The following is a 43,539-nucleotide window of genomic DNA, read 5'->3' as shown; positions in this document are numbered from 1 at the left end:
GCAGCGGATCATCGTCGATTTGCCGGAACCCGACGGGCCGGCGATGACGATGCGCTCGCCGCGCATGACCTTCAGGTTGATGTCGCGGAGCACGTGGAAATCACCATACCACTTGTTCATGTTGACGATATCGACGGCGACGTCGGTCGTCGACACGGTCAATTTCTTGGTGAGGGGCTCTGCCATTGTTGTTCCTTCTTATCTCGTGTGGCCGGTGTCGAGATGACGTTCCATGAATGCTGAATAGCGCGACATGCCGAAGCAGAAAAGCCAGAAGGCGAAGCCGGCGAAAATCAGTCCGGTCAGCGGCGTTACCGCGGTTGCCCAGTTCGCGTCGGTGAAGTTCAGCCGCACGATGCCGAGCAGGTCGAACATGCTGATGATCGATACCAGCGACGTATCCTTGAACATGCCGATGAAGGTGTTGACGATGCCGGGGATCACCAGCTTGATCGCCTGCGGCATAATGATCAGCCGCATTTTCTGCCAGTAGCCAAGGCCAAGCGAATCCGCTCCCTCGAACTGTCCTTTCGGAATGGCCTGCAGGCCGCCGCGAATGACCTCAGCCATATAGGCGGAGGCAAAGATCGATACGCCAATGATGGCGCGCAGAAGCTTGTCCACGGTCCAGCCTGCCGGCAGAAACAGCGGCAATACCACGCTCGCCATGAAGAGAACCGTGATCAGCGGCACTCCGCGGACGACTTCGATGAAAACGATGCTCACCATGCGGATGACAGGCATATGCGACCGTCTGCCGAGCGCCAGAAGAATACCGACCGGGAAGGAGACGACGATGCCCACGAAGGAGAGCACCAGCGTCACCATCAGCCCGCCCCAGAGCGGGGTATCGACGATTTCGAGGCCGAAGCCGCCATAAAGCAGAACGAAGGATACGATCGGGAGTACCAGGAAGAGAAGGATCGCATTCAACCCCTTGCGCGGCGCCGACGGGATGAGCATCGGCACGAGCAAAAGCACGAAGAGAATGCCGACCAGCGTCGGCCGCCAGCGCTCGTCGAGCGGATAGCGTCCATAGATGAACTGGTCGAACTTGGCGTTGACGAAGGCCCAGCAGGCGCCACTCCAACCATCAGGCTGGATGCCGCCCTGCACGGTCGTCGCACAGAAGGTGCGGTCCGTACCGGTCCAGACCGCCTGTACAAACAGCCAGTTGAAGGCATGCGGCAGTGCCCAGGCAAGAAAGGTGGCGGCCAGAAGCGTGAGGACGATGTCCTTGGGCGTCGCAATCAGATTGCGGCGGATCCAGGCGCCGGCGCCTTTTTCTCCCGATGGCGGCGGCTCCTGCGACAGCATGGTGGTTCTGACGAAACTATCGCTCATCTTATCTCTCCACCAGAGCCATCTTGGCGTTGAACCAGTTCATCAGCAGCGAAGTGGCAACGCTCAGTGCCAGATAGATGACTGCCCAGATGAGGATCACTTCGACGGACTGACCGGTCTGGTTGAGCGTCGTGCTGCCAACGGCGACGAGATCGGCAAAACCGATGGCGATCGCCAGCGACGAGTTCTTGGTGAGGTTCAGATACTGGCTGCTCAGCGGCGGGATGATGATGCGGAAGGCCTGTGGAATGACCACCAGCCGGGTGATCGCCGAAGGATGCAGGCCGAGCGCGGCCGCCGCCTCCGTCTGTCCCTTGGGCACCCCGCGTATGCCAGAGCGTACGATCTCGGCGATGAAGGCCGCCGTATAGAAGGATAACGCCAGGAAGAGCGACATGAATTCCGGGCCGACCACCGAACCGCCGGTCAGGTTGAACTTGCCGGCGACCGGGAAGTCGAAGGAAAGCGGTGCGCCTGCGATAAGGAAGGCGAGGAGCGGCAGGCCGACGATGAGACCGGCCGACACCCAGATCGTATGGAACGGCTGGCCCGTTGCTGCCTGACGGCGATGCGCCCAGCGCGCCGTTGCGATAGCGGCGATGATCGCAATGACGAAGGCGATCCCGACCAGCCAGAAACCCTCGCCGAAGATAGGCTTGGGGAAGGCGAGGCCACGATTGTTCAGATACGATCCGAGCGGCAGATGCAGCGAGTCGCGAGCATTGGGCAGAACAGCGAGAACGCCCGAATACCAGAAGAAGATCACGAGCAGCGGCGGAATGTTGCGGAAGACTTCCACATAGACAGTGCAGAGCTTGGCGATCAGCCAGTTCCGTGACAGGCGGCCGATACCGATGACGAAGCCGATGATCGTCGCGGTGATGATGCCGGTAATCGCGATAAGAAGCGTATTCAGAAAGCCGACGAGCAGCGCCCGGCCATAGGTCGAATCGGCTGAGTACGGGATCAGCGATTGCCCGACTTCGAAGCCGGCGCGACCGTTCAGAAAGCCGAAACCCGATGCGATGTTGGCGCGCGCCAGATTGACTGCCGTATTGTGGGCAATCGACCAGATCAGCGCGACCAGAAGGACGATAGTAAGAGCTTGAAAGAAGATGCCCCGGATTTTGGGGTCATAGAGGGCGGACTGAAAGCTCCAGCCGCCCTTGGGTATGGGTGTTCGATCCGCAACCTGATGCGTCATGCCTGGCCAATTCCCCACGTTATGTGCTCCTTTGCGGAGCTTTTTTATAGGAGGAGGAGAGGCGGTGACCCGCCTTTCCGGCTTTCGTGCGGTATGCCGATTAACGAACCGGCGGAGCGTACTGAATGCCACCCTTGCTCCAGAGAGCATTGAGGCCGCGCGCGATCTTCAGCTGGCTGCCCTGGCCGATGTTCTTCTCGAAGACTTCGCCATAGTTGCCGACGTTCTTGACGACGTTGTAGGCCCATTCGTTGGTGAGGCCGAGGTCAGTACCGATCTTCGTATCGGCTTCAACGCCGAGGAAACGCTTGATATCCGGGTTCGGGGAGCTCTTCATCTCGTCGACATTGGCCTGCGTGATGCCGAACTCTTCGGCATTGATCATCGCGTAGCCGACCCAGCTGATGATATCGAACCACTGGTCGTCACCCTGGCGTACGGCTGGGGCGAGCGGCTCCTTGGAGATGATTTCCGGCAGGATCACGTGCTCGTCGGGGTTCTTCAGCGTCAGACGCAGCGAGTAGAGACCCGACTGGTCGGTCGTATAGACATCGCAACGGCCAGAGTCGTAGGCGGCGTTGACTTCGTCGAGCTTCTCGAAGACGACCGGATTGTACTGCAGGTTGTTGGCTTTGAAGTAGTCGGCAAGATTGAGCTCGGTCGTGGTGCCGGACTGAACGCAGACAGAGGCGCCGGAAAGCTCGAGTGCCGACTTCACGTTCAGGCTCTTGCGGACCATGAAGCCCTGGCCGTCATAATAATTTACGAAGCGGAAGTTCAGGCCGAGAGCCGTGTCGCGGTTGATCGTCCAGGTCGTGTTACGGGCAAGCACATCGACTTCGCCGGACTGCAGAGCCGGGAAGCGGTTGGCGGCGCTGAGAGGGGTGAACTTCACCTTGTTGGGGTCGCCGAAGACCGCAGCGGAAACCGCGCGGCAGAAATCAACGTCGAAGCCCGACCAGTTGCCGGACGCATCAGGGGCAGCAAAGCCGGCAAGACCGGTATTGACGCCGCACTGGACAAAACCTTTTGCCTTTACGTCTTGAAGAGTAGTGGCCGAAGCGGCCGAAGCGCCAAGAGCGAAAACTGCTGCGCCGGCTGCTACGGACAGGAGCTTGTACTTCATTTTTCCCAACCTTTTTCTGTTGTCTTATATTTATCTTTTCGGGAGTGGCCGGATTGAAATAGCCCGTTTACCTCCCCGTTTCCCGCAACCCTCCCGGCGCGAGTGGGTCTATCACAGTCGCAAATGTCACTATGGTCAAGTGTCGCGGCTAATAATTGGAGCAAAATTCAGCATTTTGGGAGATTACGCTGTGTCCCTAGGCACTTGGCTAGAAATTGGGCGCCAGCTTGAGGAAAAATAGCGCGAAAATCGCGGAGTAAAGGCTGACGGCGGCGCGGAGCGGGACGATCGCGTCAAGTTGCGGGGGTTGACCCTGATGGCGGCGGGGTTCAAGAGTTCGGCCTTTGCATACCCTCGCCAGAAGGCCATTTCCCAAATGAAAGATCTAGACAGTCTCCTGCCGGGCGCCGGCATCAATACCCGTCTTTCCCATATCGGCTACGACCCCGCGGATTATCACGGTTTCGTCAATCCGCCGGTGGTGCGCGCGTCCACGGTGCTCTTTCCAGATGCCAAGTCGATGGAGACGCGCAACAAGAAATACACTTACGGCACCCGCGGCACGCCGACGACCGATGCCCTTGCTGAAGCGATCAATGCGCTCGAAGGCTCGGCCGGCACTGTGCTGGTGCCCTCCGGTCTCGCCGCCGTCACGGTCGCCATCCTCGCCTATGTCGCGGCGGGCGATCACATCCTGGTCGTCGATTCCGTCTACGGTCCGACGCGCCATTTCTGTGACACGATCCTGAAGCGAATGGGTGTCGAGGTCGACTATTTCGATCCGGCGATCGACGCGGCCATCGAGACGCTCTTCAAGCCGAACACCACGGTCGTGCTGACCGAAGCCCCCGGCTCCAATACCTTCGAAATGCAGGATATCCCGGCCATCGCAGCTCTGTCGCACAAGCACGGCGCCGTCGTGCTGATGGACAACACCTGGGCCACACCTATCTATTTCCGGCCGCTGGACTTTGGCGTCGACGTGTCGATCCATGCCTCGACCAAATATCCGTCGGGCCATTCTGACATTCTGATGGGAACCATTTCCGCCAATGCCGAGCACTGGCCGCGGCTGATCGAAACGCATGGCACACTGGGCCTTTGCGGCGCGCCGGATGATTCCTACCAGATCCTGCGCGGCCTGCGCACCATGGGCATCCGGCTGGAACGCCACTACGAAAGCGCGCTGGCAATCGCCACGTGGCTCGAAAACCGCGAAGAGGTTGCCCGCGTCCTGCATCCGGCCCTGCCGAGCTTCCCGTCGCACCACATCTGGAAACGTGATTTCAAGGGTGCCAGCGGCATCTTCTCCTTCGTGCTGAAGGTTGACGATCCGCAAAAGGTCAAGCCGAAGGCGCATGCCTTCCTCGATGCGCTCTCCTATTTCGGATTGGGCTATTCCTGGGGCGGCTATGAAAGCCTTGCCATACTGGTCAATCTCTCGGACCGAAAGATCGCCAAGGCCCCGGCCGAAGGTCCGGTCATTCGCCTGCAGATTGGTCTCGAAGATATCGTTGATCTCAAGGCCGATATCGAGCGCGGCTTTGCTGCGGCAAACGCCGTCTGATCAGCCACCATCTGATTAGCCAACTGGGCGGTAGCCGTAAATCCAGTCGAGATCCGCCGCGAGGCTTTGCGGCGGTTTCAGCGACAGCACGATATCCCGGCCGAGGCGGATCGGGCCGCTTGCATGATAGGCGAAACGGTTGAAGGCGCCGCGCTGGCGAAGCTTGGCGATGCGCGGCATGCGATGCCGTTCGAACAGTGAGATGGCTTCGGAAACCGGTCGGGTGGCAAGAAAGGCGGTAAGCTCGAATGCATCCTCGATCGCCATCGCTGCCCCCTGCGCCGCAAAAGGCATCATCGCATGGGCCGCATCTCCGATCAGCACAGTCTTGTTGCCGTCCTGCCATTTGCCCGGCGTTGCCTCGAAAAGCGGCCAGAAGGTGATGTCGTTGCGCCCTCCGAGCAATCCGGCAATAGCAGGATGCCAGCGGCGGAAGCGCGACTGCAGAAGCTCCTGTTGAACCTGTGTCGGCTCGCCCTGCCAGGCCTGCGGCGCAATATTGCCGGCGGTGATCGCCACCATGTTGAAGCCACCGGTCTCCTTCAGCGGATAACAGACCATATGCGCCGAGGAGCCGAGTAGGGCCGAGACACTGGCGCGGTCGAGAAAGCCCGGCGCCTCTGTTTCTGCGATGGTGAAACGGAAGGCGATGTTTCCGGAGAATTGCGGGGCAGGGGCGCCCGGTATTGCCTGCCGCAATCTGGACCAGACACCATCGGCGCCGATGATGACGTCGGCCGAACGCCGACACTGAGGCAAATCCGCTTCGAAACGTATTCCGAGATGGAGCTGGCAGAGCGGATTGGCACTGACCGCATCCAGCAGCGCCTTCTGCAGCGTCGTGCGATGCAGGACGCCGTAGGGTGCTCCCCAGCGATTCCTGGCAAAACTCCCGGCCGGGACAGCTGCAAGTTCGCGCAGCGAACTGCCTGAAATGAGCCGGATGGACTGCGGCTCGAGCCAGAGGCTGGTCAGCCTCTCGAGCACGCCGAGTTCGGCGAGCACACGCGATGCGTTAGGCGAAATCTGCAAGCCAGCGCCCACTTCCGCAAGCTCGGGCGCCTGTTCGAAAATATCCGAACTGATGCCACGCCTTGCGAGCGCCAGTGCAGCCGTTAGGCCCGCAATGCCGGCGCCGATGATGGCGGCATGTTCGACCGGCATGGGATGTCCGATCCGCAGAGCCGACTTTACGCCGCTTTGACGTGGAAGACGCAGCCGGGCGGATTAGTTTGGTTGGATTTCAGCGACGCATTATAGCGATAAAGCGTCGAGCAGTAGGAGCAGACCTTCTCGTTGTCGTCGCCCATATCGATGAAGATATGCGGATGATCGAAGGGAACGGATGCGCCGGTGCACATGAATTCCTTGACGCCGACTTCGATAACGCGGTGACCGCCGTCGTTCTGGAAGTGGGGAATGCTGTGGCCGGCCATGTCTGTCTCCGAATGCTTTGAAATTCTGCGCGGACTTTATAGGCCTTCGGCGGAAAAGTGTAGTGCCAAAGCATGGCTCCGTTGCGAGTTTTTGGCTTCACGATGAAAGGCCGCTCGACTATGGTCGCGCCAAATAAGGACGGCCCGATGAACCTGAATACGCCTGCATTTTCAAGCTTCACCCATGACGGACTGAAACTTGCCTTTTTCGACGAGGGCGATCCCTCCGGCCCGCCTGTGCTGCTCATCCACGGCTTTGCTTCGTCGGCGAGCGTCAACTGGGTTCATCCGGGCTGGCTGAAGACCTTGGGCGATGCTGGCTACCGGGTGATCGCCATCGACAACCGGGGCCATGGCGCGAGCGACAAGCCGCGCGATGCCGAGGCATACAGGCCGTGGTTCATGGCTGGCGATGCGATCGCGCTGCTCGATCATCTCGGCATCCCCGAAGCCAACCTTATGGGCTATTCGATGGGTGCCCGCATCGCCGTCTTTGCGGCGCTCGCCTATCCGCACCGTGTCCGCTCGCTGGTGCTCGGCGGCCTCGGTATCGGCATGACGGACGGCGTAGGCGATTGGGACCCGATCGCCGATGCGTTGCTTGCGCCCTCGCTTGCCGATGTCACCCATCCGCGCGGCCAGATGTTCCGCGCATTTGCCGAGCAGACGAAGAGCGACCGCGAGGCGCTTGCCGCCTGTATCAAGGGCTCGCGCGATCTTGTCGCCCGCGCCGACATGGGCAAAATCGATGTGCCCACCCTGATCGGCGTTGGAACGAAGGACGACATTGCCGGTTCTCCCCAGGAACTGGCGGCTCTGATGCCTGACGCCCACGCTCTGGATATTCCCGGCCGCGACCACATGCTCGCCGTTGGCGACCGGGTGTTCAAGAAGGCCGTGCTGGAATTCTACGCTGAAGTCTCTGCCGGCTGATATCGCTGGCCGGTGACATAACCGTGATATCGGCAAAAACGCGTTGAACGGACGTGGCGAGGGCACCCATTTATGTTATGGGCGTTTTCCTCTATATAATCGCATTCCAACGGGAAAATGAGGAGGCCGGAAATGGTCGCTAAGACGGATATCCGCACGCTGGACGTAGCCCATCCGCTGAAGGTGATGGATCCCATATGGGACAGCCTGCGGGAGGAGGCGCGCCTTGCTGCGGAAAGCGATCCGGTGCTGGCTGCCTTCCTCTATTCGACGGTCATCAATTATCGCTCGCTCGAAGAATGCGTCGTGCACCGCATCTGCGAGCGCCTCGACCATCCCGACATGCAGGCAAACCTGCTGCGCCAGACCTTCGAGGAAATGCTGGAGGATTGGCCGGAATGGAGTTCGATCCTGCGCGTCGATATCCAGGCGGTCTATGACCGTGATCCCGCCTGCCTGCGCTTCATGGAAGCCGTTCTATACTTCAAGGGTTTCCATGCGCTGCAGACGCACCGGCTGGCGCACTGGTTGCTGAACCGTGGCCGCCGCGACTTCGCGCTCTACTTGCAGAGCCGCTCCTCCAGCGTCTTCCAGACCGATATCAATCCGGCCGCCCGTATCGGCAAGGGCATCTTTCTCGATCATGCGACCGGCCTCGTCGTCGGCGAGACCGCCGTCATCGGTGACAACGTTTCCATCCTCCATGGTGTGACGCTCGGCGGCACCGGCAAGGAAGGGGCCGATCGTCATCCGAAGATCGGCACGGGCGTCATGATCGGCGCAGGCGCCAAGATCCTCGGGAATATCGAGATCGGCTTCTGCTCGCGCGTCGCCGCCGGCTCCGTCGTCCTGAAAGCGGTGCCGCCAAAGACCACGGTAGCGGGCGTGCCCGCCAAGGTCGTCGGTGAAGCGGGCTGTTCCGAGCCGGCCCGCGTTATGGATCAGGTTATCGGCGCCGATATCTGATCCTTCATTGGAAAATGCGGAAAACCGCCTAAATGCTGGCGGAGACAGTCGTTGTGAACCCGATCTCGCGACCTTTACAGCCCCGCTCTACCTGTGCAAGAAGCGGCCAACCGAGATTGCTTACGGAGATGAAAGCGTGAAGCCTGAAGAAATCAAGAAACTCGACGCCTATTTCAAACGCACGCTGAACCCGCAGATCGTGGTGAAGGCGCGCCCGCGCAAGAATGATTCCGCGGAAGTCTATCTCGGCGAAGAATTTCTGGGCGTCGTCTATATCGATGACGAAGATGGCGATCGTTCCTACAACTTCTCGATGGCGATCCTTGACGTCGATCTCTGATGCCCATTGCATTCGTTAAAAGCCGGGCATCGCTAGCCGATGCCCGGCTTTTTCGTATTAGGACAAGCGGTTTGAAACGGCGAATGCATCTATTCGCCAAAATTTCTAATAACCTTCCGGTTGCAGTCGCCTGATATATTTTAGCAAAATCAACAAAAGACGAACGTGCCCGAACGCCTCTCTTTCAGAAGTTATTGCTAATGCAATCTGTGGATGTTTTGCGTTGCACAAGACTACTTGACTATTTGTGCGTCGCAGCTACCCTTTGCGCTGCAACAGCCAATTGGAGGATGGTTCATGTTCAATTTTGACGACGCAAGCCGGAAGAACAAGGAAGTGGTGGATACAGTGCTGAGAAGCTATTCCGACACTGCCAAGAGCTTCCAGGCGATTGCCTCTGAAGCCGCAGAATATTCCAAAAAGTCGTTCCAGGATGCTGTCACGCATTTCGAGACGCTTTCGGGCGCCAAGAGCTTTGAAACAGCGTTCGAGCTGCAATCCAATTATGCGAAGTCCGCCTACGAGACTTTTATCTCTGAGGCAACGAAGCTCGGCGAAATGTATGCCGACCTCGCCAAGAATGCCTATAAGCCTTACGAAGCACCGCTGGCAAACACCGCGGCCACCGTTTCCAAGGCCGCACCGGTAACCCCGGCAGCCGCATAAAATCTTCGGCGCGATTCCCGCTGCCTATTGAAAATCAAAGACCGGCATCGCACTTGCGGCCGGTCTTTTTTTGTTTCCTGAAGCTTCCCCCAGTTTTGCGCATACTTTTTTGGCCTTTGCGTCAAGTCCTGCGGAATTGTGATTGCAGTCGGAAACAAGGGGCTTAAAATCGCTCTATTATGAACTACCTTAGGGTTTCAGATATTCGTCGGGAAAGCACCCCTCCCATGCTGCCTGCCGGATTGATTGAGGAATGAATGAAAATGATCGCCAGACCGATCCGGATGCAGAACGACAGCGAAAGGAACGGGGACAACGGAAATCGAACCTCGGTCATCACGCGTACCAAGCCGAAGACCAAGAAGCCTAATCTCTATCGCGTACTGCTTTTGAATGACGACTACACCCCAATGGAATTCGTCATCCATATTCTGGAGCGTTTTTTTCAAAAGGATCGGGAAAGTGCCACCCGCATCATGTTGCATGTCCATAACCATGGCGTCGGCGAATGCGGAATATTCACATACGAGGTGGCGGAAACAAAGGTGAGCCAGGTGATGGATTTTGCCCGGCAGCACCAGCATCCGCTGCAATGCGTCATGGAAAAGAAGTGAGGAACTGAACGTGCCAACATTTTCGCCTAGTCTTGAGAAGGCGCTCCATCAGGCACTGACCTTTGCCAACGAGCGGCACCATGAATATGCCACGCTCGAGCATCTGCTGCTCGCCCTGATCGACGATGCCGATGCGGCTGCGGTCATGGGTGCCTGCAATGTCGACCTCGACGCCCTCCGTAAAACGCTCCTGGAATATGTCGATAACGAACTCTCCAACCTGGTCACCGGTTATGACGAAGACTCCAAGCCGACCTCCGGCTTCCAGCGCGTCATCCAGCGAGCGGTGATCCATGTCCAGTCTTCCGGTCGCGAGGAAGTGACCGGCGCCAACGTGCTCGTCGCGATCTTCGCCGAGCGCGAGAGCCATGCTGCCTATTTCCTGCAGGAACAGGAAATGACCCGCTACGACGCGGTCAACTACATTTCCCACGGTATCGGCAAGCGCCCCGGCGCATCCGAAAACCGTCCGCCCCGCGGTGCGGAGGAAGAATCCGAATCCAAGCCGACCGCACGCGGCGGCAACGAGGAAGAAGGTGGGCCGAAGAAGCAGCAGGATGCGCTGAAGGCTTACTGCGTGAACCTCAACGAGAAGGCCAAAGGCGGTAAGATCGACCCGTTGATCGGCCGTCACGCCGAGGTCAACCGGACCATCCAGATCCTGTGCCGCCGCTCCAAGAACAACCCGCTTTATGTCGGTGATCCCGGCGTCGGCAAGACCGCTATCGCTGAAGGCCTCGCCAAGCGCATCGTCGAAGGCAAGGTTCCGGAAGCTTTGGCTGACGCCACGATCTTCTCGCTCGACATGGGCACGCTGCTCGCCGGCACGCGTTATCGCGGTGACTTCGAGGAGCGCCTGAAGCAGGTCGTCAAGGAACTTGAAGAATATCCTGGTGCCGTGCTCTTCATCGACGAAATCCACACCGTCATCGGTGCGGGCGCGACGTCGGGCGGCGCAATGGATGCCTCGAACCTCTTGAAGCCGGCCCTGTCTTCAGGGGCGATCCGCTGCATCGGTTCGACCACCTACAAGGAATACCGCCAGTTCTTCGAGAAGGATCGGGCTCTGGTCCGCCGCTTCCAGAAGATCGACGTCAATGAGCCGTCGATCGATGATGCGATCGAGATCATGAAGGGCCTGAAGCCCTATTTCGAAGAGTACCACCACCTGCGCTACTCGAACGAGGCGATCAAGACCGCCGTCGAGCTGTCGGCCCGTTACATTTCGGACCGCAAGCTGCCGGATAAGGCAATCGACGTCATCGACGAGACCGGTGCGGCCCAGATGCTGCTCCCGCCGTCCAGGCGCCGCAAGCTGATCACCGAAAAGGAGATCGAAGCGACGATTGCGACGATGGCGCGCATTCCGGCAAAAACCGTCTCGAAGGACGACGAAGCCGTTCTTGCCAACCTCGAGAAAGAGTTGCGCTCGGTAGTCTATGGCCAGGATGTGGCGATCGAAGCCCTGTCCACCTCGATCAAGCTCGCCCGTGCGGGTCTTCGCGAGCCGAACAAGCCGATCGGCGCCTATGTCTTCTCCGGCCCCACGGGTGTCGGCAAGACGGAAGTCGCCAAGCAGCTTGCTGCTTCGCTGGGTGTCGAGATTCTGCGCTTCGACATGTCGGAATACATGGAGCGGCATACGGTTTCCCGTCTGCTCGGTGCACCTCCCGGCTATGTCGGCTTTGACCAAGGCGGCCTGCTGACTGATGGCGTCGACCAGCATCCGCATTGCGTGGTGCTGCTCGACGAAATCGAGAAGGCGCATCCGGATATCTACAATATCCTGCTGCAGGTCATGGATCACGGCACGCTGACCGACCATAACGGCAAGAAGATCGACTTCCGCAACGTCATCCTGATCATGACGACCAATGCGGGCGCTTCGGAAATGGCCAAGGCCGCGATCGGCTTCGGTTCGACCAAGCGTACCGGTGAAGATGAGGAGGCTCTGACCCGCCTGTTCACGCCGGAATTCCGCAACCGTCTCGACGCGATCATCCCGTTCGCGCCGCTGCCGACGGCCGTCATTCACAAGGTCGTTCAGAAGTTCATCATGCAGCTGGAAGCTCAGCTGTCCGAACGCAACGTCACCTTCGACCTGCACGAGGACGCGATCGCCTGGCTGTCCGAGAAGGGTTATGACGAGAAGATGGGCGCTCGTCCGCTTGCCCGCGTCATCCAGGATGCCATCAAAAAGCCCCTGGCGAACGAAATCCTCTTCGGCAAGTTGAAGAAGGGCGGCGTCGTCAATGTCACCGTCGGCCCGAAGGAAGACGGCAAGCCAGGCCTCATCCTGGAAGCCATTCCGGAAACGGCGCCCATCAAGCCGAAGCCGGAAGCCGAACTGGTTCATCCGGATGCGGCCCATGAGGATGATGGCGAGCTGAAGACCAAGCCGGTCAAGAAGACGAAGGCCAAGACCGTGCCGCAGCCGGAGCCGGAAGTCCGCGACGCCCCCAAGAAAGGCTCGACGGTGCCGAAGGTTCCGCGCAAGAAGTAGTCTTCGAAGTGAGACATGAAAAAGGCCGCTGAAAAGCGGCCTTTTTGTTTGCCTTAGTTCTCAGAGCTTCGTGTAGTCGATCTCGAGGAAGTCAGCGACCTCGGGTATCCAGCGGTCGCGCACGAAGGCCACATGCAGCGGGTGCACGTTATAGGCGTCGTAACCGGCCTGGTCGTCGAACTCCATCGAGAAGCCGAAGGTAAAATCGTTCTTTGGACTCGTCTGGCGAAGCTGCTCGAAATTCCTGACGCCTGGAATCTGCTTGAGCGTCAGTGCCGCGTCGAGAAAGGCTTTCTCTTCGACCGAACCGGCGGCGTGCTTCAGGCGGAACGCAACGGTGTGGCGGATCATGATTCCCTCCTAAATCGATGAAGTAATTTGGTATTCTTGAAAATAAGGCCGCGTTTCCGTTACGCGAGTTCCGCCTTGATCTTCTCCGCGTTGGCGGCGAGCACCGCGCCATCCTCCATCTTGCCGGAATGCGGCTTGAGCGCCACGCCCTGATGCCGCGGTATAACATGGAAATGCAGGTGGAAAACGGTCTGGCCTGCTGCCGGTTCGTTGAACTGGGCGATGAACACGCCGTCGGCGTCGAAGGCTTCCTTCACGGCATTCGCGACCTTCTGGACGACGGTGATCGTGTGGGAAAGGGAAGCTGGGTCGGCATCGAAGATATTGCGGGAAGGTGCCTTCGGCAGGACCAGAACATGGCCCGGCGCCTGCGGCATTACATCCATGAACACAACAGTCTTGTCGTCCTCGTAGACGCGATGCGACGGGATTTCGCCGCGCAGAATCTTGGCGAAGATATTGCTGTCGTCATAGGCGGCGCTGGTCATGGCGAAATCTCCTCGTGTTTTCCTTGATCGCGTAGCGCGGCGGGGCCAAGCGCGTCAATCCTCCTGCAGCCGCTCGCCCTTGCGGAAGGGGGTGTGCTCGGCGAGCATATCATTCATATACTCGACATCCTCCCGCTCGCGCTCGAGGTAGTCGGCAATCGCACGGCGCAATCCCGCATGGGCGATATAGTGAGCCGAATGCGTTGTCACCGGCAGGTAACCACGCGCGAGCTTGTGTTCGCCCTGAGCGCCGGCCTCTACTTTCTTGAGGCGCTTTTCCAGCGCGAAATCGATCGCCTGATGATAGCAGACCTCGAAATGCAGGAAGGGGTGATCCTCGATGCAGCCCCAGTGCCGCCCGTAGAGCGTATCGCCGCCGATGAAGTTGATGGCACCCGCTATATAGCGGCCGTCGCGTTTGGCCATCACGAGCAGGATGTCGTCGGCCATGCGCTCGCCGATCAGCGAATAGAATTTGCGTGTCAGATAGGGCCGGCCCCATTTGCGGCCGCCGGTATCCATGTAGAAGGCGTAGAACTGATCCCAGATGCCTTCGGTCAGGTCCTTGCCGGTCAGCCAGTCGATAGTAATGCCGTTCTCGACCGCCGTCCGACGCTCCTTGCGCAGTGCCTTGCGCTTGCGGGAAGCAAGTGTTTCCAGGAACGCGTCGTGATTGTCATAGCCTTCATTGATGAAATGGAACTGCTTGTCGGTGCGGTGCAGATAGCCGTCGGTTTCGAAGACCGGCATCTCGTCCTCGGGCACGAAGGTGATGTGGGCCGAAGAGATACCGAGACGGCGGACGACCTCCTTGAGGCTTTCCGCCATGGCATTCTGAATTGGCAGGCGGGCAAGGCCTTCGGCCACAAGCAGGCGCGGGCCGGTTGCGGGTGTAAAGGGGATCGAGCACTGCAGCTTTGGATAATAGCTGCCGCCAGCCCGTTCGAAAGCGTCGGCCCAGCCGTGATCGAAGACATATTCGCCCTGGCTGTGGTTTTTGAGATAGCCGGGCAGGGCGCCGATCAGTTCACCCTTGTCGGTTTCCAGAAGCATGTGATGGCCAAGCCAGCCGCTCTGCGCGGTAGCCGAGCCGGATTCTTCCAGCGCCGAGAGAAAGGCATGCGAGACGAAGGGATTATAGGCGACGCTGTCGCACGTCTTCGATGCTCCCGAAAGCCTGGACCAGCGCTCGGGGGAAATTTCGGTGAATGATCGCTCGATGCGGATGGAAAGTTCGTCTGACGATTCGTCTGTCATGAAGTAAATGCGAAGCCGTTGGGGGAGGGAGCGGGCTCTCCCTCCCAGTCTGCGCACGATCTTGTTCAAAAAGCGAGTGTCAAACCGCCGTGCGCGGATCGAAGCCTTCGAAAGTCATTTGATCGGCGTTCTCGAATGTATGTTTGCGGGCCTCATCGTCGCGCACCGTCCAGGTGATGACCGGAATGCCCTTGTCGCGCTGGCCGGCGACGAACGGGTTCGGCAGATCGGCATAATAATAGGAGATGAAATCGAGGCCGATCTCCATCGCCTTCTCATGAGTGGCATATTCTTCCGTCGTATTGCCGTTGGCCGTCAGCCCGATCGGGTAGGGAGAGTTGAGCTCCCTGAGATCCTTCAGCAGCCACCGGTCGAAGCTCATCAGCGCGACCTTGCCTTCATAGCCCTCGAGCACGTCGAGGACGGCCTCGGCAAAGCCCTCGTCGTCGGCTTCGCGGCCCTTGAGTTCCAGCACCAGCGGTACTTTTCCCTTCACGAGGTGAAGAAGCTGCTTCAGCGTCGGCACCTTGTCCTTCGTGCCGCCGACAGCAATCAGCCCGAGTTCCTGGGAGGTCCGTTCGCGCACATCGCCCTTGAGGTTGCAGAGACGTTCCAGATCTTCATCATGGAAGATGACCGGCACGGCATCGGAGGCGTAATGCAGGTCGCATTCGATGGCAAAGCCCGCTTCGACGGCGCGCGAAAAGGCCGAGAGCGTGTTTTCCCAGACGGCGTTGTTGAGGTCATGATAGCCGCGATGCGCGACCGGCAGCTCTTTGATCCAGTCGGCATTCGTCATTATGCGATTTCCATGATAGCATCGATTTCGACTGCGGCATTGAGCGGCAGGGCAGCCATGCCGACCGCGGCGCGGGCATGTTTGCCGGCTTCGCCGAGCACGCCGGCGATCAGGTTCGAAGCGCCATTGATGACAAGGTGCTGCTCGACGAATTCGGGTACCGATGCAACAAAGCCGTTAAGCTTGATGACCCGGCGAATGCGGCCGAGATCGCCGCCGAGTGCCGCCTTTGCCTGCGCGAGAATGTTGATGGCGCAAAGTTCAGCGGCGCGCTGACCGGTGGCGACGTCGACATTCTTGCCGAGGTGGCCGGTAACGGCGACCTTGCCGGACTCGAGAGGCAACTGGCCGGAAATGGTGAGAAGATTGCCGCTGATGACATAAGGGACGTAGTTGGCAGCAGGTGCGGCAGCTTCGGGAAGGGTTATCCCCATTTCCGACAGACGCGCGGCGATTTGATCGGACATTTTCGTCTCCGCTTTTGTTGTCAATTCTTCAAAAATTATGCATCAAGACTAGAATCTTTAATGTGACAGTTTCGAGCCTCGACTTGGCCGCCTCGATTTGGCCGAAACGGTTCTTATAACATCGCGGACGAGTCCAACAGGAGTTAATGAATGTTCCGATCGTCACTTGCCGCTCTTCTCCTCGCAAGCGTTTCCGCCAATGTCTCCGCGGCCGCGCCGGCGACGAGCGCTGTGATCGCGACCGGGCTCGTTGCTCACCGCGCGGTTTACGACCTGGAACTGAAGGACGCCTCGGAACGCTCCGGCATCTCCTCCATGTACGGCCGTATGGTCTATGAGTTCGACGGCAATTATTGCGAAGGCTTCACCACGAATTTCCGCTTCGTCACCCAGATCGACACGGGCGATAGCGTGCGCGTCAGCGACCAGCAGACCAAGACCTTCGAGAGCCTGAAGGACGGCAAGTTCACCTTCGACACAAAGTCCTTCACCGACGACCAGCTCGACAAGGAAGTCAACGGCGCGGCCGAGGATAAGCCGGAAGGCGTGAAGGTCGACCTGACGCAGCCGGCTAGCCGTGAGCTGCAGCTCGCCGAAAGCCGGTTCCCGACCGAGCATATGCTCGATGTCATCCAGAACGCCAAAGACGGCAAGCGCTTCTTCGAAGCTCGCGTTTTCGATGGCTCTGATGACGGCGACAAATCACTGGTCACCACGACCATCGTCGGCAAGCAGGAAACCCCGGCCACCGATGAGGCCGATGCCGGCAATGCCGGCCAGTTCTCCAAGACCGCCTTCTGGCCGGTGACGATCTCTTATTTCAACGAGAATGCCAAATCGGATACTCTGCCGGTCTACCGCATGTCGTTCAAGCTCTATGAGAACGGCATCACGCGCGACCTGACGATGGACTACGGCGATTTCGTGCTGACCGGCAAGCTCGCTAATCTCGAACTTCTCGACAAGAAGGCCGCGCCGACCTGCCAGTAAGGCGGGTTTTGTCGCTCCTTAACCAACTGTCATAAAAGCGTATTTCTAGTACAGCTAAACTGTCGTCCCGATGAGTCATCGCGGGCCGGTACGCGTGGAAGTCTGCCTTTTCCGGCCCTGCAGCGTGGATGGCCCATTTGCTCCGACAATGGGTTTGCAATTCGTAAGACCAATTGCGCCACAAGCCGAGAAAGACGACCCGAATGGCCGATACCGATCTCGCGACTATGCAGAATGCCTCTCTGCCGGCGATTGCCGCCGATCCCTCCGAAATAGCCCGCATCACCGATAATATCAGTATCACTGACCGCGCCGGAATCTCCGTCTTCGGAGACCGGGCGCAGCAGTCTGTGAGCGACTATTCCGACAGGATCTTGCGCGAGGTGCGCAACAAGGATCTCGGTGAGGTCGGCAAGCTTCTAACCGACATCATCCTGAAATCGAAGAGCCTCGATCCTGCGTCGTTGAAGGAGAAGGGTTTCCTCAGCCGCATGTTCCTCTCTGCCCAGGCACGCATCGAACGGTTCAAGGAAGAGTTTGAGGATGTCGCGGGTCAGATCGACCGTATCGGGCTGGAACTCGACCGCCACAAGGATACGCTGCGCCGTGATATCGCCTTGCTCGACGATCTGCACGAGGAGACGAAACAGTCGATCATCCGGCTCGACGCCTATGTGCAGGCCGGGAAGAATTTCGCTGACCATTTCCGTGCGATCGAGTTGCCGAAACTGAAGAGCGCAGCCGATGCCGCGACGTCGGCGCCCGGCGGCGGCATGCTGGAAGCGCAGACCTATCAGGACAGCGTCCAGGCGCTCGACCGACTGGAGAAACGCATCTTCTATCTGCAGCAGGCTCGTCAGCTCGGCATCCAGCAGCTTCCGCAGATCCGCATCGTCCAGGCTGGCGACGAGACGCTGATCGAGAACCTTCAGGCCACCTCGGCACTGACGGTTCCGGCCTGGAAGCAGAAGATGGTCATCCTGCTCGGGCTTAGCAGGCAGAAATCGGCCCTCGATCTGCAGAAGACGGTCACTGACGCCACCAATGACATGATCCGCCAGGCCTCCGAAATGATGAAGGATCAGGCGATCGCCATCGAGCAGCAGTCGCAGCGCGGCATCGTTGATATGGAGACGCTTGCCAAGGCCAATCAGGATCTGATCGACACTGTAACCGGCGTGCTGCGCGTCCAGGAGGAGGGCCGTAAGAAGCGCGCTGAGGCCGAGCAGCATATGGAACAACTGACGATCGACCTCAAGAAGGCGATGACACAGGCGTGACCGGCAAAAACATGATCCGATCACTCGTCTCCGCACTGGCGCTGTCTGGTCTGGCGGCGCTGGCCGGCTGCGATGCTTTCAGCAGCGGCCCTGACTTCTCGATCGTTTCCGGGTCGGAAAACACCGTCCTGCAGCCGATCGTCGAGGAATTCTGCAAGGAGAAGCATGCGACCTGCTCCTTCAAATATGAGGGCACGCTCGATATCGGCCTCGCGCTGCAAAGCAATCAGGGCGTTGAGCAGGACGCCGTCTGGCCCGCTTCCAGCGTCTGGGTCGACATGTTCGACACAAGGCGCAGGGTCAAGGACCTGACGTCGGTGGCGCAGACGCCCGTCATCTTCGGTGTGCGCAAGTCGAAGGCCGAACAGCTCGGCTGGATCGGAAAGGATGTCTTCATGAAGGATATCCTGGCAGCCGTGGATAGCGGCTCGCTGAAGTTCCTGATGACATCAGCCACTCAGTCGAATTCAGGGGCCAGCGCCTATCTCGCCATGCTCTCAAGCGCGCTCGGCAACAAGCCGGTGATCGAGCCCGGCGATCTCGACGACAAGACGGTCCAGGACACCGTTCGAAGTCTGCTTGCCGGCGTTGCACGCTCCTCCGGCTCTTCGGGCTGGCTCGCCGACCTCTATACGGATTCCGCTGGCAAGGGCACGATCTACGATGCCATGTGGAACTACGAGGCGGTCATCAAGGAAACCAACGACAAACTGTCAGGCATGGGCAAGGAGCCGCTTTACGCCATCTATCCCGCCGACGGCGTGGCGATGGCGGATTCACCGATCGGTTTCGTCGATCATGGCCGCGGCGCCGAGGTACAGACCTTCTTCAAGGATCTGCTTGCCTATTTACGTTCGCCCGATGTCCAGAAGAAGATCGCCGAAACCGGCCGCCGCCTGCCGCTCGGCAGTGTGACTGCGCAGCTGGAGCCGAGCTGGAACTTCGATCCCACGAGACTGGTGACAGCTGTCCGCATGCCGGAACCAACGGTGATCCGCCAGGCACTCACGCTTTATCAGGCCGCACTTCGCAAGCCGTCGCTGACGGCGCTCTGCCTCGACTTCTCCGGCTCGATGCAGGGAGACGGCGAGAAGAGTCTGCAGGAGGCGATGCGTTTCCTGTTCACGCCGGAAGAGGCGAGCAAGGTGCTGGTGCAGTGGTCGCCTGCTGACCGCATTTTCGTCATTCCCTTCGATGCCAATGTCCGCAATATATTTTCGGGCTCGGGCGACGCGATGGAGCAGCAGGGGCTTCTCAATGCAGTTGCCGGCCAGCATGCCGGCGGCGGCACCAATATGTATGCCTGCGCCGAGCGCGCGCGCCAGCAGATGGCGAAAACCGGGGACCTCGGCAATTATCTGCCGGCGATCATCATCATGACCGATGGCAGATCCGATGATCAAAGTGCGGCCTTCATGAGCGATTGGAACGCGATGGAGCCACACGTGCCGATCTTCGGCATTACTTTCGGCGATGCGGACAAGACCCAGCTCGCCAATCTGGCGGCGGCGACGGCGGCGCGTGTCTTCGACGGTCGGTCGGACCTTGCGGCAGCATTCCGCACCGCCCGCGGTTATAACTAGGGCCGGCATGCGCAACTGGCTCGGCAATGATGGCAACTGGATCGTGGCGGGAGCAGTAACGGCCATCCTCGTTCCCGTCCTCACGTTCACAGCCGGCATGCCGTTCTGGATCGCTGTCGTCATCGGCATGTTCGTCTTCGCCGGCCTCGTGTTCCTGCTGGCGCCGCGCCGGCTTTTCGAAGGCCTCAACATCAAGGCGATCGGCCGTGGCCGCGTGGCCTTCGCGAGGGAGCTGCTGGAAGGTGCCGCTCCCGCGGCGCAAAGGCTGGAGACGGCCGCAGACGATATCACCGACAGGCAGACGGCAGCGCGCGTGCGCCACCTGGCTGAAATCGCCGCCGATGTCTTCCGCAAGGTGGAGGCCAAGCCGGAAACCGCCAATGCCGTGCGCCGTTTCCTCAGTTACTATCTGCCGCGTGCGGCCGAAGTCGCCGAGGGCTTTGCGGTGATCGAGGCGAAGCGCGCACCGGAGCGCCAGCAGTTGGAGAATGTCCGCGCCGTGCTCGTCAAGCTCGAAGATGCCTTCGTTCATTATGCCGACAGCCTTGTCGATGCTGAGCTCGGCACACTTGATACAGACCTGCGCCTCATCCAGGCATCGCTCAAAGAGGATATCGGACGCTGATGGCTCTTTCCCGCCGTGCCTTTGGAGTTGGACTGCTCGCCACCGGCATTGCCGGCACAGGCGGCTATTTCGCTGTACGCGACCGGCCGGAGCTGCAGGGCTTGCTTGGCACACGCACAAAACTTTTCGGCTTCATCGGCGGCGAGAAAGAGGCTTTCCTTGCCGATCCGGATGTCGTCAGCGCTATCAAAGGCCACGGCCTTTCGATCGACAGCCGTGTTGCCGGCTCGGTCGAGATGGTGCGCGAGCAGGCCTTGCTCTCGCAGAACCCGCAATTTCTCTGGCCTTCCTCATCCATCATGGTGGATATCGCCCGTCAGAGCGGCGTGAAGATCCGCGACGACCGTGTCATGCTCAATACGCCCATTGTCGTTTACACGTGGCAGCCGGTCGTGGACGGGCTGATCAAATCGGGCCTCGTGACGGTAACTGACGGTCATCACCAGCTCGACCTGAAGGCCTTGCTCGACGCCATCCTTGCCGGGACGGACTGGTCGAAGCTCGGCGTCGTCACGCTCTATGGCCGGGCGCGGATCGTCTCGACCGATCCCAACCGGTCGAATTCGGGCTTCATGTTCTCGGGTCTCGCGCTCAGCCTGTTCAGCGGCAATGTCGCGACATCAGATGATCTCGCCCAATATGGCGGCAAAGTGCAGTCGATCTTCCGCAATATGGGTTTCAAGTCGCCATCGTCAGGCAAGTTGTTCGACCAGTATCTGGCAGGCGGGCTCGGCGGCGAACCGATGATTGTCGGCTACGAGAATCAACTCGTTGAATGGGCGCTCGCCGATGCCGACCGATGGAGCCGCATCCAGTCGGGGCCTGGTGCCAAGCCCGTCGTCCTCTATCCACGCCCGACGGTCTATTCGGCACACCCGATGATCGTCGTCGACGAAACGGCCGAACGTCTGATCGAGGCGCTGGCGAGCGCCCGCCTGCGGGAGCTTGCCTGGACCAAACACGGTTTTCGCGGGCCGCTCGGCACGGCGACCGGTGATACCAAGGGGCCAATTGCCGGCCTGCTACCGGCCGAGATCGATGCCGTGTTGCCGATCCCGGATGCTGGCGTCATGCTCTCACTGCTAAACACGCTGGCAAGCTGAGCCGGCAACGCGTATATATCGCAGGCACGGCTCATTCGTCCGTTCGCGCCAGTTTTTTTGGCGTAAGCCTTGCTTTTGCAGGAAATCGAATGTAAGGCCACGCGCATTCCACACGTAAGGCATGGGATCGTCCGGGAGAAATCCGGCGGTTCCGCCCGGTGGCATCTTCGAAGAGGATGCTGTTCGCCTTGCGGAGGTTCAACCGGAAAAGGAGTAACAAGGCATGGCATTGCCTGATTTTTCTATGCGCCAGCTGCTTGAAGCAGGCGTCCACTTCGGTCACCAGACGCACCGCTGGAACCCGAAGATGAAGCCGTACATTTTCGGCGATCGTAACAACATCCACATCATCGACCTGGCTCAGACCGTTCCGATGCTGTCGCGCGCCCTGCAGGTCGTGTCCGACACCGTTGCTCGCGGCGGCCGTGTTCTCTTCGTCGGCACCAAGCGTCAGGCTTCCGAGCTGATTGCTGACTCGGCCAAGCGTTCTGCCCAGTACTACGTCAACTCGCGTTGGCTCGGCGGCATGATGACGAACTGGAAGACGATCTCCAACTCGATCCAGCGCCTGCGCAAGCTCGACGAAATCCTCGGTTCCGAGCAGTCCGGCTACTCCAAGAAGGAGCGCCTGACCCTCGAACGCGAGCGCGAAAAGCTCGATAAGGCCCTCGGCGGTATCAAGGACATGGGCGGCACGCCGGACCTGATGTTCATCATCGACACCAACAAGGAAAAGATCGCGATCGACGAAGCCAAGCGCCTCGGCATCCCGGTCGTCGCCATCATCGACTCGAACTGCGATCCGGACCTGATCGACTATCCGATCCCGGGCAACGACGACGCTTCGCGCGCCATCGCTCTCTACTGCGACCTGATCGCCCGCGCTGCCATCGACGGTATTGCCCGTCAGCAGAGCGGATCGGGCCGCGACCTCGGCGCTTCTGCGGAAGCTCCGTTCGAGCAGGCGCTCGATGAGGCGACCGAAGCCTGATAAAGCGGGCGGAGTAAAATCTCCGCCAAAGCTTGCGAAGATTGGGAAAGGCCGCTCGCGACTCTCAGAAGTTCGGCGGCCTTGCCCTTTTCAGGCGGAAGCTACGACTGCTTTTGCCACTATGAATTCTGTTAGGACGCGTCTTCATAACGCTGTCATACATACAGGTACATTTCGTGCCTCAATCCGGTGCCGCGCCGCCTACTGCGGGCCACCGCTTGAACCGACAAGAGGAAGCTTATGACCGAGATTACGGCTGCACTGGTGAAGGAACTGCGCGAAAAGTCCGGCGCAGGCATGATGGACTGCAAGAAGGCGCTGACCGAAACCAACGGCGATATCGAAGCCGCGATCGACTGGCTGCGCGCAAAGGGCATCTCCAAGGCCGACAAGAAGTCCGGCCGCGCCGCCGCTGAGGGCCTGGTCGCCATCGCCGGCGCCGGTCACAAGGCTGTCGTCGTCGAACTCAATTCCGAAACCGACTTCGTTGCCCGTAACGATGCCTTCCAGGATCTCGCACGCGGCATCGCCGAAGTTGCGCTCTCCACCGACGGCACGGTCGAAGCCGTTTCGGCTGCGACCTATCCGGCATCCGGCAAGCCGGTCGCCGAGACCGTCAAGGAAGCGATCGCAACCATCGGCGAGAACATGACCCTCCGTCGTGCCGCCAAGCTCGAAGTCGAGCACGGCGTCGTTGCGACCTACGTCCACAACGCTGCCGGCGACGGCATCGGCAAGCTCGGCGTTCTCGTTGCGCTGAAGTCGGTCGGTGACAAGGCCGTTCTGACGTCGATCGGCCGCCAGGTTGCCATGCACATTGCTGCGACCAATCCGCTGGCTATCCGCGCCGAAGAAGTCGATGCCGCAGTCGCCGAGCGCGAACGCAACGTCTTCATCGAGCAGTCCCGCGAATCCGGCAAGCCGGAAGCCATCATCGAAAAGATGGTGGAAGGCCGCATGCGCAAGTTCTTCGAGGAAGTCGCTCTTCTCTCGCAGGCTTTCGTCATCAATCCGGACCTGACGGTCGGCGCTGCCATCAAGGCCGCTGAAAAGGAAGCCGGCGCCCCGATCGAAGTCACCGGTATGGCTCGCCTGCTCCTCGGCGAAGGCGTCGAGAAGGAAGAAACCGACTTCGCAGCCGAAGTTGCTGCTGTCGCGAAGGGCTGATCTTTCAGCCATATTTGGGAAAACCGAAGGGCATCGCGTGACAACGCGATGCCCTTCGTGTATCGGGCAACTGCGGCAATATACGAGGAGCCAACATGACGTCGGAACCAATCTACAAACGCGTTCTACTCAAGGCTTCCGGGGAAGCCATGATGGGTTCTCAGGGCTTCGGGATCGACGTTGCGGTGGCGGACCGCATCGCGTCCGACATCGCCGATGCACGGCAGATGGGTGTCGAAGTTGGCGTCGTCATCGGCGGCGGTAACATCTTCCGCGGCGTGGCGGTTGCGTCCAAGGGCGGCGACCGCGTCACCGGCGACCACATGGGCATGCTCGGTACCGTCATCAATGCGCTGGCTCTGGCGACATCGCTGCGCAAGCTGAACATCGACACGGTGGTTTTGTCGGCCATTTCCATGCCGGAAATCTGCGAAAGCTTTTCGCAGCGCGCAACCCTCTACCATCTGTCGCTGGGCAGGGTGGTGATTTTTGCCGGCGGCACCGGCAATCCCTTCTTCACCACAGATTCTGCTGCAGCACTGCGCGCCGCTGAAATGGGCGCTCAGGCAATTTTCAAGGGTACGCAGGTAGACGGCATCTACACCGCCGATCCGAAGAAGGATCCGACCGCAACGCGTTTCGATCATCTGACCCATAAAGAGGTGCTGGATCGAGGCCTCGCCGTCATGGACGTCGCCGCTGTTGCGCTCGCACGTGAGAATTCCATTCCGATCGTTGTTTTCTCGATACACGAGAAGGGACGTTTCGCTGAAATCTTGACGGGTGGTGGTCTCAAGACCATCGTATCCGACAACTGATGGGAGCTGCGCCGTTGCCGGCGCAAATCTTCTGAGACGGGAGCATAGACATGAGTGAAGGCATCGATATCAAGGAACTGAAGCGCCGCATGGACGGTGCCATTTCCGCGTTCAAGAGCGACATTGCATCGCTGCGCACGGGCCGTGCTTCGGCCAACATTCTCGATCCGGTGATGGTTGAAGCCTATGGTTCGCGCATGCCGCTGAACCAGGTCGCCAACATCACCGTGCCCGAGCCGCGCATGCTGTCGGTCTCTGTCTGGGATAAGACCATGGTCGGCGCCGTGGATCGTTCGATTCGCGAATCCAATCTCGGCCTCAACCCGATCGTCGATGGCCAGAACCTGCGTATTCCGCTGCCGGAACTCAACGAGGAGCGCCGCAAGTCGCTCGTCAAGGTGGCGCACGAATATTCGGAAAAGAGCAAGGTTGCGATTCGCCATGTTCGCCGCGACGGTATGGACGGCCTTAAGAAAGCCGAAAAGGATGGCGTAATCGGCCAGGATGAAAGCCGGGCACAGTCGGAACGCGTTCAGAAAATGACGGACGAGACGATTTTGGAAATCGACCGCTTGCTTGGCGAGAAAGAAAAGGAAATCATGCAAGTTTAGTATACTTGCGTCCTCGCCAAGAAAGACCGGACGGAAAATGTCGGAAACTTCATTTTTGACTGCGCCAGAACACGTTGCCATCATCATGGATGGCAACGGCCGTTGGGCAAAGCAGCGCGGCCTGCCGCGGACGATGGGACACCGCAGGGCGGTCGAGACCGTTCGCCAGACTGTGCGCGCTGCCGGCGATCTGGGCATCAAATACCTGACGCTCTTCGCCTTCTCGTCGGAGAACTGGCGTCGCCCGGAGGCCGAGGTCACCGATCTCCTCGGCCTGCTGAAGGCCTTCATCCGCAGCGATCTGGCCGAACTCCATCGGCAGAATGTGCGCATCAGGGTGATCGGCGACCGCGTCAACCTGCGTAGCGATATTCTCAAGCTTCTGCTTGAAGCCGAAGAGACGACCAGGGCCAATACGGCGCTGACACTCGTCATCGCCTTCAACTATGGCTCTCGCGACGAGATCGCCCGCGCTGCGATGAGCCTCGCCAAGGACGTGGAGGAGGGGCGCTTAAGGTCGCAGGATATCACGCCGGCGCTGATCAACGCCCGGCTGGACACAGCCGGCATCCCCGACCCCGATCTCATCATCCGCACCAGCGGCGAGGAGCGGTTGTCCAACTTCCTTTTGTGGCAGGCCGCATATTCGGAGTTCGTTTTCCTTCCGGAATACTGGCCGGATTTCAGCCGCGAGCTCTTCCTGTCGGCGCTTGAGAAATTTGCTTCGCGTGATCGCCGCTTCGGCGGTCTCTCCGCGCAGGCTGCGGCTGTGAACACCTGATGAAGCAGGAACTGAAGCTCCGCATCGTTTCAGGTCTGATTCTCGCAATCATCGTTCTTGCCGCCACCTGGTATGGCGGCTTCATCTTCCGCATCCTGGCGGCGGCAATCGCGCTTCTGATCTATTACGAATGGTCGACGATTACGGGTATTGTGCGCGACCCTGTCACCAACGTGCTCGGCTGGGTCGGGGAGGTGCTGGTTGCCGTGCTCGTTCTCGCCGGGGCCTTTGAATATGCGCTCGGAATGCTGATCGCCCTGACCGCGGTCGGCATTGCCATGATCTTCCTGCATCGTGCCAGCCGGTGGTTCGCGCCGGGGCTTTTATATGCTGGCGGCACTGGGCTGGCGCTTGCGGCGATCCGCGGCGATGAAACGTTTGGCCTCTACGCGATGCTCTTCATCTTCGCCGTCGTCTGGGCGACCGATATTCTCGCCTATTTCATTGGGCGTGCGGTCGGCGGTCCAAAGCTTGCTCCCCGCATATCGCCCGGCAAGACTTGGTCGGGGGCGGTCGGCGGCGCCATTTCGGCCGTCATTGCCGGAGCCGTCATCGTCCACTTTCTGATTCCGGAAGCCCTGGATCGCGCCGCGGTGATTGCGCTCGTCCTGTCCGTTTTCAGCCAGTCAGGCGATCTTTTCGAAAGTTTCATCAAGCGAAAATTCGGTGTGAAGGACTCCAGCCGTCTCATTCCGGGGCATGGTGGCGTCATGGACCGTGTCGATGGACTGATTTTCGCCTGTTTTTCAGCGTTCTTGCTTGCTGGCCTTTTTTCGCTGATAAAGGGCGGCGGAACGACGTCGCTCGGTGCGGCATTGTTCGGCCTTTGATCATTACGGCCAGATAGAAGAAGGAAATCATGGAAGCGGTGACCGGCATATTCGGTTTTTTGACGGGCTACATCGTCCCCTTCGTCATCGTGCTGTCGCTACTCGTCTTCGTGCATGAGATGGGCCACTATCTGGTGGGGCGCTGGAGCGGTATCCGTATTCTCGCCTTTTCCGTCGGCTTCGGCCCGGAGATTGCCGGTTTCACCGATCGCCACGGAACACGCTGGAAGATCTCGGCGATCCCGCTCGGCGGCTATGTGCGCTTTTTCGGCGATGAGGATGCATCCAGCAAGCCCGATACCGACAGGCTTGCCGCGATGACGGACGAAGAGCGGGAGCGTTCCTTTGCAGGCGCAAAGCTGTGGAAGCGTGCCGCAACCGTCGCAGCCGGTCCGATCGCCAATTTTATCCTGGCCATTGCCATCTTCACCGTTCTTTTCGCGATCTATGGCCGCACGGTGTCCGATCCCGTCGTTGCCGAAGTGAAGCCGGATAGCGCTGCCGCCGCAGCCGGCGTACTGCCCGGCGACCTGCTCGTCTCCATCGATGGCACCAAGGTCCAGACCTTCGACGACGTGCGCCGCTATGTCAGCATCCGTCCGAACCAGAATATTGTCGTGAGCGTCGAGCGTAACGGCGAGAAGATGGACCTGCCGATGGTGCCGCAGCGCACCGACATCACCGACCAGTTTGGCAACAAGATCGAGATCGGCCTGATCGGCATCGTCACGAACGAAGAGGTCGGCCACTTCCGCCTGCAGACCTATACGCCCCTGCAAGCGCTGCATGAAGGCGTGACCCAGACCTGGCATATCGTCACCGGCACCTTCAAATATATCGGCAATCTGCTCAATGGATCGATGAAAGCCGATCAATTGGGTGGTCCGATCCGCGTGGCGCAAGCTTCGGGCCAGATGGCTACGCTTGGAATAGGTGCGTTGCTGCAGCTCGCGGCGGTTTTGTCAGTTTCGATTGGATTGCTGAATTTGATGCCGGTTCCGGTACTTGATGGCGGCCACCTGATGTTCTATGCGGTGGAAGCGATTAGGGGAAGGCCGCTGGGTTCTTCGGCTCAGGAAATTGCGTTTCGCATTGGTCTGGCCATGGTACTTACATTAATGGTTTTTGCCACCTGGAATGACATTAGCGCGCTCATTGGCTAGCGCGTAAAAGTGAGGAAAAATTACTGTTTATTTACGATGTTTCAAAGCTGTAGTGGCGAATGGGTCACGCTTGGAAATGAAGTAAACAGAAATTAACGAGCTCCCTTGCTTGTATGTCAAAAGCGGGTAAAACGACACACGTGGCCGGAATCGGGGGCTCCCGGGGCCGGAGACGAGGGAAACAAAGGTAATGGGTGAAATGAAGGCTGGTTCAAGGTTTTTGAACGCAGTATCGGCGATTGCGCTGTCTGCTGGTGTTGTTGCTTCTGGCGCAGGTGCTTTGACTTTCGTTTCGGCTACGGCTGCGGAAGCTGCTGTCATTCAGCGGATAGACGTCCGCGGTGCAAGCCGCGTCGGTGCTGAGGCCGTCCGGTCGAACATCACCATTGCTCCCGGCAAGAGCTTCTCCAACACCGATATCGACGACTCCGTAAAGCAGCTTTACGGCACCGGTTATTTTTCCGACGTCAAGATCTCGGTTTCGGGCAGCACCCTCGTCGTCGACGTCCAGGAGGCGAAACTCGTCAACCAGGTGGTCTTCAACGGCAACCGCAAGGTCAAGGATGACAAGCTGGCAGCCGTCGTCCAGACGCATGCCGCTGGTCCTTACAGCGACGCGCAGATCCAGGCTGATATCCAGGCGATCAAGCAAGCCTATGCCGCTACTGGCCGCAGCGAAGTCGAAGTGACGACGCAGGTCGTTCCGCTCGGCGAAGGCCGCGTCAATCTCGCTTTCGTTATCAATGAAGGCGACCGTACCAAGATCGATGCCATCAATTTCGTTGGCAACCAAGCCTATAGCGCCGGCCGTCTCGCCGCGGTCATTCAGACAAAGCGTTCGAACTTCCTCTCGTTCCTGACCCGCAAGGACGTCTACAACGAAGACAAGCTGCACGCTGACGAAGACGCGCTGCGCCAGTTCTATTACAATCGCGGTTATGCCGACATGCGCATCGTTTCTTCCGATGCGGCTTTCGACGAATCGACGAACAAGTACACGCTGACCTTCAACATCGAGGAAGGTCCGCGCTACGACTTCGGTGCGGTTACCGTCCAGTCGACCGTTGAAGGCGTCGATGCCCAGCAGCTGCAGGGGCTGGTCAGAACCCACGAAGGTCAGGTCTACAACGCGAAGGAAGTTCAGAAGTCCATCGAAGCGATTTCGGATCAGGTTGCTTCGGCCGGTTATCCCTTTGCGCGCGTTACCCCGCGCGGTAACCGCGACCTGAACAACAACACGATCGGCGTCGAATACCTCGTCGACCAGGGCGAGCGCGCCTATGTCGAGCGTATCGAAATCCGCGGCAACAGCCGCACGCGCGATTACGTTATCCGCCGCGAATTCGATCTCAGCGAAGGCGACGCCTTCAATCAGCAGATGATCACTCGCGCAAAGCGCCGTCTTGAAGCGCTCGGCTACTTCTCCGCAGTCAATATCTCGACCCAGCCGGGCAGTTCTGCTGACCGCGTCGTCATCGTTGTCGACGTGCAGGATCAGTCGACAGGTTCGTTCGGTATCGGCGCCGGTTATGCGGCCGGCGGCGACGGCCTGCTGCTCGAAGCCTCGATCGAAGAAAAGAACTTCCTCGGCCGCGGTCAGTACATCCGCGTTTCGGCCGGTGGCGGTCAGGAAGGCTCGCGCGCTTACGGCATCAACTTCACCGAGCCCTACTTCCTCGGCTATCGTCTTGCCGCCGGTTTCGATGTCAATCACAGCGAGACGTCGAGCAACGACAACTACGATTACGAAGAAACCAGCGGCGTTCTGCGCGTTACTGCGCCGATCACGGAAGATCTGGCGACCACTTTCCGCTACAATTACAAGCAGATGAAGTACGATTCCAGCGGAAGCAATCTAAGCGATTTGTCGGCTACCTATCAAAATCTCGTCGATGAAAGCCCGTGGACTCGCTCTTCCATTTCGCAGACGCTGACTTACAACACGCTGGACGACACCGTCCTGCCGCGTGAGGGTATCTACGCGACCGCAACGCAGGAAATTGCCGGTCTCGGTGGCGACTCGCAGTATTACAAGATCTACGGTAAGGCTCGTTACTACCATCTGCTTGCTGACGATGCCGATATCATCGGTTCGCTCTCGGCATCGGCAGGTTACGTTGTCGGCTTCGGCGATCACCTGAACGTCTTCGACCAGTTCACATTGACCAATTCCGATATTCGCGGCTTTGAAAACAAGGGTATCGGCCCGCGCATCACCAACCCGGACGATCCGCTCGGTGGTACGACCTATTTCACCGCTTCTGCTGAAGCGACATTCCCGATGCCGGGCTTCCCTCGCGACTTCAACCTGCGCGGCGCAGTCTTCGCAGATGCCGGCACGCTGTTCGGCAATGATGTCGAGCTTCTCGGTTCGGATACTGAAGAAGGTGACGGTTCCTCTCTGCGCGCGTCGGTCGGTCTCGGTCTGATCTGGCAGTCGCCCTTCGGCGCCCTCCGCGTCGACTATGCGATCCCGGTCGTGAAGGAAGACTTCGACAAGACTCAACGCTTCAAGTTTGGCATTAACAACCAATTCTGATATCGGCAGTCCGGAACTGTAAATTTCAATTCCGTTCTGGAGTTTTGCCGATGGAGCAAAATACTTTTTTTCTGCCCCATGAAGGCGTGAGACTCGTTGAGTTGGCGCAATTTCTTGGGGCAGAGCTTGGCAATTCCGCTGATGGCGATGTCATCATCCGGTCGGTTTCACCTATTGCCAGGGCGCAGGCCGGGGATATCTGTTATATCCTCTCTCGCCGGAACAGGGACGAGTTCCTGACCTGCGAGGCTTCGGCCGTAATTTGCGACAATGCGCTCTCTGAGCTGGTGCCGCCGCATATCCCTGTGGTGATCTCCTCCAATCCGCATGCCGCCTTCGCGATGGCCGGTGGGTTTCTCTATCCCGCGGCTCTCAAGCCGGTGACGTTTTCGTCCGGCGAGACCGAGATAGCGCCTAGCGCCGTCATCGATCCGACGGCGCGGCTTGAGAAGGGCGTAATCGTCGAGCCGCTGGCGATCATCGGCCCCGGCGCGGAGATCGGCGAGGGCACGCGTATCGGCGCTCACTCGGTCATCGGTCCCAACGTCAAGATCGGCCGCAATGGTTCGATCGCGACGGGCGCGAGCATTCTCTGTGCGCTCATCGGTAACGGCGTCATCATCCATAATGGTGTCCGTATCGGGCAGGATGGATTCGGTTATGCACCAGGCCCGCGCGGCATGATCAAGATCGTGCAGATCGGTCGAGTCATCATCCAGGACAATGTCGAGATCGGCGCCAATACGACCATCGATCGCGGCGCCATGGACGATACCGTCATCGGCGAAGGAACCAAGATCGACAATCAGGTGCAGATCGGCCACAACGTCCGTATCGGTCGCCATTGCGCCATCGTTTCGCAGGTCGGCATGGCCGGCAGCACCATCATCGGCGATGGTGTGCAGATCGGTGGACAGGTTGGCCTCAAGGGACATATCACCATTGGCGATGGCGCGCAGATCGCTGCAAAAAGTGGTGTCATGACCGATCTTGCTGCTGGCGGCCGCTATGGCGGAATACCGGCACGTCCGCTAAATGACTACCTGAAATATGCTACACAGCTCTTGGCAAAATCGGGAGCGCGCGGAAAAAAGGGAGGCAAGAATGACTGAAGCTACAGCCGCCACGCTTTCTTCGGCCGACATCATGGAAATCATGAAGCTGCTGCCGCACCGCTATCCATTTTTGATGGTCGACAAGATCGTCAATATCGATGGTGACAACGCCGCCGTGGGCATCAAGAATGTGACGGTCAACGAGCCGCATTTTTCCGGCCACTTCCCTGACGCGCCGATCATGCCGGGCGTTCTGCTGGTCGAAGGCATGGCACAGACCGCGGGTGCGATCTGCGCCAAGAAAGAAGGCCAGACCGGCAACCTCGTCTATTTCATGACGATCGACAACGCCCGTTTCCGCAAGCCGGTCGTGCCGGGCGATCGCGTTGAATTTCACGTGCTTAAAATAAAGCAACGCGGCAATATCTGGAAATTCCATTGCGACGCAAAGGTCGACGGCGCGCTTGTCGCCGAGGCCGATATCGGCGCGATGATCGTACGCAAGGACAACGCATGAGCATGATCGCCGAAAGCGCCAGGATCCATCCGACGGCCGTGGTCGAAGACGGCGCCGCGGTCGGTGAAGGCGTGGTGGTCGGCCCGTTTTGCCATGTTGGCCCCAAGGTCACGCTTCACGACAATGTGGAACTGATCAGCCACGTGGTTGTTCTCGGTCTGACGACCGTCGGCGCCGGTACGCGTATATTTCCTTCTGCCGTTATCGGTGGCGACTCGCAGAGCGCCCGTCACAGCGCCGTCGACACGTCGCTCATCATCGGGCGCAACTGCACCATTCGCGAGGGCGTTACGATGAACACCGGCACCGTCGAACATGGCGGCTCGACTGTCATCGGCGACAACAGTCTCTTCCTGGCCTATTCGCATGTCGCCCATGATTGCCGGGTCGGCGACCATGTCATCATGTCGAATAATGTCATGCTGGCCGGCCATGTTTCCGTCGGCGATCACGCAATCATCAGCGGCGGCGCGGCAGTACATCAGTTTACCCGAGTCGGTAAATTTGCCTTCGTCGGGGGGCTCTCGGCCGTGAGTTACGATGTCATTCCCTACGGCATGCTGAACGGCAATCCCGGCATTCTGAGCGGCCTGAACGTCGTCGGCATGACGCGCGCCGGCGTTGATCGCGCCGTCATTCACACGGTTCGCCGTGCCTACAAGGCGATCTTCGAGGGTGCCGGCTCGATTCGCGAGAATGCTGCCCAGATTCGCGACGAATATGCCGATTGCGAGCAGGTAGTCGAGATCCTCGATTTTATCGCCGCCGAGAGCGATCGCGCGCTGTCTTCGCCGAGCCGGGGACAGAAGGGCTGATCTGTGGTTTCCGCTGGCGACACCGCTGAAGGCCGGCTGGCGATCATTGCCGGTGGCGGCCTTCTGCCGTCCTATGTCGCCGAGGCTGCGCGTTCGGCTGGTGAAAATCCTGTTATCGTGATCCTGAAGGATGAGGGCGACCGTCGCTGGGACGGCTTCGACCACGCCACGATCGGTATCGGTGATTTCGCTGCCCTCGACAGGCTTTTCAAGAAATATCACATCGATCGTGTCGTCATGTCGGGCAGCGTGCGCCGCCGGCCGGAGTGGCGTGAAGTGCGGCCGACGCTGCGCATTCTGACCAAGGTACCCGCCGCCATCCGTACGTTGCTTTCGGGCGGCGACGATACCGTTCTGCAGATGGTGATCAAGCTGATCGAAGGGCGAGGTCTGCGTGTCGTGGGTGCCCATGAGATTGCCCCGGATCTTCTGGCAACCGCAGGTCCTGTTGGTGCTGTTTCGCCCAATGAAGAGGATCGTCGTGATATAGCGCGCGCAGGCAAGGCGGCGGAGGTGCTTGGCAGTCTGGATATCGGGCAGGGTGCGGTCTCGATCGGCGGACGCGTTGTCGCTGTTGAGGGCGTTGAGGGCACGGACAGCATGCTCGACCGCGTGGCGGCCCTGAGATCAGCAGGCCGTATTTCGCCACGCCGGCGCGGAGTGCTGGTCAAGCTTTGCAAGCCACAGCAGGATATCCGCGCTGATCTGCCGGCGATTGGCGTGTCCACCGTGCTCAACGCCAAAGCCGCCGGGCTTGCAGGAGTGGCCATCGAAGCCGGCCGCTCGCTGGTGCTTGATCGCGACGCGCTCATCAAGGCGGCAGACGAGAACGGTCTTTTTGTCTGCGGTATCGACAAAGGCTTGCCTGGATGGGGGCTTGCATGAGCGACAGGCCGTTGAAAATTGCTGTCGTAGCCGGCGAAGTATCTGGCGATCTGCTTGGCGCCGATCTCATCGCGGGTCTCAAGAAAATCTATTCCGGCCCTATCGAACTCGTCGGTGTCGGCGGCGAGGGCTTGCAGGCCGAAGGATTGACGTCGCTCTTCGATTTCTCCGAACTCTCGGTCATGGGCATCACGCAGGTCCTGGCGACGCTGCCGACGCTGTTTTCCCGTATTCGGCAATCAACAGCGGCGATCATTGCGGCAAAGCCCGATATCCTGCTCATCATTGATAGCCCGGATTTCACACACCGCGTCGCCAAGCGCGTGCGTACCGCGCTGCCTGATCTGCCTGTCGTCAACTATGTCTGTCCGAGTGTCTGGGCATGGAAGGAATATCGCGCGCAACGCATGCTCGCCTATGTCGATCATGTGCTAGCGGTGCTTCCTTTCGAGCCGGCGGTGATGCGGCGTCTCAACGGACCTGCGACCACCTATGTAGGCCACCGTCTCGTCGCCGATGCAACACTTCTGGAGACCCGACGCCTGCGTGCTGGCCGGCAGCCCGGTAACGGTGCGATCCTGCTCCTCCCTGGTTCGCGTTCGTCCGAAATCAGGAAGCTTCTGCCTTATTTCGAAGCCGCCGCGAACGAGTTCGTTGCCCGCAATGGTGCGAAGCGCTTCATTCTGCCGACTGTGGCGCACAGGGAAACCCTCGTGCGAGAAATGACAGCAGGCTGGGCGGTAAAGCCTGACATCGTCGTCGGCGCTGAAGCGAAATGGAAAGCCTTCACCGAAGCCGATGCGGCCATGGCGGCGTCCGGCACCGTGATCCTGGAGCTGGCGCTTGCCGATGTCCCCGTCGTTTCCGCCTACAAGGTCGACTGGATCATGCGCATGCTGACATCAGGCATCAAGACCTGGAGCGGCGCACTGCCCAATCTGATCGCCGACTACGCGGTCGTGCCCGAATATCTGAACGACATCGTTCGCGGCGCAAGCCTCGCGCGCTGGATGGAGAGGCTGTCAGCCGACACCTACCAGCTCAAGGCGGTGAAGGAAGGCTACGATCTCATCTGGCAGCGTATGCAGACGGAAAGGCCGCCTGGCGAGCATGCGGCGCAAATATTGCTTGATGTTCTAGCCAACAAAAAACCCGGCCATTCCTGACCGGGTTTTCTTTTGTCTATGAAGTCAGCGCTTAGCGCTTGGAAACCGGCACGTAGTCGCGCTTCGGTTCGCCGATATAGAGCTGGCGCGGACGGCCGATACGCTGTTCCGGATCTTCGATCATTTCGTTCCACTGCGCGATCCAGCCGACGGTGCGGGCGAGAGCGAAGAGCACGGTGAACATGGTCGTGGGGAAGCCCAGGGCCTTTAGCGTGATGCCGGAGTAGAAGTCGATGTTCGGATAGAGCTTCTTCTCGATGAAGTACGAGTCGGTCAGCGCAATGCGCTCCAGTTCCATGGCGACTTCGAGAAGCGGATCGTCCTTGATACCGAGTTCGCCGAGAACTTCATGCGTGGTTTTTTGCATGATCTTGGCGCGCGGGTCATAGTTCTTGTAGACGCGGTGACCAAAGCCCATCAGGCGGAACGGATCGTTCTTGTCCTTGGCGCGGGCGATATATTCCGGAATGCGGTCGACAGTGCCGATTTCCGTCAGCATGTTGAGGGCTGCTTCGTTAGCGCCGCCGTGAGCGGGGCCCCAGAGGCAGGCGATGCCGGCGGCGATGCAGGCGAACGGGTTTGCGCCCGAGGAGCCGGCGAGACGAACCGTCGAGGTCGAAGCATTCTGCTCGTGATCGGCATGCAGGATGAAGATACGGTCCATGGCGCGTGCGAGCACCGGATTGACGACATATTCTTCGCAAGGAACGGCAAAGCACATGCGCAGGAAGTTGGACGCGTAGTCCAGGTCGTTCTTCGGGTAAACGAAGGGCTGGCCGATATGGTACTTGTAGGCCATGGCGGCAAGCGTCGGCATTTTGGCGATCATGCGCAGGCTGGCGACCATGCGCTGGTGAGGATCGGTAATGTCGGTGGAGTCGTGATAAAATGCCGAAAGCGCACCGACGCAGCCACACATGACGGCCATCGGATGTGCGTCGCGGCGGAAGCCGGTGAAGAAGCGGCTCATCTGCTCATGCACCATGGTGTGGTGCGTGACGCGATAGTCGAAATCCTTCTTCTGAGCGGCGGTCGGCAGTTCGCCGTAGAGCAGCAGGTAGCAGGCTTCCAGAAAGTCGCCGTGCTCGGCAAGCTGCTCGATCGGGTAACCGCGATGCAGCAGAACGCCCTCGTCGCCGTCGATATAGGTGATCTTCGATTCACAGGATGCGGTCGACGTAAACCCGGGGTCGTACGTGAAGGAAGCCGTGTTTTTGTAGAGTGCACCGATATCGATCACGTCTGGTCCGACCGTGCCTTTTCGCACGGCGAGGTCGACTGATTTGTCACCGATTTTGATTGTAGCGCTTTGATCCGTCATGCTGATCCTCCGGGGTGGCGGTGGCGCCGCAAAAGCGCCATAAGGGTTAAGCGTCCTAAGCGATAGCTATATGATCGCGAAGCTAATGCCAAGTTACCGTGACGCCATTTTGTGCATCGCGGCATCATCTTTTAGGCAGTGCAGCGATGAGCCTCACGCATATCAGAACACCATGATTTGACTGGATTTTTGCTGCCGCAAATTTTCCTCGTATTTCAATCGATTATTGTTTGCGAGTTTTGATCTGAGGTTGCATTCTGCCGATCTCCGGGGGCGGGTCCAAGCGAATATGACGGGGTTCGATACAGCAGAACGGCATGTGCAATCCATTGATGCAAAGATGGATTTTGCTGATGCCGCACCGCGCGCCATTGTGACGCAACTGGCAAGGACGCAGGCTACGGTTCCGTTTCCGTGGCGGCTGATCGCCGTTGCGAAACGACACATCCGATCGTCTGTCCGCATGGCCGCTGAAGAGGCTGGCTACGGTCGCCTCATTCTTTTTTCGCCGGTCTTCCTTGGTGCAGGTGCCGCGACCTGGTTTCTGGCAGCTTCGGATTTTCCGGCTGTCTCGCTTGGTCTCTGCCTTTTTGTTGCCCTCGGTGCCGTCGTACTTTGCGGGTATCGCCGGACGAAATTGCGGGCGATGCTCTCTGCTCTGCTTCTCTTTGCCGGCGGAATGCTTTCGGCACAGGTTGAAACATGGCGGGCGCAGACCCTGATCCTTGATTCAGCCGTAGCAACAACGGTAACCGGCAGGATCGAGCGCCGCGAAGGCGACGGGCGGGGGCGCTGGCGTTACATTCTTGACGTCACCGGAACCGACGCGCCGCAGATCAAGCGTCCGCCTAAACGCATTACAGTGCTCGTGAGAGGCGCCGCGCAGCCTTTCGAGCTTGGCGACGTCATCGAGGGCAGGGCGCGTCTCACGCCTCCGGCAGGCCCCGCACTTCCCCACCTCAATGATTTTGCTTTCAGTGCCTATTTTGACGGCATTGGCGCCAACGGCTTTTTCTATGGCGCGCCGAAAAAGCTTGCCTTGCAGCCACAGCAAGCGGGCTCGGTCGGTGAGGCGACACTCGAATGGCTCTATCGCCTCAGGAGTGGCATCGGCGATCGCATACGCTCCACCCTGCCGGGCGATACCGGCGCCTTTGCCGCTTCGCTTGTCACCGACGAGAGGCGGGCGATCTCGGATGACACGACGGACGCGCTGCGGCAGTCCGGCCTTGCCCATATCGTCGCGATCTCCGGTCTCAATATGGCGCTTTCCGCCGGCATCTTTTTTGTCGGCCTGCGCGTCGTCCTTAGCCTTTTTCCCGGCATTGCCCAGGCGTGGCCGACCAAGAAAATCGCGGCGGCCGGTGCGCTCGCGGCGGTGACAGCCTACTATCTGATCTCCGGCTTTGCCGTCTCCGCTGAACGTGCCTTCATCATGATGGCCATCATGCTGGTTGCCGTCTTCTTTGACCGGCCATCGATCAGCCTCAGAAACGTGGCGCTATCCGCTCTTGTGATCCTTGCGATCTCGCCATCGGAGGTGCTGGGGCCGAGTTTCCAGATGTCCTTTGCCGCAACACTTGCCCTGGTCGCCGGCTACGATCTCTGGAAAGGCCGGCCGATGTGGGAGAATGTCTTTGCCAACCTGCCGATCATGAAACCCCTCTTCGTGGTCGGCGGTTTCTTTGGTGGCATTTTCCTGACGTCGCTGATTGGTGGCTTCTCTACCGCGCTGTTTTCGATTGAGCATTTCCACCGGCTGACAGCCTACGGCCTGCCGGCAAATCTCGCGGCCATGCCGGTGATTTCCTTCATCGTCATGCCGGCTGGGATGCTGGCGATGCTGCTGATGCCCTTTGGCCTGGACGGCTGGGCATGGCATGTGGCAGGCTTCGGGCTCGATCTGGTGATCACAATCGCAAAGACGGTATCGAGCTGGGGTGGCAATATCGATGTGGGCCGTTTGCCGGGTTGGTACTTCCCGACGGCCGTTTTCGGTTTTCTGCTGCTGACCCTCCTCAGAACTCGACTGCGGCATATCGGAACGGCAATCGTCACTCTCTCCACGCTTGCTGTCGCGGCGCTGCCATCAGAGGCAATGCCCGACATCGCCATTGCCGAAGACGGTAGCCTCGTTGCTGTTGTCGATGGAGAGGCGATAGCTTCGAACCGCGAAAAGCCACCCGCCTTCATCTTCGAACAATGGCAGCGGGCGCTTGCCATCGAAGAGCACAGGAAGCCAGTCACGCTGGAAGCTGCCAATAGGCCCACTGCGCCCGAAGGCAAAAGACTGCAGCTCTCGCGGGATCAACAGAATGAAGCCAGAGAGTCGATGAGACGTGTCGCGATCGGTTCGCCGTCACGGTTCTCGTGCCTGAAAGGTGCCTGGTGCGCCATCATGCTCGGCAATGGAAAGAAACTGACGGTTATCGACAATGCAGCCTATCTGGGCCCTGCCTGCGATACGGCCGATATCGTCGTCACCCCTGTCCGTCTGCGTTTCGACGGCTGCCGATCCGGAGCTATGCTCTTTACTGGCGAAACATTGCGCAAGACAGGCGCGATCGAGCTTCGTTTCACAGATGGCGGAGTTGCGGTTGCCGCTACCTTCGACGCATTGCGACGGCCCTGGATGCGCCACCGTGCCTATGACTGGCGTAGCGACACATTCGCTGATGTTGGCCCGTCACCGGTCAGTGATAGCGACGAATGAGGCCGACGAGCTTGCCCTGGACCTTGACGCGATCCGGCGGGAAAATGCGAGTCTCGTAAGCGGGGTTTGCGGCTTCGAGCGCAATCGATGCGCCCTTGCGGCGGAAGCGCTTGAGCGTCGCTTCCTCTTCATCGACGAGTGCGACGACGATGTCACCCGGATTGGCCGTGCTACCGTTGCGGATGATGACGGTATCGCCATCGAAGATGCCGGCTTCGATCATCGAGTCGCCACGAACTTCGAGCGCATAATGTTCGCCGGAGCCAAGCATATCAGCGGGAACGGTGATGTCATGGGTGTTGTTCTGGATTGCCGAAATCGGCACGCCGGCAGCGATGCGCCCCATGACCGGCACGGAAACCGAATTGCCGTTGTCGGCCGCAGGTGCTGACTTTGCCGCGGCGGGAGGCGCAACAGGTTGCGGCTTGCCGAGGCTGCCTTCGATGACGCTTGGTGAAAAGCCGCGCCTTGGCTGCAGGCTCGAGCTATAGGCTTCCGGCAGCTTGATGACTTCGAGCGCACGCGCCCGGTTCGGAAGCCGGCGAATGAAGCCGCGTTCTTCGAGCGCCGTGATCAGCCGATGAATGCCGGATTTCGAGGCCAGATCCAGGGCGTCCTTCATCTCGTCGAAAGATGGCGGAACGCCGGATTCCTTCATCCTTTCATGAATGAAAAGAAGAAGTTCCTGTTGTTTGCGCGTGAGCATCGGCGTGTGACCCCAGTATTGAAACAAATCCAGAACGGACACTATATGTTCCATATGTGTTCCGCAAGTGGCTAAATTTTCGTAAAATTTCTCTCCATTGTGTTGAGAATTTTATTTTTGTCGGCGCCCGTCCCGTCCGGCCTTGCTTCGTAAGGCTTGTTGAAGCACATCTCCTTGTGATTGCTGGAGAGTAGCTGATGACCCAAGACACGCTTGCGATCGATCATCTCGTTTTGCCGGTTACCGATATCGCCCTTGCACGCGAGAGGTTGGGCAAGCTGGGCTTCACCGTCGCTCCGGACGCGCGCCATCCCTTCGGTACGGAAAATGCCTGCGTTTTCTTCGCCGACAGGAGCTATCTCGAGCCGCTCGGCATCGCCAGTGTCGAGGAGAGCGACAGGACGGCGCGCGACGGCAATGTCTTCACAGCCCGCGATCAGGCCTTTCGTTTTCGATGCGGCAGCGAGGGCCTGTCTGCTATCGCCTTCAGTGCCGCGGATGCAAAGCATGAACATGCTCGATTCGTTAAAGGCGGCATTAGCGCTGGTTCTGTGTTGCAGTTCGAACGTCCCGTGAAAATGCCGGATGGCACGGAGAGCATTGCCGGCTTCCGGCTCGCCTTCGCCGGCGACCTTCGGGCACCGGATTTCTTTCTCTTCGCCGTCGAACGCGTCAATCCGCTCCCTGCTGACCGCAGCGCGCTCGAAGCTCACGTCAACGGCGTAACCGGAATTGCCGAGATAGTTCTAGCCGCGCCCGAGCCTTGGGCCTTCGGCGAATTCGTCCGTGGCGTGGCAAGAGCCGACGCCGCAGATGAGACCGGTTTTGGGGTGAGAGTTCCTCTGGCAAACACAAAGATCAGTCTGATGAACCCGGCGGGTCTGGAGGCCTATTTCGATCTGGCGACGCCGGACACCGATCGCGGCCTGCGTGGGCGGGCGATCCTTTTCCATGCGGGCGATCTTGCCGTGACAGAAGCGCATTTGGCTGCTAACGGGGTGACCTATACACGCAAGGGCAACCGTATTCTGGTGAAGCCCGCGCCCGGCCAGGGCGTGCTCTTCGCCTTCGAGGAAACATCATGAGCTCCAATACCAATTCCCAGGTGACGGTCGGCGAGGGCGCCGGTAAGGTCACCTTCTCCAATACCGGCCGCTTGTCGCTGATCGCCGGCGCCTGTGAAATGGAAAGCCGCGACCATGCGTTCATGGTGGCTGGCACATTGAAGGAACTGTGCGCCAAGCTCGGCATCGGGCTTGTCTACAAGACGTCTTTCGACAAGGCCAATCGCTCTTCGTTGTCGAGCAAACGCGGTGTCGGCCTTGAGAAGGGGCTGGAAGTATTCGCTGATCTCAAGAAGGAACTCGGCATTCCGGTTCTCACCGACATTCACAGCGAAGAACAATGCGCCGAAGTAGCGAAGGTCGTTGATATCCTGCAGATACCGGCCTTCCTGTCTCGCCAGACGGATCTTCTGGTGGCTGCTGCCAAGACGGGCCGCGTCATCAACGTCAAGAAGGGCCAGTTCCTGGCGCCTTGGGATATGAAGAACGTGCTCGGCAAGCTGAATCAGAGTGGCAATCCGAACATTCTGCTGTGCGAGCGCGGCGCTTCTTTCGGCTACAACACGCTGGTCTCCGACATGCGCTCCCTGCCGATCATGGCAGCCACCGGTGCGCCAGTTATCTTCGACGCCACTCATTCGGTCCAGCAGCCGGGCGGGCAGGGGGAAACCTCCGGCGGAGAACGGCAATTCGTGGAGACGCTCGCGCGCGCTGCCGTGGCGGTCGGTGTTGCTGGGGTCTTTATCGAGACTCATCAGGACCCGGATAACGCGCCCTGCGACGGCCCGAACATGGTCTATCTCAAGGATATGCCGCGGCTTCTGGAAAAGCTGCTGGCTTTCGACGCGATCGCTAAAGGCTGACAGTCAAAAGCCTGACATGATCGTAATATAGCGACGAGTGGAACTGCATGCCGAAGGGTGCCGCAAACTGCCATTGTAATTTGCGCACCTTCGATTAAGACGGTTTCAAACGATTTATCCACCCACCGAGCAGGAAAAAACCATGACTGCAATTACCGATATCATCGCCCGCGAGATTCTCGATAGCCGTGGTAACCCCACCGTCGAAGTCGATGTCTATCTCGAAGACGGCAGCATGGGCCGTGCGGCTGTTCCCTCGGGCGCTTCGACTGGCGCGCATGAAGCCGTCGAACTGCGCGACGGTGGCAAGCGCTATCTCGGCAAGGGTGTCGAAAAGGCCGTCGAAGCCGCCAATACCGAGATCTTCGACGCGATCGGCGGCATCGACGCTGAAAACCAGATTCAGATCGACAAGATCATGATCGAGCTCGACGGTACGCCGAACAAGTCACGCCTCGGCGCCAACGCCATCCTCGGCGTTTCGCTTGCTGTTGCCAAGGCTGCCGCGGAGGCTTCCGGCCTGCCGCTCTACCGTTATGTCGGTGGTGCTTCGGCAAGCCTTCTGCCGGTTCCGATGATGAACATCATCAACGGCGGCGCTCATGCCGACAACCCGATCGACTTCCAGGAATTCATGATCCTGCCGGTTGGCGCAGATTCGATCCGTGAAGCCGTCCGTATGGGCTCGGAAGTCTTCCATACGCTGCGCAAGGAACTCGCTGCCCAGGGGCACAACACCAATGTCGGCGACGAAGGTGGTTTTGCACCGGGCCTGAAGAGCGCTCCGGAAGCCCTCGACTTCATCATGAAGTCGGTTGAGAAAGCCGGCTACAAGCCGGGTGAGGACATCTATCTCGGCCTCGATTGCGCCTCGACGGAGTTCTTCAAGGACGGCAGGTATGTGATGGAAGGCGAAGGCCGCACGCTCGAACCGGGCGCAATGGCCGAATACCTCGCCGAACTCGTCGGCAAGTACCCGATCATTTCCGTCGAAGACGGCATGGCAGAAGACGATTGGGAAGGCTGGAAGACGCTGACCGATCTTGTCGGCAAGAAGTGCCAGCTTGTCGGCGATGACCTGTTCGTCACCAACTCGGCTCGTCTGCGTGACGGTATCCGCATGGGCGTTGCCAACTCGATCCTCGTCAAGGTCAACCAGATCGGCTCCCTGACGGAAACGCTCGACGCCGTCAACACCGCGCACAAGGCAGCCTACACCGCCGTCATGTCGCATCGCTCGGGCGAGACGGAAGACTCCACGATCGCCGATCTCGCAGTTGCCACCAACTGCGGCCAGATCAAGACCGGCTCTCTGTCGCGCTCGGATCGTCTTGCCAAGTACAATCAGCTTATCCGCATTGAAGAAGGCCTCGGCCCTCAGGCTGAGTATGCCGGCCGTTCCATCATTCGCGGCTAATACGATCTTATGAATCAGGCATTTGGAACCCGCGCCTTGGCGCGGGTTTTTTGTTGCGTCAACTCTGAGTCAATGAACGGTTAATCTCTGCGCGGTAAATTGAAGGGATTGGTAATGCGTTACAGAGCATGCGTGTATGTGGACAAAGCATCATAAGAAGAGAAAGACCGGTCGCTTCGTCATTCCGGCCATGGCGGTCGCCTTCCTCTCCTATTTCGGCTATCATTGCATCCATGGTGATTATGGTCTGCGTGCGACGGAGGCGTTCGAGCGCCAACGTATCGCGCGCGAGAAGGAATTGGCTGTGCTGAAGACCAGGCGCGAGCATCTCGAAGCGCACGTTGCACTTCTTAGCGACGGCTCGCTGGACAAGGATATGCTCGACGAAAAGGCGCGGTATCAGCTCAATATGTCGCGCGCAGACGAGATTGTAATTTACAATCACTACCGCAATTAACCGAATTTGGGTTAATCT

Annotated in this window: 43 protein-coding genes; 30 read left to right on the top strand and 13 right to left on the bottom strand. The window is 59.3% G+C overall.

The window, feature by feature from the left end:
• The 4 genes from AC1DUP_RS30050 to AC1DUP_RS30035 all read right to left on the bottom strand — a co-directional run.
• The coding region (locus AC1DUP_RS30050; protein ID WP_477836353.1) for an ATP-binding cassette domain-containing protein at window positions 1-186 on the bottom strand (186 nt) is incomplete at its 3' end.
• A gap of 12 nt (window positions 187-198) precedes the next feature.
• Entirely contained in the window at window positions 199-1,344 is a 1,146-nt protein-coding gene (locus AC1DUP_RS30045; RefSeq protein ID WP_113310182.1) for an amino acid ABC transporter permease, read from the bottom strand.
• Between the two features lies 1 nt (window position 1,345).
• Window positions 1,346-2,548, bottom strand: a complete 1,203-nt coding sequence (locus tag AC1DUP_RS30040) for an amino acid ABC transporter permease (protein WP_477836351.1) — start codon at window positions 2,546-2,548, stop codon at window positions 1,346-1,348.
• Between the two features lie 100 nt (window positions 2,549-2,648).
• Complete coding sequence (locus AC1DUP_RS30035; protein ID WP_113295653.1) at window positions 2,649-3,674, bottom strand: amino acid ABC transporter substrate-binding protein; 1,026 nt, start codon at window positions 3,672-3,674, stop codon at window positions 2,649-2,651.
• Window positions 3,675-4,050: 376 nt separating this feature from the next.
• Between AC1DUP_RS30035 and AC1DUP_RS30030 the strand changes: the two genes are divergently transcribed.
• Window positions 4,051-5,241 (top strand): cystathionine beta-lyase, encoded by a 1,191-nt coding sequence (locus AC1DUP_RS30030; protein WP_113295739.1) that lies wholly within the window; start codon window positions 4,051-4,053, stop codon window positions 5,239-5,241.
• Window positions 5,242-5,256: 15 nt separating this feature from the next.
• Here the strand turns inward: AC1DUP_RS30030 and AC1DUP_RS30025 are convergent, their stop codons facing one another.
• Together AC1DUP_RS30025 and AC1DUP_RS30020 are read right to left on the bottom strand one after the other, a co-directional pair.
• On the bottom strand, window positions 5,257-6,405 hold the full coding sequence (locus AC1DUP_RS30025) for an FAD-dependent monooxygenase (protein ID WP_477836348.1): 1,149 nt from the start codon (window positions 6,403-6,405) through the stop codon (window positions 5,257-5,259).
• Between the two features lie 26 nt (window positions 6,406-6,431).
• Entirely contained in the window at window positions 6,432-6,677 is a 246-nt protein-coding gene (locus AC1DUP_RS30020) for a zinc-finger domain-containing protein (RefSeq protein ID WP_112547845.1), read from the bottom strand.
• A gap of 147 nt (window positions 6,678-6,824) precedes the next feature.
• Here AC1DUP_RS30020 and AC1DUP_RS30015 point away from each other — a divergent pair, with 147 nt between their 5' ends.
• From AC1DUP_RS30015 to clpA, 6 genes are all read left to right on the top strand, one after another.
• Window positions 6,825-7,610 carry an alpha/beta hydrolase gene (locus AC1DUP_RS30015; protein ID WP_113295738.1) on the top strand — a complete coding sequence of 262 codons (786 nt, stop codon included), beginning with the start codon at window positions 6,825-6,827 and terminating at the stop codon, window positions 7,608-7,610.
• Between the two features lie 132 nt (window positions 7,611-7,742).
• Window positions 7,743-8,576, top strand: coding sequence for a serine O-acetyltransferase (gene cysE / locus AC1DUP_RS30010; protein WP_113295651.1), 834 nt, complete (start codon window positions 7,743-7,745; stop codon window positions 8,574-8,576).
• A gap of 136 nt (window positions 8,577-8,712) precedes the next feature.
• Complete coding sequence (locus AC1DUP_RS30005) at window positions 8,713-8,916, top strand: DUF3126 family protein (protein WP_012557538.1); 204 nt, start codon at window positions 8,713-8,715, stop codon at window positions 8,914-8,916.
• Window positions 8,917-9,213: 297 nt separating this feature from the next.
• Window positions 9,214-9,582: a phasin family protein gene (locus AC1DUP_RS30000; RefSeq protein WP_113295650.1), complete on the top strand. Its 369-nt coding sequence runs from the start codon at window positions 9,214-9,216 to the stop codon at window positions 9,580-9,582.
• Between the two features lie 263 nt (window positions 9,583-9,845).
• On the top strand, window positions 9,846-10,196 hold the full coding sequence (gene clpS / locus AC1DUP_RS29995) for an ATP-dependent Clp protease adapter ClpS (RefSeq protein ID WP_037072724.1): 351 nt from the start codon (window positions 9,846-9,848) through the stop codon (window positions 10,194-10,196).
• Window positions 10,197-10,206: 10 nt separating this feature from the next.
• Window positions 10,207-12,699: an ATP-dependent Clp protease ATP-binding subunit ClpA gene (clpA, locus tag AC1DUP_RS29990; protein ID WP_477836344.1), complete on the top strand. Its 2,493-nt coding sequence runs from the start codon at window positions 10,207-10,209 to the stop codon at window positions 12,697-12,699.
• A 60-nt stretch (window positions 12,700-12,759) separates the two neighbouring features.
• Here the strand turns inward: clpA and AC1DUP_RS29985 are convergent, their stop codons facing one another.
• The 5 genes from AC1DUP_RS29985 to AC1DUP_RS29965 all read right to left on the bottom strand — a co-directional run bounded on the left by AC1DUP_RS29985 (window position 12,760) and on the right by AC1DUP_RS29965 (window position 16,061).
• Complete coding sequence (locus tag AC1DUP_RS29985) at window positions 12,760-13,050, bottom strand: Dabb family protein (protein WP_113310179.1); 291 nt, start codon at window positions 13,048-13,050, stop codon at window positions 12,760-12,762.
• A 59-nt stretch (window positions 13,051-13,109) separates the two neighbouring features.
• Window positions 13,110-13,538, bottom strand: coding sequence for an HIT family protein (locus AC1DUP_RS29980; protein ID WP_113295647.1), 429 nt, complete (start codon window positions 13,536-13,538; stop codon window positions 13,110-13,112).
• Window positions 13,539-13,592: 54 nt separating this feature from the next.
• Window positions 13,593-14,795 carry a GNAT family N-acetyltransferase gene (locus AC1DUP_RS29975; protein ID WP_113310178.1) on the bottom strand — a complete coding sequence of 401 codons (1,203 nt, stop codon included), beginning with the start codon at window positions 14,793-14,795 and terminating at the stop codon, window positions 13,593-13,595.
• Window positions 14,796-14,874: 79 nt separating this feature from the next.
• Window positions 14,875-15,594, bottom strand: coding sequence for a glycerophosphodiester phosphodiesterase (locus AC1DUP_RS29970; protein ID WP_477836341.1), 720 nt, complete (start codon window positions 15,592-15,594; stop codon window positions 14,875-14,877).
• A complete protein-coding gene (locus AC1DUP_RS29965; RefSeq protein ID WP_113295644.1) occupies window positions 15,594-16,061 on the bottom strand; it encodes a RidA family protein in 468 nt (155 codons plus the stop codon). The genes AC1DUP_RS29970 and AC1DUP_RS29965 overlap by 1 nt, the downstream gene beginning before the upstream one ends.
• A 150-nt stretch (window positions 16,062-16,211) precedes the next feature.
• Between AC1DUP_RS29965 and AC1DUP_RS29960 the strand changes: the two genes are divergently transcribed.
• The 18 genes from AC1DUP_RS29960 (at window position 16,212) to lpxB (ending at window position 34,980) form a co-directional block, all read left to right on the top strand.
• Window positions 16,212-17,051 (top strand): cell envelope integrity EipB family protein, encoded by an 840-nt coding sequence (locus AC1DUP_RS29960; protein WP_113295643.1) that lies wholly within the window; start codon window positions 16,212-16,214, stop codon window positions 17,049-17,051.
• A gap of 203 nt (window positions 17,052-17,254) precedes the next feature.
• Window positions 17,255-18,331 (top strand): toxic anion resistance protein, encoded by a 1,077-nt coding sequence (locus AC1DUP_RS29955; protein ID WP_477836339.1) that lies wholly within the window; start codon window positions 17,255-17,257, stop codon window positions 18,329-18,331.
• 11 nt (window positions 18,332-18,342) lie between these two features.
• A complete protein-coding gene (locus AC1DUP_RS29950; RefSeq protein WP_477836362.1) occupies window positions 18,343-19,914 on the top strand; it encodes a substrate-binding domain-containing protein in 1,572 nt (523 codons plus the stop codon).
• A 7-nt stretch (window positions 19,915-19,921) separates the two neighbouring features.
• Window positions 19,922-20,539 (top strand): 5-bromo-4-chloroindolyl phosphate hydrolysis family protein, encoded by a 618-nt coding sequence (locus tag AC1DUP_RS29945; protein WP_477836337.1) that lies wholly within the window; start codon window positions 19,922-19,924, stop codon window positions 20,537-20,539.
• Window positions 20,539-21,642 (top strand): hypothetical protein, encoded by a 1,104-nt coding sequence (locus tag AC1DUP_RS29940; protein WP_477836335.1) that lies wholly within the window; start codon window positions 20,539-20,541, stop codon window positions 21,640-21,642. Before AC1DUP_RS29945 ends, AC1DUP_RS29940 begins: the two co-directional genes overlap by 1 nt.
• 223 nt (window positions 21,643-21,865) lie before the next feature.
• Window positions 21,866-22,633: a 30S ribosomal protein S2 gene (gene rpsB, locus AC1DUP_RS29935; protein WP_477836333.1), complete on the top strand. Its 768-nt coding sequence runs from the start codon at window positions 21,866-21,868 to the stop codon at window positions 22,631-22,633.
• 240 nt (window positions 22,634-22,873) lie between these two features.
• Window positions 22,874-23,800 carry a translation elongation factor Ts gene (gene tsf, locus AC1DUP_RS29930; RefSeq protein ID WP_477836331.1) on the top strand — a complete coding sequence of 309 codons (927 nt, stop codon included), beginning with the start codon at window positions 22,874-22,876 and terminating at the stop codon, window positions 23,798-23,800.
• Between the two features lie 95 nt (window positions 23,801-23,895).
• A complete protein-coding gene (gene pyrH, locus AC1DUP_RS29925) occupies window positions 23,896-24,618 on the top strand; it encodes a UMP kinase (RefSeq protein WP_113295637.1) in 723 nt (240 codons plus the stop codon).
• Between the two features lie 50 nt (window positions 24,619-24,668).
• Window positions 24,669-25,229 carry a ribosome recycling factor gene (frr, locus tag AC1DUP_RS29920; RefSeq protein WP_113310156.1) on the top strand — a complete coding sequence of 187 codons (561 nt, stop codon included), beginning with the start codon at window positions 24,669-24,671 and terminating at the stop codon, window positions 25,227-25,229.
• Between the two features lie 37 nt (window positions 25,230-25,266).
• Complete coding sequence (locus AC1DUP_RS29915; protein WP_113295635.1) at window positions 25,267-26,010, top strand: isoprenyl transferase; 744 nt, start codon at window positions 25,267-25,269, stop codon at window positions 26,008-26,010.
• Window positions 26,010-26,840, top strand: a complete 831-nt coding sequence (locus tag AC1DUP_RS29910; RefSeq protein ID WP_113310155.1) for a phosphatidate cytidylyltransferase — start codon at window positions 26,010-26,012, stop codon at window positions 26,838-26,840. The genes AC1DUP_RS29915 and AC1DUP_RS29910 overlap by 1 nt, the downstream gene beginning before the upstream one ends.
• 29 nt (window positions 26,841-26,869) lie before the next feature.
• Entirely contained in the window at window positions 26,870-28,003 is a 1,134-nt protein-coding gene (gene rseP / locus AC1DUP_RS29905) for an RIP metalloprotease RseP (RefSeq protein ID WP_113295633.1), read from the top strand.
• Window positions 28,004-28,202: 199 nt separating this feature from the next.
• A complete protein-coding gene (gene bamA, locus AC1DUP_RS29900) occupies window positions 28,203-30,542 on the top strand; it encodes an outer membrane protein assembly factor BamA (RefSeq protein ID WP_113295736.1) in 2,340 nt (779 codons plus the stop codon).
• Window positions 30,543-30,592: 50 nt separating this feature from the next.
• Window positions 30,593-31,654: a UDP-3-O-(3-hydroxymyristoyl)glucosamine N-acyltransferase gene (gene lpxD / locus AC1DUP_RS29895; RefSeq protein ID WP_477836328.1), complete on the top strand. Its 1,062-nt coding sequence runs from the start codon at window positions 30,593-30,595 to the stop codon at window positions 31,652-31,654.
• Complete coding sequence (gene fabZ, locus AC1DUP_RS29890) at window positions 31,647-32,114, top strand: 3-hydroxyacyl-ACP dehydratase FabZ (RefSeq protein WP_113310152.1); 468 nt, start codon at window positions 31,647-31,649, stop codon at window positions 32,112-32,114. Before lpxD ends, fabZ begins: the two co-directional genes overlap by 8 nt.
• The gene (gene lpxA / locus AC1DUP_RS29885; RefSeq protein WP_113310151.1) at window positions 32,111-32,929 is read left to right on the top strand and encodes an acyl-ACP--UDP-N-acetylglucosamine O-acyltransferase; all 819 of its coding nucleotides are present in this window, start codon (window positions 32,111-32,113) and stop codon (window positions 32,927-32,929) included. Before fabZ ends, lpxA begins: the two co-directional genes overlap by 4 nt.
• A 3-nt stretch (window positions 32,930-32,932) precedes the next feature.
• Window positions 32,933-33,814, top strand: a complete 882-nt coding sequence (locus AC1DUP_RS29880) for an LpxI family protein (RefSeq protein WP_113310150.1) — start codon at window positions 32,933-32,935, stop codon at window positions 33,812-33,814.
• A complete protein-coding gene (lpxB, locus tag AC1DUP_RS29875) occupies window positions 33,811-34,980 on the top strand; it encodes a lipid-A-disaccharide synthase (protein ID WP_113507964.1) in 1,170 nt (389 codons plus the stop codon). The genes AC1DUP_RS29880 and lpxB overlap by 4 nt, the downstream gene beginning before the upstream one ends.
• A gap of 31 nt (window positions 34,981-35,011) precedes the next feature.
• Here lpxB and gltA read toward each other — a convergent pair whose 3' ends face one another.
• On the bottom strand, window positions 35,012-36,301 hold the full coding sequence (gene gltA / locus AC1DUP_RS29870; protein WP_007822430.1) for a citrate synthase: 1,290 nt from the start codon (window positions 36,299-36,301) through the stop codon (window positions 35,012-35,014).
• A gap of 289 nt (window positions 36,302-36,590) precedes the next feature.
• Here gltA and AC1DUP_RS29865 point away from each other — a divergent pair, with 289 nt between their 5' ends.
• Window positions 36,591-39,014, top strand: coding sequence for a ComEC/Rec2 family competence protein (locus tag AC1DUP_RS29865; RefSeq protein ID WP_477836324.1), 2,424 nt, complete (start codon window positions 36,591-36,593; stop codon window positions 39,012-39,014).
• Here the strand turns inward: AC1DUP_RS29865 and lexA are convergent.
• Complete coding sequence (lexA, locus tag AC1DUP_RS29860) at window positions 38,995-39,720, bottom strand: transcriptional repressor LexA (RefSeq protein ID WP_113310198.1); 726 nt, start codon at window positions 39,718-39,720, stop codon at window positions 38,995-38,997. The genes AC1DUP_RS29865 and lexA overlap by 20 nt on opposite strands.
• 197 nt (window positions 39,721-39,917) lie before the next feature.
• Between lexA and AC1DUP_RS29855 the strand changes: the two genes are divergently transcribed.
• The 4 genes from AC1DUP_RS29855 to AC1DUP_RS29840 all read left to right on the top strand — a co-directional run bounded on the left by AC1DUP_RS29855 (window position 39,918) and on the right by AC1DUP_RS29840 (window position 43,521).
• Window positions 39,918-40,805, top strand: coding sequence for a VOC family protein (locus AC1DUP_RS29855; protein ID WP_477836322.1), 888 nt, complete (start codon window positions 39,918-39,920; stop codon window positions 40,803-40,805).
• Window positions 40,802-41,647 (top strand): 3-deoxy-8-phosphooctulonate synthase, encoded by an 846-nt coding sequence (kdsA, locus tag AC1DUP_RS29850; protein ID WP_113310146.1) that lies wholly within the window; start codon window positions 40,802-40,804, stop codon window positions 41,645-41,647. Before AC1DUP_RS29855 ends, kdsA begins: the two co-directional genes overlap by 4 nt.
• Window positions 41,648-41,789: 142 nt before the next feature.
• Window positions 41,790-43,064, top strand: a complete 1,275-nt coding sequence (eno, locus tag AC1DUP_RS29845) for a phosphopyruvate hydratase (RefSeq protein ID WP_477836320.1) — start codon at window positions 41,790-41,792, stop codon at window positions 43,062-43,064.
• 136 nt (window positions 43,065-43,200) lie between these two features.
• Complete coding sequence (locus AC1DUP_RS29840; protein WP_477836318.1) at window positions 43,201-43,521, top strand: FtsB family cell division protein; 321 nt, start codon at window positions 43,201-43,203, stop codon at window positions 43,519-43,521.
• Window positions 43,522-43,539 lie beyond the last annotated feature (18 nt).

This window comes from Rhizobium sp. 01L419, assembly GCF_056400025.1.
The sequence above is the reverse complement of the archived record's forward strand: the minus strand, read 5'-3'. Positions and strand labels throughout refer to the sequence as shown.

Coding starts and splice junctions, on each gene's coding strand:
- AC1DUP_RS29980 (WP_113295647.1), bottom strand. CDS start 13,538: ATGACCAGCGCCGCCTATGACGACAGCAATATCTTCGCCAAGATTCTG.
- rseP (WP_113295633.1), top strand. CDS start 26,870: ATGGAAGCGGTGACCGGCATATTCGGTTTTTTGACGGGCTACATCGTC.
- AC1DUP_RS29910 (WP_113310155.1), top strand. CDS start 26,010: ATGAAGCAGGAACTGAAGCTCCGCATCGTTTCAGGTCTGATTCTCGCA.
- AC1DUP_RS30045 (WP_113310182.1), bottom strand. CDS start 1,344: ATGAGCGATAGTTTCGTCAGAACCACCATGCTGTCGCAGGAGCCGCCG.
- lexA (WP_113310198.1), bottom strand. CDS start 39,720: ATGCTCACGCGCAAACAACAGGAACTTCTTCTTTTCATTCATGAAAGG.
- AC1DUP_RS29940 (WP_477836335.1), top strand. CDS start 20,539: ATGGCTCTTTCCCGCCGTGCCTTTGGAGTTGGACTGCTCGCCACCGGC.
- lpxA (WP_113310151.1), top strand. CDS start 32,111: ATGAGCATGATCGCCGAAAGCGCCAGGATCCATCCGACGGCCGTGGTC.
- AC1DUP_RS30020 (WP_112547845.1), bottom strand. CDS start 6,677: ATGGCCGGCCACAGCATTCCCCACTTCCAGAACGACGGCGGTCACCGC.
- cysE (WP_113295651.1), top strand. CDS start 7,743: ATGGTCGCTAAGACGGATATCCGCACGCTGGACGTAGCCCATCCGCTG.
- lpxD (WP_477836328.1), top strand. CDS start 30,593: ATGGAGCAAAATACTTTTTTTCTGCCCCATGAAGGCGTGAGACTCGTT.
- AC1DUP_RS29915 (WP_113295635.1), top strand. CDS start 25,267: ATGTCGGAAACTTCATTTTTGACTGCGCCAGAACACGTTGCCATCATC.
- kdsA (WP_113310146.1), top strand. CDS start 40,802: ATGAGCTCCAATACCAATTCCCAGGTGACGGTCGGCGAGGGCGCCGGT.
- AC1DUP_RS29945 (WP_477836337.1), top strand. CDS start 19,922: ATGCGCAACTGGCTCGGCAATGATGGCAACTGGATCGTGGCGGGAGCA.
- AC1DUP_RS30040 (WP_477836351.1), bottom strand. CDS start 2,548: ATGACGCATCAGGTTGCGGATCGAACACCCATACCCAAGGGCGGCTGG.
- AC1DUP_RS29960 (WP_113295643.1), top strand. CDS start 16,212: ATGTTCCGATCGTCACTTGCCGCTCTTCTCCTCGCAAGCGTTTCCGCC.
- AC1DUP_RS30025 (WP_477836348.1), bottom strand. CDS start 6,405: ATGCCGGTCGAACATGCCGCCATCATCGGCGCCGGCATTGCGGGCCTA.
- fabZ (WP_113310152.1), top strand. CDS start 31,647: ATGACTGAAGCTACAGCCGCCACGCTTTCTTCGGCCGACATCATGGAA.
- AC1DUP_RS29955 (WP_477836339.1), top strand. CDS start 17,255: ATGGCCGATACCGATCTCGCGACTATGCAGAATGCCTCTCTGCCGGCG.
- lpxB (WP_113507964.1), top strand. CDS start 33,811: ATGAGCGACAGGCCGTTGAAAATTGCTGTCGTAGCCGGCGAAGTATCT.
- AC1DUP_RS30015 (WP_113295738.1), top strand. CDS start 6,825: ATGAACCTGAATACGCCTGCATTTTCAAGCTTCACCCATGACGGACTG.
- AC1DUP_RS29975 (WP_113310178.1), bottom strand. CDS start 14,795: ATGACAGACGAATCGTCAGACGAACTTTCCATCCGCATCGAGCGATCA.
- AC1DUP_RS29950 (WP_477836362.1), top strand. CDS start 18,343: ATGATCCGATCACTCGTCTCCGCACTGGCGCTGTCTGGTCTGGCGGCG.
- pyrH (WP_113295637.1), top strand. CDS start 23,896: ATGACGTCGGAACCAATCTACAAACGCGTTCTACTCAAGGCTTCCGGG.
- clpS (WP_037072724.1), top strand. CDS start 9,846: ATGATCGCCAGACCGATCCGGATGCAGAACGACAGCGAAAGGAACGGG.
- gltA (WP_007822430.1), bottom strand. CDS start 36,301: ATGACGGATCAAAGCGCTACAATCAAAATCGGTGACAAATCAGTCGAC.
- AC1DUP_RS30000 (WP_113295650.1), top strand. CDS start 9,214: ATGTTCAATTTTGACGACGCAAGCCGGAAGAACAAGGAAGTGGTGGAT.
- AC1DUP_RS29855 (WP_477836322.1), top strand. CDS start 39,918: ATGACCCAAGACACGCTTGCGATCGATCATCTCGTTTTGCCGGTTACC.
- frr (WP_113310156.1), top strand. CDS start 24,669: ATGAGTGAAGGCATCGATATCAAGGAACTGAAGCGCCGCATGGACGGT.
- AC1DUP_RS29840 (WP_477836318.1), top strand. CDS start 43,201: ATGTGGACAAAGCATCATAAGAAGAGAAAGACCGGTCGCTTCGTCATT.
- AC1DUP_RS30035 (WP_113295653.1), bottom strand. CDS start 3,674: ATGAAGTACAAGCTCCTGTCCGTAGCAGCCGGCGCAGCAGTTTTCGCT.
- eno (WP_477836320.1), top strand. CDS start 41,790: ATGACTGCAATTACCGATATCATCGCCCGCGAGATTCTCGATAGCCGT.
- AC1DUP_RS29985 (WP_113310179.1), bottom strand. CDS start 13,050: ATGATCCGCCACACCGTTGCGTTCCGCCTGAAGCACGCCGCCGGTTCG.
- tsf (WP_477836331.1), top strand. CDS start 22,874: ATGACCGAGATTACGGCTGCACTGGTGAAGGAACTGCGCGAAAAGTCC.
- bamA (WP_113295736.1), top strand. CDS start 28,203: ATGAAGGCTGGTTCAAGGTTTTTGAACGCAGTATCGGCGATTGCGCTG.
- AC1DUP_RS29970 (WP_477836341.1), bottom strand. CDS start 15,594: ATGACGAATGCCGACTGGATCAAAGAGCTGCCGGTCGCGCATCGCGGC.
- rpsB (WP_477836333.1), top strand. CDS start 21,866: ATGGCATTGCCTGATTTTTCTATGCGCCAGCTGCTTGAAGCAGGCGTC.
- AC1DUP_RS29965 (WP_113295644.1), bottom strand. CDS start 16,061: ATGTCCGATCAAATCGCCGCGCGTCTGTCGGAAATGGGGATAACCCTT.
- AC1DUP_RS30030 (WP_113295739.1), top strand. CDS start 4,051: ATGAAAGATCTAGACAGTCTCCTGCCGGGCGCCGGCATCAATACCCGT.
- AC1DUP_RS29865 (WP_477836324.1), top strand. CDS start 36,591: ATGACGGGGTTCGATACAGCAGAACGGCATGTGCAATCCATTGATGCA.